The 56,051-nt window shown below is 60.9% G+C and carries 60 protein-coding genes and 2 tRNA genes (1 of these 62 running past the window's edge); 10 read left to right on the plus strand and 52 right to left on the minus strand.

From position 1 onward, the window contains the following. The coding region (locus FJ320_04700; protein ID MBM3925275.1) for a hypothetical protein at positions 1 to 2,099 on the minus strand (2,099 nt) is incomplete at its 3' end. A 375-nt stretch (positions 2,100 to 2,474) separates the two neighbouring features. Here FJ320_04700 and FJ320_04705 point away from each other — a divergent pair. Then, a complete protein-coding gene (locus FJ320_04705; protein MBM3925276.1) occupies positions 2,475 to 4,568 on the plus strand; it encodes a peptide ABC transporter substrate-binding protein in 2,094 nt (697 codons plus the stop codon). A gap of 11 nt (positions 4,569 to 4,579) precedes the next feature. Here FJ320_04705 and FJ320_04710 read toward each other — a convergent pair. Continuing rightward, positions 4,580 to 4,656: transfer RNA gene (locus FJ320_04710), tRNA-Pro, on the minus strand. A gap of 137 nt (positions 4,657 to 4,793) precedes the next feature. Here FJ320_04710 and FJ320_04715 point away from each other — a divergent pair. The 4 genes from FJ320_04715 (at position 4,794) to FJ320_04730 (ending at position 6,610) form a co-directional block, all read left to right on the plus strand. After that, positions 4,794 to 5,129 carry a DUF971 domain-containing protein gene (locus tag FJ320_04715; GenBank protein MBM3925277.1) on the plus strand — a complete coding sequence of 112 codons (336 nt, stop codon included), beginning with the start codon at positions 4,794 to 4,796 and terminating at the stop codon, positions 5,127 to 5,129. Positions 5,130 to 5,135: 6 nt separating this feature from the next. Continuing rightward, positions 5,136 to 5,783 (plus strand): thiaminase II, encoded by a 648-nt coding sequence (gene tenA / locus FJ320_04720; GenBank protein ID MBM3925278.1) that lies wholly within the window; start codon positions 5,136 to 5,138, stop codon positions 5,781 to 5,783. Positions 5,784 to 5,834: 51 nt separating this feature from the next. Further along, positions 5,835 to 5,911: transfer RNA gene (locus FJ320_04725), tRNA-Arg, on the plus strand. Positions 5,912 to 5,986: 75 nt separating this feature from the next. Continuing rightward, positions 5,987 to 6,610 carry an SMI1/KNR4 family protein gene (locus tag FJ320_04730; GenBank protein ID MBM3925279.1) on the plus strand — a complete coding sequence of 208 codons (624 nt, stop codon included), beginning with the start codon at positions 5,987 to 5,989 and terminating at the stop codon, positions 6,608 to 6,610. Positions 6,611 to 6,622: 12 nt separating this feature from the next. On the opposite strand, the gene FJ320_04735 is transcribed toward FJ320_04730, so the two are convergent. After that, positions 6,623 to 7,699, minus strand: coding sequence for a mannose-1-phosphate guanylyltransferase/mannose-6-phosphate isomerase (locus FJ320_04735; protein MBM3925280.1), 1,077 nt, complete (start codon positions 7,697 to 7,699; stop codon positions 6,623 to 6,625). 156 nt (positions 7,700 to 7,855) lie between these two features. On the opposite strand from FJ320_04735, the gene FJ320_04740 reads away from it, so the two are divergent. From FJ320_04740 to FJ320_04755, 4 genes are all read left to right on the plus strand, one after another. Further along, complete coding sequence (locus FJ320_04740) at positions 7,856 to 8,977, plus strand: amidohydrolase (GenBank protein ID MBM3925281.1); 1,122 nt, start codon at positions 7,856 to 7,858, stop codon at positions 8,975 to 8,977. Positions 8,978 to 9,050: 73 nt separating this feature from the next. After that, positions 9,051 to 10,103 carry an aryldialkylphosphatase gene (locus FJ320_04745; GenBank protein MBM3925282.1) on the plus strand — a complete coding sequence of 351 codons (1,053 nt, stop codon included), beginning with the start codon at positions 9,051 to 9,053 and terminating at the stop codon, positions 10,101 to 10,103. Positions 10,104 to 10,110: 7 nt separating this feature from the next. Next, positions 10,111 to 11,160, plus strand: coding sequence for an aryldialkylphosphatase (locus FJ320_04750; GenBank protein MBM3925283.1), 1,050 nt, complete (start codon positions 10,111 to 10,113; stop codon positions 11,158 to 11,160). A 66-nt stretch (positions 11,161 to 11,226) separates the two neighbouring features. Further along, the gene (locus FJ320_04755) at positions 11,227 to 11,826 is read left to right on the plus strand and encodes a nitroreductase (GenBank protein ID MBM3925284.1); all 600 of its coding nucleotides are present in this window, start codon (positions 11,227 to 11,229) and stop codon (positions 11,824 to 11,826) included. Between the two features lie 17 nt (positions 11,827 to 11,843). Here FJ320_04755 and FJ320_04760 read toward each other — a convergent pair whose 3' ends face one another. From FJ320_04760 to FJ320_04800, 9 genes are all read right to left on the minus strand, one after another. Next, positions 11,844 to 12,596 (minus strand): DUF2236 domain-containing protein, encoded by a 753-nt coding sequence (locus FJ320_04760; GenBank protein ID MBM3925285.1) that lies wholly within the window; start codon positions 12,594 to 12,596, stop codon positions 11,844 to 11,846. A 312-nt stretch (positions 12,597 to 12,908) separates the two neighbouring features. Beyond that, positions 12,909 to 19,955, minus strand: coding sequence for a DUF642 domain-containing protein (locus FJ320_04765; GenBank protein MBM3925286.1), 7,047 nt, complete (start codon positions 19,953 to 19,955; stop codon positions 12,909 to 12,911). A 355-nt stretch (positions 19,956 to 20,310) separates the two neighbouring features. After that, on the minus strand, positions 20,311 to 21,291 hold the full coding sequence (locus FJ320_04770) for a nitronate monooxygenase (GenBank protein ID MBM3925287.1): 981 nt from the start codon (positions 21,289 to 21,291) through the stop codon (positions 20,311 to 20,313). A 585-nt stretch (positions 21,292 to 21,876) separates the two neighbouring features. Next, positions 21,877 to 23,076, minus strand: a complete 1,200-nt coding sequence (locus FJ320_04775; protein MBM3925288.1) for a hypothetical protein — start codon at positions 23,074 to 23,076, stop codon at positions 21,877 to 21,879. A 721-nt stretch (positions 23,077 to 23,797) separates the two neighbouring features. Beyond that, on the minus strand, positions 23,798 to 24,895 hold the full coding sequence (locus FJ320_04780; GenBank protein MBM3925289.1) for an SIS domain-containing protein: 1,098 nt from the start codon (positions 24,893 to 24,895) through the stop codon (positions 23,798 to 23,800). Positions 24,896 to 25,127: 232 nt separating this feature from the next. Beyond that, on the minus strand, positions 25,128 to 26,513 hold the full coding sequence (locus FJ320_04785) for an amidohydrolase family protein (protein MBM3925290.1): 1,386 nt from the start codon (positions 26,511 to 26,513) through the stop codon (positions 25,128 to 25,130). Next, positions 26,513 to 27,595, minus strand: a complete 1,083-nt coding sequence (locus FJ320_04790; GenBank protein ID MBM3925291.1) for a trypsin-like serine protease — start codon at positions 27,593 to 27,595, stop codon at positions 26,513 to 26,515. Before FJ320_04790 ends, FJ320_04785 begins: the two co-directional genes overlap by 1 nt. A gap of 9 nt (positions 27,596 to 27,604) precedes the next feature. Then, positions 27,605 to 29,425, minus strand: coding sequence for a PKD domain-containing protein (locus FJ320_04795; GenBank protein MBM3925292.1), 1,821 nt, complete (start codon positions 29,423 to 29,425; stop codon positions 27,605 to 27,607). Positions 29,426 to 29,841: 416 nt separating this feature from the next. After that, the gene (locus FJ320_04800; GenBank protein ID MBM3925293.1) at positions 29,842 to 31,524 is read right to left on the minus strand and encodes a thiamine pyrophosphate-requiring protein; all 1,683 of its coding nucleotides are present in this window, start codon (positions 31,522 to 31,524) and stop codon (positions 29,842 to 29,844) included. Positions 31,525 to 31,636: 112 nt separating this feature from the next. On the opposite strand from FJ320_04800, the gene FJ320_04805 reads away from it, so the two are divergent. Beyond that, complete coding sequence (locus FJ320_04805; protein MBM3925294.1) at positions 31,637 to 33,049, plus strand: phosphoglucomutase/phosphomannomutase family protein; 1,413 nt, start codon at positions 31,637 to 31,639, stop codon at positions 33,047 to 33,049. An 8-nt stretch (positions 33,050 to 33,057) separates the two neighbouring features. Here FJ320_04805 and rpsI read toward each other — a convergent pair whose 3' ends face one another. The 40 genes from rpsI to trpC form a co-directional block, all read right to left on the minus strand. Beyond that, a complete protein-coding gene (gene rpsI, locus FJ320_04810; GenBank protein ID MBM3925295.1) occupies positions 33,058 to 33,468 on the minus strand; it encodes a 30S ribosomal protein S9 in 411 nt (136 codons plus the stop codon). A gap of 10 nt (positions 33,469 to 33,478) precedes the next feature. Continuing rightward, entirely contained in the window at positions 33,479 to 33,916 is a 438-nt protein-coding gene (gene rplM, locus FJ320_04815) for a 50S ribosomal protein L13 (protein MBM3925296.1), read from the minus strand. After that, entirely contained in the window at positions 33,917 to 34,702 is a 786-nt protein-coding gene (truA, locus tag FJ320_04820) for a tRNA pseudouridine(38-40) synthase TruA (GenBank protein MBM3925297.1), read from the minus strand. Between the two features lie 13 nt (positions 34,703 to 34,715). Further along, on the minus strand, positions 34,716 to 35,069 hold the full coding sequence (locus FJ320_04825) for a 50S ribosomal protein L17 (protein MBM3925298.1): 354 nt from the start codon (positions 35,067 to 35,069) through the stop codon (positions 34,716 to 34,718). Positions 35,070 to 35,080: 11 nt separating this feature from the next. Next, on the minus strand, positions 35,081 to 36,124 hold the full coding sequence (locus FJ320_04830) for a DNA-directed RNA polymerase subunit alpha (protein ID MBM3925299.1): 1,044 nt from the start codon (positions 36,122 to 36,124) through the stop codon (positions 35,081 to 35,083). Positions 36,125 to 36,132: 8 nt separating this feature from the next. Beyond that, positions 36,133 to 36,759: a 30S ribosomal protein S4 gene (gene rpsD, locus FJ320_04835; GenBank protein MBM3925300.1), complete on the minus strand. Its 627-nt coding sequence runs from the start codon at positions 36,757 to 36,759 to the stop codon at positions 36,133 to 36,135. A gap of 64 nt (positions 36,760 to 36,823) precedes the next feature. After that, complete coding sequence (gene rpsK, locus FJ320_04840; protein MBM3925301.1) at positions 36,824 to 37,207, minus strand: 30S ribosomal protein S11; 384 nt, start codon at positions 37,205 to 37,207, stop codon at positions 36,824 to 36,826. Between the two features lie 15 nt (positions 37,208 to 37,222). Beyond that, positions 37,223 to 37,618: a 30S ribosomal protein S13 gene (gene rpsM / locus FJ320_04845; protein ID MBM3925302.1), complete on the minus strand. Its 396-nt coding sequence runs from the start codon at positions 37,616 to 37,618 to the stop codon at positions 37,223 to 37,225. A gap of 11 nt (positions 37,619 to 37,629) precedes the next feature. Then, entirely contained in the window at positions 37,630 to 37,743 is a 114-nt protein-coding gene (rpmJ, locus tag FJ320_04850; protein MBM3925303.1) for a 50S ribosomal protein L36, read from the minus strand. A gap of 8 nt (positions 37,744 to 37,751) precedes the next feature. Then, entirely contained in the window at positions 37,752 to 37,970 is a 219-nt protein-coding gene (infA, locus tag FJ320_04855; protein MBM3925304.1) for a translation initiation factor IF-1, read from the minus strand. Positions 37,971 to 37,984: 14 nt separating this feature from the next. Next, positions 37,985 to 38,797, minus strand: a complete 813-nt coding sequence (gene map, locus FJ320_04860) for a type I methionyl aminopeptidase (GenBank protein ID MBM3925305.1) — start codon at positions 38,795 to 38,797, stop codon at positions 37,985 to 37,987. Positions 38,798 to 38,878: 81 nt separating this feature from the next. After that, positions 38,879 to 39,553 carry an adenylate kinase gene (locus tag FJ320_04865; protein MBM3925306.1) on the minus strand — a complete coding sequence of 225 codons (675 nt, stop codon included), beginning with the start codon at positions 39,551 to 39,553 and terminating at the stop codon, positions 38,879 to 38,881. A 17-nt stretch (positions 39,554 to 39,570) separates the two neighbouring features. After that, positions 39,571 to 40,893 carry a preprotein translocase subunit SecY gene (secY, locus tag FJ320_04870; protein ID MBM3925307.1) on the minus strand — a complete coding sequence of 441 codons (1,323 nt, stop codon included), beginning with the start codon at positions 40,891 to 40,893 and terminating at the stop codon, positions 39,571 to 39,573. Then, complete coding sequence (locus FJ320_04875; protein MBM3925308.1) at positions 40,890 to 41,339, minus strand: 50S ribosomal protein L15; 450 nt, start codon at positions 41,337 to 41,339, stop codon at positions 40,890 to 40,892. The genes secY and FJ320_04875 overlap by 4 nt, the downstream gene beginning before the upstream one ends. Further along, positions 41,336 to 41,563: a 50S ribosomal protein L30 gene (gene rpmD, locus FJ320_04880; GenBank protein ID MBM3925309.1), complete on the minus strand. Its 228-nt coding sequence runs from the start codon at positions 41,561 to 41,563 to the stop codon at positions 41,336 to 41,338. Before rpmD ends, FJ320_04875 begins: the two co-directional genes overlap by 4 nt. An 11-nt stretch (positions 41,564 to 41,574) precedes the next feature. Next, the gene (locus FJ320_04885) at positions 41,575 to 42,096 is read right to left on the minus strand and encodes a 30S ribosomal protein S5 (protein MBM3925310.1); all 522 of its coding nucleotides are present in this window, start codon (positions 42,094 to 42,096) and stop codon (positions 41,575 to 41,577) included. A gap of 75 nt (positions 42,097 to 42,171) precedes the next feature. Then, positions 42,172 to 42,540 carry a 50S ribosomal protein L18 gene (locus FJ320_04890; GenBank protein ID MBM3925311.1) on the minus strand — a complete coding sequence of 123 codons (369 nt, stop codon included), beginning with the start codon at positions 42,538 to 42,540 and terminating at the stop codon, positions 42,172 to 42,174. Between the two features lie 30 nt (positions 42,541 to 42,570). Continuing rightward, a complete protein-coding gene (locus tag FJ320_04895) occupies positions 42,571 to 43,152 on the minus strand; it encodes a 50S ribosomal protein L6 (protein MBM3925312.1) in 582 nt (193 codons plus the stop codon). Beyond that, on the minus strand, positions 43,142 to 43,540 hold the full coding sequence (gene rpsH, locus FJ320_04900; GenBank protein MBM3925313.1) for a 30S ribosomal protein S8: 399 nt from the start codon (positions 43,538 to 43,540) through the stop codon (positions 43,142 to 43,144). The genes FJ320_04895 and rpsH overlap by 11 nt, the downstream gene beginning before the upstream one ends. A gap of 10 nt (positions 43,541 to 43,550) precedes the next feature. Beyond that, positions 43,551 to 43,736: a type Z 30S ribosomal protein S14 gene (locus FJ320_04905; protein ID MBM3925314.1), complete on the minus strand. Its 186-nt coding sequence runs from the start codon at positions 43,734 to 43,736 to the stop codon at positions 43,551 to 43,553. A 9-nt stretch (positions 43,737 to 43,745) separates the two neighbouring features. Continuing rightward, a complete protein-coding gene (gene rplE, locus FJ320_04910) occupies positions 43,746 to 44,588 on the minus strand; it encodes a 50S ribosomal protein L5 (GenBank protein ID MBM3925315.1) in 843 nt (280 codons plus the stop codon). Between the two features lies 1 nt (position 44,589). Further along, positions 44,590 to 44,901, minus strand: a complete 312-nt coding sequence (locus FJ320_04915) for a 50S ribosomal protein L24 (GenBank protein ID MBM3925316.1) — start codon at positions 44,899 to 44,901, stop codon at positions 44,590 to 44,592. Continuing rightward, a complete protein-coding gene (gene rplN, locus FJ320_04920; GenBank protein ID MBM3925317.1) occupies positions 44,901 to 45,272 on the minus strand; it encodes a 50S ribosomal protein L14 in 372 nt (123 codons plus the stop codon). The genes FJ320_04915 and rplN overlap by 1 nt, the downstream gene beginning before the upstream one ends. Further along, the gene (gene rpsQ / locus FJ320_04925; protein ID MBM3925318.1) at positions 45,269 to 45,634 is read right to left on the minus strand and encodes a 30S ribosomal protein S17; all 366 of its coding nucleotides are present in this window, start codon (positions 45,632 to 45,634) and stop codon (positions 45,269 to 45,271) included. The genes rplN and rpsQ overlap by 4 nt, the downstream gene beginning before the upstream one ends. Continuing rightward, the gene (locus tag FJ320_04930; GenBank protein ID MBM3925319.1) at positions 45,634 to 45,834 is read right to left on the minus strand and encodes a 50S ribosomal protein L29; all 201 of its coding nucleotides are present in this window, start codon (positions 45,832 to 45,834) and stop codon (positions 45,634 to 45,636) included. The genes rpsQ and FJ320_04930 overlap by 1 nt, the downstream gene beginning before the upstream one ends. A 9-nt stretch (positions 45,835 to 45,843) precedes the next feature. After that, positions 45,844 to 46,278 (minus strand): 50S ribosomal protein L16, encoded by a 435-nt coding sequence (gene rplP, locus FJ320_04935; protein ID MBM3925320.1) that lies wholly within the window; start codon positions 46,276 to 46,278, stop codon positions 45,844 to 45,846. Beyond that, positions 46,265 to 46,999 (minus strand): 30S ribosomal protein S3, encoded by a 735-nt coding sequence (gene rpsC / locus FJ320_04940; GenBank protein MBM3925321.1) that lies wholly within the window; start codon positions 46,997 to 46,999, stop codon positions 46,265 to 46,267. Before rpsC ends, rplP begins: the two co-directional genes overlap by 14 nt. After that, on the minus strand, positions 46,999 to 47,340 hold the full coding sequence (locus FJ320_04945; protein MBM3925322.1) for a 50S ribosomal protein L22: 342 nt from the start codon (positions 47,338 to 47,340) through the stop codon (positions 46,999 to 47,001). Before FJ320_04945 ends, rpsC begins: the two co-directional genes overlap by 1 nt. A 3-nt stretch (positions 47,341 to 47,343) precedes the next feature. After that, entirely contained in the window at positions 47,344 to 47,646 is a 303-nt protein-coding gene (rpsS, locus tag FJ320_04950) for a 30S ribosomal protein S19 (GenBank protein ID MBM3925323.1), read from the minus strand. A 3-nt stretch (positions 47,647 to 47,649) separates the two neighbouring features. Next, positions 47,650 to 48,477 (minus strand): 50S ribosomal protein L2, encoded by an 828-nt coding sequence (gene rplB, locus FJ320_04955; protein MBM3925324.1) that lies wholly within the window; start codon positions 48,475 to 48,477, stop codon positions 47,650 to 47,652. A gap of 2 nt (positions 48,478 to 48,479) precedes the next feature. Further along, positions 48,480 to 48,770, minus strand: a complete 291-nt coding sequence (locus FJ320_04960) for a 50S ribosomal protein L23 (protein MBM3925325.1) — start codon at positions 48,768 to 48,770, stop codon at positions 48,480 to 48,482. 2 nt (positions 48,771 to 48,772) lie between these two features. Continuing rightward, positions 48,773 to 49,417, minus strand: coding sequence for a 50S ribosomal protein L4 (gene rplD / locus FJ320_04965; protein ID MBM3925326.1), 645 nt, complete (start codon positions 49,415 to 49,417; stop codon positions 48,773 to 48,775). Between the two features lie 17 nt (positions 49,418 to 49,434). After that, entirely contained in the window at positions 49,435 to 50,172 is a 738-nt protein-coding gene (locus FJ320_04970) for a 50S ribosomal protein L3 (protein ID MBM3925327.1), read from the minus strand. Between the two features lie 15 nt (positions 50,173 to 50,187). Next, positions 50,188 to 50,505 carry a 30S ribosomal protein S10 gene (rpsJ, locus tag FJ320_04975; GenBank protein MBM3925328.1) on the minus strand — a complete coding sequence of 106 codons (318 nt, stop codon included), beginning with the start codon at positions 50,503 to 50,505 and terminating at the stop codon, positions 50,188 to 50,190. 6 nt (positions 50,506 to 50,511) lie between these two features. Continuing rightward, positions 50,512 to 52,575 (minus strand): elongation factor G, encoded by a 2,064-nt coding sequence (gene fusA, locus FJ320_04980; protein ID MBM3925329.1) that lies wholly within the window; start codon positions 52,573 to 52,575, stop codon positions 50,512 to 50,514. 38 nt (positions 52,576 to 52,613) lie between these two features. Then, positions 52,614 to 53,084, minus strand: a complete 471-nt coding sequence (gene rpsG, locus FJ320_04985) for a 30S ribosomal protein S7 (GenBank protein ID MBM3925330.1) — start codon at positions 53,082 to 53,084, stop codon at positions 52,614 to 52,616. 32 nt (positions 53,085 to 53,116) lie between these two features. Beyond that, positions 53,117 to 53,536 carry a 30S ribosomal protein S12 gene (locus tag FJ320_04990; protein ID MBM3925331.1) on the minus strand — a complete coding sequence of 140 codons (420 nt, stop codon included), beginning with the start codon at positions 53,534 to 53,536 and terminating at the stop codon, positions 53,117 to 53,119. A 121-nt stretch (positions 53,537 to 53,657) separates the two neighbouring features. Next, positions 53,658 to 54,869, minus strand: a complete 1,212-nt coding sequence (trpB, locus tag FJ320_04995; protein ID MBM3925332.1) for a tryptophan synthase subunit beta — start codon at positions 54,867 to 54,869, stop codon at positions 53,658 to 53,660. Beyond that, on the minus strand, positions 54,866 to 55,546 hold the full coding sequence (locus FJ320_05000; protein ID MBM3925333.1) for a phosphoribosylanthranilate isomerase: 681 nt from the start codon (positions 55,544 to 55,546) through the stop codon (positions 54,866 to 54,868). The genes trpB and FJ320_05000 overlap by 4 nt, the downstream gene beginning before the upstream one ends. Further along, on the minus strand, positions 55,539 to 56,051 hold the 3' portion of the coding sequence (gene trpC / locus FJ320_05005; GenBank protein ID MBM3925334.1) for an indole-3-glycerol phosphate synthase TrpC. 297 nt of this gene lie beyond the right edge of the window; 513 of the gene's 810 nt are visible here — the last part of the coding sequence; the start codon falls outside the window, past its right edge — the gene reads right to left on this strand; it ends in the stop codon at positions 55,539 to 55,541. The genes FJ320_05000 and trpC overlap by 8 nt, the downstream gene beginning before the upstream one ends.

Below are 56,051 nucleotides of genomic sequence, written 5' to 3' on the forward strand. Positions count from 1 at the left end.
CCGGCGATGGGGTTGGGATTTTCGCCGTTAGCGCCAACAATCCGGTCCTGAATGGCCTGCACGCTCGCATCCAACTCCTGGAGGTTGCTGAAGCCAAAGTCCATAAAGAAGGACGCGGTGGCGGCATTGCCGGAGCTGTCCAGGATCTGGACGTCGTGGGGGCCTTCACTGGCGATGGGGATGAAGATGCGGCTGGAGAAGACGCCGTCCTTCTGAGTGCGGCCGTTAGATATGACCACACCATCCACCAGCACAAAGTAGTCCCGGTTGGCCTGGAAGTTGAAACCCTGAATAATCACGTCCTTGCCGCCGGCGCCCGAGGGGGGCGATAGGAAGATGGATGGGCTAGGCATGAGACGCTGCCGCGCGAAGGCGATTTTCTGGTTGGAGGGGCCAAATTCGCCCAGGCGGGCGTCCGCCCAGACCATATAGACGTCCTCGTCAGTGGCGCGCATGGCGAAGTAGTCGCCGATGAAAAGGCCGCGTGGGAAGGCGCGGCTGGGATTAGAGGCAAAGTCCGACACCCTAGAATTGACATTCCAAGTCTCGCCGCGATTGGTTGAGGAGGTGTAGTAGATGTGGTAGCTGGCCTCGCGGCGGTCGTCGCGCATATCGCCCCACATGACATGGAGGTCACCGTTGGGGCTGACGGCGATTTCCGGGAAGAATTGCACTCTGCCGCTCTTATCGTCATTGACGACGGCGCGGCGGCTCCAGGTCGCGCCCTTGTCGGTGGACTTGAGGAAGTAGACCTCGCCATCGTCCTCCGGGTTCTCGGACGGGACGCCGGTGAAGACGATATACACCTCGCCGGCGGGGCCAACGTCGATTCTGGGGAAGACGGTGCCCCAGTAACGGAAGAAGGAGTTGCGGGTGAGGAAACCCGGCTCCAGGAAAAAGGAGGCGCGGACGGGGCGGTTGAAGCCCCTGCCGCCGTCGTTGGAGGTGGCGACGTAGATTTCCGCCAGGCCTTCGAAGGGGCCGTCGGCGGTAGTGTCGACCCAGGCGACGTGGACCGTACCATCGGGCGCGACTGCGGGTCGGCTGCCCTGGACGATGCGGCGGGTAGCGTCGGTGACCTCGGCGGCGGGTGTGAGCATCTGGCCGGCGGGGGTGAAGTAGGAGACCACGGGGCTTACTTCCACCGGCTGGGTCCAGGTGATGCCGCCGTCCCGGGAGGAGACCATTTCGATAACCGTCTCCAGGATGGGCGCGCCCAGGAAGGGAAGCTCGTCTATCCAGAAGACCTGCCAGGTGGAGATAAAGTTGGTGTAGGTGATGTAAATTACGTCTCTGTTCGGGTCCTTGCGGTCCGGCCCGACGGCCATCCAGGGCTTGTCCAGGAATCCGAAGGAGATGAAACCGCGGACTCGCGGGTCGTCGGGGGCGGAGGTGAGGCGGGTGCGTATGGACGCGGAGGCCGCGGCGATGGGGTCTTGCCAGTTGAGGCCGCCGTCGTCGGTGCGGGAGATGGAGATGCGGGAGATTTCGGACTGGCCCACCAGGGGGCCGATGACGAACTCCTCTACGTCAACAGAGATGTACCCGTAATAGGCCTTGCCATTGCGGTCGAACTCAATGATGGGGTCGCCGGCGGAGGCCAGGTCGGAGCGGGGATATTTAACCCTGGCGGGGCCTTCCCAGGTGGCGCCGCCGTCTATGGAAACGTAGGAGCTGAGGCTGGGGAAGCCGTAGTCGATCATGCCGGCGATGATGTGGTCCGGGTCTTTGGGGTTGACGGCCAGGTGGGGCTCGGTCTGGAAGGGGAGGTCGCCGAAGTCTTCGGATATGAGGACGTTGCGGCTGAACTTGGCGGAGGGGTCTCGGTAGGGGACCAGGGCCGCGCCTCCGCCGCCCTGAGCGCTGCCGGAGCCGACGCCGCTTAGAGCCTCTTTTCGGTCAAAAGACGAGAGGGCGGGGTCCTGGCCGCTGGCTACCAGCCAGGAGCGGCCTGAGAGCATCTGCGAGAAGGGCTGGATGTGAGACTTGAATTGGGGCATGAACTGTATCTGTTCTTCTTCTGCGCGGGCGCTGGAGGACTGGGTCATGAAGGCGCCCGTCAGGACAATCAGGGCGAGTATCAGGAGAAATGGTCTCATAGCCAACATCCAGACCTCATAGATTTTTACTTAGAGACGGGGAATTACACGTTCGTGATAAGATGTTCAAGCTCCAATGATGGCTGCCTGATTGGAAGATTAGAATAGCCAGTCTTGCGAGTATGGACAATACCTAGTCTAAATAGGGCTGGCGCGCAATCCTAATCTGAGTGCAGGGGAGTATAACATAGACCGTTGCTTACGCAAGTTTCTTCACAATTGGCTGGCGATGTCAGGGCGCGATAAGGATTGAGAAGAACTAACTGGATAAGGAGAACCGGGATGAGGGCAGTTTTATGGCCGCCGCTCGTTTTAGCGATAGGCCTGTTATTTTTCGCGACGGCCTGCACAGGCTCATCATCAAGCCCCACGCCTTTGGCCACTATGACGGCGACACCAACTCCCGTCAGCGCCGCCACGTCCACTCCAGTCCCTTCGCCGACAGCTACGCCTGTAGCATCACCCACCGCCACGCCTACGCCGACGCGTGGGGCGACGCAGCACCCCGCGGGCGCATTTGCCACCTTCAGCAGCGACATGTGGGGTTTTACTATGGACTACCCCTCCGGATGGGAGGTGATAGAGACAGGGGACGCGGCGCCGCTGGCGGTCATTCGAGAGCCTGGCGGATTCTCGGAGATATCGTTGAACGTGTTCTACCAGGCGGAGCGGTTTTCGCCCGCGGACGCCGCCGACGTGCTGATGCCGCAATTGCTGTCCTTGCCGGCGTTCAGGCTGATTTCAGAAGGGGACGTGAACCTAGCCGGCGGGGCTAAAGGGCGGCGGATTGAGTTTCGGATGCAGGTAGGGGAGTCGCTGGCAAAAGGGGTGGTGATGCTAGCGGTGCGGGGATCGCAGAACATGCTGGCGAGGGCGATTCTGAAGCTGGACGACCCAGCGGAGAAGCAGGCGCTGCTGGTGGACAGCATGCTGAGCCTGAAATTCCAGGAAGCCCGGCCTTTCGGGATACCTCGCAACCAGGCCCTGACGCTGTACCAGGACACGGGGCCGGTGACGCTGGACCCGGCCATTGCCCAGGAAAGCACGTCGATTAATTACATAACGCAGATTTTTGGCGGCCTGGTGAGCTTCGACAAGGACCAGAAGCTGACGCCGGACCTGGCGGAAAAATATGAGGTGTCGCCGGACGGCAAGGTGTTCACTTTCACTCTCAGGTCTAACGCCCGGTTCAATAATGGAAAGCAGGTCACGGCCGGCGACGTGAAGTATTCGTGGGAAAGGGCGGCGGATCCGGATACCCGGTCGCCGACGGCGCGCACGTATCTGGGGGATGTTATAGGCGTGAAGGAGATGCTGGCGGGGCAGGCGTCGGAGATATCGGGAGTGAAGGCGGTAAATGATAGAACCCTTGAGGTCACTATAGACAGCCCCAAGGGTTATTTTCTGTCCAAGCTGACCCATACGGCAGCTTACGTGGTAGACAAGGATAACGTGGCCCAGGACTCAGAGCTGTCGCCGTGGTGGGCGGAGCCGGCGGGGACCGGCCCCTTCAGGATACGGGCGTGGAGCCCGCTGGAGGCCATGGCGATGGAGCGGAACCCAATGTACCACCTATCGCCGGCTAAAGTCCCGTATGTGGTCTTTCGCTTCTATGGCGGCATACCGTCGCTGATGTACGAGGATGGGGAGATTGACCTGGCCCTGGTGGGCGGGGACGCGCTGTCGCAGATTCAGACGGGGCCTCAGGCGAAAGAGGTGCAGGAGGTCGAGGAACTTAGCGTGTTCTACATTGGCATCAATGTCAACAAAGCGCCCTTTGACGACATAAATGTGCGCAAGGCCTTCTACATTGTCATCGACAAGCAGAAGCTGATCAATGAAGTGCTGCAGGGAGTGGAACTGGCGGCCCACGGGTACATGCCACCAGGCCTGCCCGGACATAACCAGTCGCTGCCGGCGGCGGCGTTTAATCCGGAAGAGGCCAGAAAGCTTTTGGCGTCGTCCAAGTATGGAGGCGGGGCAGGTTTGCCAGACGTGGTATTTACCGCGCCGGGCGTTACTGGGCCGGACACGCTGACGCTGGCGCTGCTGGATATGTGGCGCGCCAACCTGGGCGTGCGGGTGCAGGTGCGACTGGTGGACCCGAACATCTACTACTATGTGATCCAGCAGAACGTGGACCATCTGTATAACTACGGCTGGATAGCGGACTATCCGGACCCGCAGAACTTCCTGGACGTGCTTTTCCACAGCGGCGAGGAGAATAACGTCGGCGGCTATGCCAATGCCAGCGTGGACACGCTGCTGGATAAGCTGCGCACCGAGACAGACAACGAGTCGAGGCTGCGGCAGTACCAGGAGGTGGAGAAGATGCTGCTGAACGACTTGGCAGGGATGCCGCTTTACTTTGGACGGTCGTTTTACCTGGTGAAGCCTTACGTGCTGGGGTTCACGAAGAATGCCCAGGGGATGCTGGACCTGAAGCTGGTGGAACTGGGGAGGGTCTAGAAATAAAAAAGTGGTCGGGGCGATTGGACTTGAACCAACGACCCCCTGCACCCCATGCAGGTGCGCTACCATACTGCGCCACGCCCCGACGAGACCTGAGTATAGCACAGGCCGTGCCTGGTAACAAACTTGCATTGCGCCTGTCGGACTTGAACCAACGACCCCCTGCACTCCATACAGTCGCCCTCGATGGGAATGGGCCGCGGCATCTGCTAGAGTGGACAGATGAACACAATTCCTGAACCAGCATCAATACAACTGAACTCCAGCAGCATTGTCTTTAAATGGAAAGACGGCCACGAGAGCGTATTCGGGCACCGCTTCCTGCGCCTGCGATGTCCGTGCGCGCAGTGCGTGGAGGAGTGGACGGGCCGTCCTCTGTTGAATCCGGACAAGGTGCCGCAGGACATGCGCGCACTGGACTCGATACCCGTGGGGAGCTACGCAGTGCAGTTCCTGTGGAGCGATACGCATTACACAGGCATCTACACGTTCAAGTCGCTGAGAGCGTGGTGTCCCTGTGAGGTATGCGTCGCGGAAGCGGAAAGCAAGGCGTCCTGAACGGCCGTGGGGTTCTCAGAGCAGCTAAGGGTCGAATCGGCGCCTATCTGGAATAGAATTTTCCGACATCCATTCCTGAGCGAGATTAGAAGCGGAAAGCTGCCGGTAGAGAAATTCCGGTATTTCCTGATTCAGGACTACCTGTACCTGGAGGGCTTTGGGCGGGCGGTGGCGCTGGCGCTGTCTAAGGCGCCGTCGGAGTCGCTGGAGGGGTTGTCCAGAAGGGTGACGACGCCGATGGAGAGGCCGCTGCATCGAAAGCTTATGCCGCTGGCGGGGGTGTCGCTGGAGGAGGCGGCCCGGGCCAAGCCGTCGCCGACATGCCTGGCTTACGTCAATCACCTGCTGCGGTGCGCGACGGAGGGGAGTTTAGGAGTGGCGGCGTCAGCGCTGCTGCCGTGCCCGTGGACATACCATTTGCTGGGTGAGCATGTGGGGAGGGTGGAGTATCCCGTGTACGGACCATGGTCGGAGATATACGCCGGCGGATTTCTGGAGGAGAGCGTGAAGGCATGGCGGGGGTTTGTGGACGGGTCGGCGGAGGAGGCGTCGGAGGAGGAGCTGGAGGCGATGCGGCGGGCGTTTATGGTGAGCAGCCGGTACGAGTACATGTTCTGGGACATGGCGTATGGCATGGAGGAGTGGGCAACATAGGGCAACCTTTGTTGTATCCCATTGACCACTAATCTAAAATAGTAATGCTGCGTCCCAGTAGCTCAGGTGGATAGAGCGGCTGCCTTCTAAGCAGTAGGTCGCGGGTTCGAATCCTGCCTGGGACGCCATTTTTATTGGTATAGGAAGCCTGGTGGGCTACCAGAAAGGGGATTGAAGAGCGCAAAGCGCTCTTTGGAGTCTTTATGAGTAGCCTTAAATTAGATTTCAATCTCAAGCACCCTGAAATAGAAATCCAACCGTCAGCAGAGTCCGGGGACATACTGGGTCTTGAAGCCCAATTGGGTATAGAACTACCTCCCTCCTATAAAGAATTTGTAACTAAATACTCCAATGGCCTCTTTGTGGATATTGGTAATGCATTGACTCTTTTCCCATTATTTCCAAATAAGTTCGAGGAAAATCAAGACTTCACTTTATCAGGTAGCAAGAAACTTTTCGCAGAGATTGAGGAGGTTGGCTCTGAAGGTTTTTTGCCATTTGGAATGAATGGCGTTGACTTCGAAACCTGGGCCTTTTATACGAGTGTCCGATTTAATGATGGAGAGTATCCTATCATCCTTCTTCTCCCGGGAGCGTGCTTACTGCCAAGATTTACATCCTTCCTAGGCTTTCTAAACTTCACAGTTAACTGGTTGATACTAACCGACCTTGATAAAAAAGAAGACTTCTACTCCAAGAAATGGAAAGAATTATATAAGAAATACGATCCTAGAATGAAGCCTATACCAGTGGATGAGGATTATGAGAACTGTGCCAGTGTCTCGATTTTAGCTCGAAAGATGAGGGAGTTAGTGAACATCAAGTAGAACTGACTTTATCTACTTGCGCCCCTTCCGCGCCCGCTCCGCCACCTTCCGCACCTCCTGCGCCCGCTCCATCCCCGCCACCAACGACGACTCCTCGGTTTCAATCACCACCACACCTTCCAGCCCCACCAGCGCCACCCTTCCACCGCCTCGGTTTAACACCAATGAGTCCTTGACCCCTTCTAGCACCACGTCGCCCTCCACGGCATTGCCGTTGGTGTCTTTGTCCCGCGCTTCCCAGACGGCCTGCCAGGAACCCAGGTCGCTCCAGCCGACATCCAAGGGGACGACGGCGCAGGGGGCGCCGTTGCACTTGGGCGCCTTCTCCATGACGGCGTAGTCGATGGAGTCGCTGGGGCAGGCGGAGAAGGCGGGTTCGTGGGGGCGGAAGAGGGCGGCACGGCGGCGGCCGTTGTCGACGGCCTGGCGGCAGGCGGCGAGGATGTCTGGGCGGTGGCGTTGGATTTCGGCCAGCCAGGTGGATGAGGCCATGAAGAAGATGCCACTGTTCCAGAGGTACTTGCCAGAGTTTACATAACTCTCAGCAGTTGGCAGGTCAGGTTTTTCGACAAAGGACGACAGATTGAGGGCGTCATCAGTATCTTTGGAGAGGGGCTTACCTTTAAGGATGTAGCCGTAGCCGGTGTTGGGGCCAGTGGGGACGATGCCGAAGGTGACGAGGTGGCCGGAAGCTGCGAGACTTGCGCCTACCTTAACCGCTCGCTGGAAGGCCTTTGTGTCCTTGATGACATGGTCGGCGGGCATGACGAGGAGCGAGTCGTCGGGGTCGGACAGCAGGGCCGCGAGGGTAAGGGCAGGGGCGGTGTTTCGGCCCATAGGCTCCAGTGCCACCAGGCATGGCCGGACGCCGACATCGCGGGCCTGGTCCAGGGCCAGGGCGCGGTGCCGTCGGTTGCAGACGATGATAGGGGCATTGACGCCTCGCAGGCCGCGAAGCCGGAGCAGGGTCTGTTGATAGAGGGTGCGGCGTCCGACGAGGGGTATGAACTGCTTGGGACGCGCTTGTGTGGAGAGGGGCCACAGGCGGGTGCCGGCGCCGCCGCAGAGGACTACGGGCTGCAGGGCCATGTTAACCTCAAGGGTATGCTTGGCCGATTATAGGCACGCCTGGCTACCTTGTAAAACGAAAAAAGTTTCATTAAAGTTGTGTGTTGAGACGGACGGAAGACACCTTAGACGGCGTCGAGAAGAAAACGGGCGTCTGCAATTACGCAGGAGGTCTAAATGGCCAGCTATCGAGTTATCTCGTCGGACTCACATATAATCGAGCCGCCAAACCTGTGGACGGACCGCATGGACAAGAAGAAGTGGGGCAGCCAGATACCCCACATGATTAAGGGCGGCGACGTCGACTGGTGGGAGATGGGGAAGACGAGGATGGCGACGGTAGGCGCGGTAACCCAGGCCGGGCTGCGCTTCGAGCGGCCCCAGGACATCAAGCAGGAAGGCACCTGGGACGCGGTGCGTCCCGGCGCGTACATCCCCGCCGAGCATATCAAGGACATGGACGTGGACGGGGTGTGGGGCGGGCTGGTGTACCCGTCGACAGGCCTGCCGCTATACGCCCAGGAAGACCCGGTGCTGCTGCGCGATGTGTTTGCCGCCTATAACGACTGGCTGGCGGAGTTCTGCAGCGAGTTCCCGGACCGGCTCAAGGGCATATCTATGATAATGCTGGAGGACGGCGTTCAGGAGGGCATCGAGGAGATGCGCCGCAGCGCCGACATGGGACTGGCGGGCGTCATGATCAGTTCCTTCCCTCGCAAGGGCCAGGCTTACAACGAGCCGATGTACGAGCCTTTCTGGGCGGCGGCGGAAGAGCTGGAGATGCCAGTGGCCCTGCACGTGACCACTAATCGTCCAGGGTGGACGCAGGTTATCAAAGACGGCAAAGCGGTGCAGACGGGCGCCGACCGGGTGCAGCACGACTACTACCCGAGGATGGACCTGTGCCACATGATCTTTTCGGGCGTCTTCGAGCGGTACCCCAACCTCAAAGCCGCCAACGTGGAGCACGAGTTGGGCTGGATACCCTTCTTCATCAAACGCATGGACAGGACATATATCGAGCGGCCCCAGGCGACGCCCCATCGATTCAAGAGTGGGGTGCTGCCCAGCGACTTTATGCGCAACAACGTGTACCACAGTTTCCAGGAGGACGAGATAGGCATCCAGCTCCGCCATTACATCGGTGTCGACAACCTGATGTGGGGCAGCGACTACCCCCACGCCGAGTCTACCTTCCCCAAGTCGCGGGAGATACTGGAGGACATCCTCAAGGGCGTGCCCGAGAAGGAGAAGGCCAAAATCGTCGGGGCTAACGCGGCGAAGCTGTACAAGTACTAGGCTTTAAGACCACGAGACACTACTTGCGGGGCGATGGGGTGAACATCGCCCCGCAGTCTTTTAGGAGGCTGCGATGACCATGACCAATCTATCTGGGAAGATACAGACGGTCCTGGGGCCGATTGACCCCGGCAAGCTGGGCGTCACCATGACCCATGAGCATTTGCTCATCGACTTCCGGTGCGTCTTCGACGAGCCGCAGGAGTCCAGCAAGAAGGCCCTGGCCTACGCGCCGATGCAGATGGAGAACCTGGGCTGGATCCGCTACAACTGGCGCAGCAACCTGGACAACCTTTCGGTTATCGACGAGGCCACGGCCATCGCCGAGGCGCAGCTTTACGCCCGCGCCGGCGGCAATGCCATTGTGGACGCCACCAGCCGCGGCATTGGCCGCGACCCGCTGGCGCTGGCGCGCATCGCACGGGCGACGGGGCTGAACATCGTCATGGGCGCCTGCTACTATGTCGGCGTTACGCATCCTAAAGACATGGCGAAGCGGTCTGTGGAGGAGCTGGCGGAGGAGACGGCGCGGGACGTGGTAGAGGGCGTGGGGGTTACGGGGGTAAGGGCGGGGATCATCGGCGAGATTGGCTGCTCGTGGCCGTGGCAGGAGACGGAACGGAAGGCGGTGCAGGCGGGGGCAATGGCGTCGAAACAGACCGGCGCGCCCATTCTTATCCACCCAGGGCGGCACCCGGACGCGCCCATGGAGATCATGAACGGCTTGCAGCAGTGGGGCGCGAGTCCGCCGCAGGTCATTATTTCGCACATTGAACGGACGATATACGACCTGCCGAGACTGAAGAAGCTGGCCGAGACTGGGTGCTACATCGAGTGGGACCTGTTCGGCCACGAGTGCTCCCACTATCCCTTCGCCGAGACCCACATGCCCAGCGACGCCCAACGCATCGACCAGATTGCGTGGCTGATGGAGCAGGGGTTCGAGAAGCAGATTGTGGTGGCGCAGGATATTTGCACCAAGCACCGGCTGGTGAAGTACGGCGGCCACGGCTACGCCCACATTCTGGAGAACATTGTGCCCCGGTTCCGCCGCACAGGGCTGACGGAGGACCAGATAAACATGGTGCTGGTGGAAAACCCGCGCCGAGTTCTGACTTTCAGGTAGGCTGGACATGGCATCACGCAAAGGCAAAATCCAGACCGTCCTCGGCCCCGTAGAGCCGTTACAGCTAGGCATCACTCTTACCCACGAACATCTGCTGGTGGACTTCCGGTACAGCTTCGTCGAGCCGGAGGACACGGCCCGGAAGGCTATGGCCCACGCGCCGCTGTCCATGGAGAACATTGGCTGGGTGCGGTACAACTGGTCGTCGAACATGTACAACACGCTATTAGATGACGAGCCGCTGGCGGCGAGGGAGTTGGGGTATTTTAAGGCGCGGGGCGGGCGAAGCGTGGTGGATGCGACGAGCGTCGGGATTAAGCGGAACCCTGGCGGGCTGGCGCGGGTCGCTAAAAACACGGGGCTAAATATAATCATGGGCGCGGGTTATTACCTCGCGCCGACGCATCCCAAAGACATGGCGTCGCGGACGGTGGAATCGCTGGCGGCGGAGACAGAGCGGGATGTGCTGGAGGGAGTGGACGGCACCGGGGTTAAGGCGGGGGTTATCGGCGAGGTTGGATGCTCGTGGCCGTGGCATGATAACGAGAGGAAGGCGCTGCGGGCGGCGGCCGCGGCGTCGAAACGGACCGGCGCGCCGCTGATGGTGCACGTGGGGCGGAATGAGGCGGCGCCCTTTGAAATCGCCGCCGAGCTGGAGAAGGCGAGGATGGACCTGTCGCACACGATTTTGTGCCATATCGACCGCACGGTGTTCGACAAGCGAAAGCTGGTGGAACTGGCGAGGACGGGAGCATATCTGGAGTTCGACCTGTTTGGGCATGAGGTATCGGGCTACCCGTTCACGCCGGACAAGTTTATGCCCAGCGACGGCGACAGGGTGGAGCGGGTGAAGCACCTGCTGGATGCGGGGTTTGCGGGACAGGTGCTGCTGGCGCAGGACATCTGCTACAAGCACCGGCTGGTGAAGTACGGGGGACACGGGTACGCGCATATTTTGGAGAACGTGGCGCCGAGAATGAGAAACGCAGGGGTCGGCCAGCCTGAAATCGATACAATGCTGGTAGAGAACCCGGCCAGGGCACTGGCCTTTCGCTAAGCTGCTCTGTTCTCTATACTGGCTAGCCACTAGTCAACGCGAAAACAAAACGCTCCCGGAGGTCCCTTGGAGAAGCCAGCCGTTACCCAGTACCCCGTCAGCAGCTTCATCGCGAGGCGGTGGAGCCCGCGAGCTTTTGACGGCAAGCGCCCGCTGGATAAGAAGACCGTCGGCACGCTCTTCGAGGCGTGCCGGTGGGCGCCGTCCTTTGGAAACCTTCAGCCGTGGCGGTTTGTCGTCGGGCTGAACTTCGACGACACGCACAAGGCTATCTTCGAGACGCTGACCGACGCCAACAAGCGGTGGTGCAAAAACGCGCCGATGCTGTTTATATCTGTGACGCGCCTCACCAAGCCTTCCGACAATACGCCATACAGCCACCCGCAACATGACCTGGGCCTTGGACTGGAAAACCTGTTCTTGCAAGCCGTGGACCTGGGCCTGTGCTGTCACCTCATGGCGGGCTTCTCCGTCGATAAGGCACGGGAGGCCTTTGGCATCCCCGAAGGCTTTCAGCCGATGACGGCAGGTGCGGTGGGTTATCCAGGGCGGCTGGAGGATATGCCGGAAGACTTGCAGAAGCGGGAGATGAACCCTAGAGAGAGAAACCCGCTTAACGCTTTTGTGTTCAGCAGACGGTGGGAGCAGCCTCTGAACCTTGGTTAGTGCATGACTGGTCCGTCCTAATTTTGTGGCGCCGATGCGGGGTTGTTAGCGCGGAGCCTCTTTTCGGCGCGGCGGGCGGCGGGTTCCATACGGAGGGGCCTGGGGAGGGCGCGGCAGGCGACGCGGGCGAGGGATATGTAGGACCGGAAGGCGGCCCTGACAGGCGGGTTCCACTTGAAGCCGTAGGCGTCGCGCAGCTTCGGGGGGAGGAAGCCTGCGGCGAGGACGTATATGGAGGGCGCAGCCAGCCAGGAGTACCAGCGGGCGGATAGCAGCGACCTGGCGAGAAGGCGGGATGTGGGGGATACGGTGATGACATCGCTCAATAACATATCCTGCACCCACGCCTGGAGGTCCGGCAGGGTTGGCGGCAGGTCTTGCTCGTCGATGCTGAAGAGCTGGGCCAGCAGCTTGCTTTCCTGATAGCAGCGCTCCCACTGCTGACGGGTGAGGTCCGGGAGTAAGGCGCGGTAGCCCAGGATGGCGGAGTCCACCAGGGTGGCATAGACCCAAAGCATGAGTTTCGGGTCGGCGGCGGAATAGCTGAGTTGTAGGTCTGAAGCAGCGCCGTTACTGTTGACTCTTGAGTGGACGGCATGAAGCCTCATGGCTGCATTAATGGCGGTCCGGGCATAGCCAAAGACCAGTTCGTTGGCGGTGCGGTGGGTGTTGAGAAAACGCTGCAGGGGCTTACGCCGGAACTGGCTGAAGTCGGCCACGCCCTGGGCGATTTTTGGGTGGGCGATTTGCATTAGCGCGGCCCTGACCATGGACAGGTTAATGACGGCCTCACTGCTGACGCGCCAGAGAACGCTTTGGGGGCCGAAGAAGCCCGCCGACGGGTCAGCGTGCCGGCGGGATAGGTCCTCCAGAAAGCTTTGGAATTCGGCAGTGGTGCTATAACGAGTCAGCGCGGTTCACCCCACATCCCGCAGGACTGAAGGGAAGTCCTGAGGTCTTAAAGATAGCTTAACCCCAGGAGTGAAGGCTATCAAATTGGCGGCCTAAAAATAAGGGAGTCCCCCATTTACCGAGGGACTCCCTTATCTGTGCTATCTAGCTACGTGTGGTCGGAGTCTGGCCTACTTATGGATTTGGACGTTGCCGCCGGTGAGCTTGCCGTCGCCGTTAAGCAGCACGCCTTCTACCCACATCTTGAACACGTCGTTCTTGCCAGGCTCGCCATTGTCTTCGACATAGGCCACGAAGGTCCTTCCATCAGTAAGGACGCCCGCGAACCAACCCTTGGTGTTGTTGTCGTAGACGGCAATGTGAGTCAGGGTGTGGGCGTGGAGGTTATCGGAGCCGTTGTGGTACTGAAGCTCGCCCTTAACCGTCCCATTCTTGTCGGACTGGACGTTGAACCCGCCGCGGCCGTTATTACCGAACCTCAACACGCCGGCGGTGATCTTGCCCGTGCCGCTTAGGAAGTCTACGACAAGGCTGTCGCAGTGACTGCCTGTGTCATCGTCGGTGACGCAGATGGTGACGGTCCTAGGGCCTGTCACAACGTACAGGTGACTGCCGGTGATGGGCACGCCGGCGGTGGAGTTGCCCGTACCTACCGGCGAGCCATCACCCCAGTCGATGCTGTAGGTCCAAGTGTCCTGAGTGCCGATGTCAGTGAAGCTGGCGCTAACGTTGAGAGGCGTTCCGATGAGGACATTCTGGTCCGCGCCAGCGTTGACTACGGGGGAGACGTTCTTAACGGTGACACTGGTGGAGGCTGAACCTGTGCCGGTGTCGTCGTCAGTGACGGTGACGTTCACGGCATACACGTCGGAGGCAGTACCGGTGGGATTGTCGTCCAGGTACTGGTGGCTGGCGCTGTAGGTCAGTACGCCGGCGGGCAGAGTTAGGGTGGTAGAACCCTCGCCCGCGCCCCAGCTTATGACCACGATGTGAGCGTCCAGAGTGCCGGCGTCGGTGACGGCGCCGCTGACGGTGACGCTGCCGTTCTCGTTAATAGTGAAGGGGCCGTTTACCGTGACCTGCGGGGCCACGTTGTTAACGGTGACACTGGTGGAGGCTGAACCTGTACCGGTGTCGTCGTCAGTGACGGTAACGCTGATGGTATGGGTGTCTGAAGGTGTGCCGTTGCCGGGCGACGCCCCGTCGTCCAGGTACTGGTGGGTGACGCCGCTGAAGGAGAGGACGCCCGCGCTAAGGGTGAGGGTGGTGTTGGCGGAGCCGTCACCCCAATTGATAACGACGGTATGGGTGTCTTCCACGCCGGGGTCGGTGAAGGAACCGGACAATGTGACACTGTCGTTCTCGTTTATGGAGGCGGGACTGACGTTCAGGCTCACGTTGGCCGGGGCCACGTTGCTCACAGTGATGGCGACAGCCTCAGTGTCTGAGCCTGTATCGTCGTCAGCCACGGTCACGGTTATGGTGTAGAGGTCGGAGGGGGTGCCCGTCGGGTTGTCGTCGGGGTAGGAGTGGGCGGCGGAGAAGGACCGAGCGCCCAAAGCCAGGGTCATGGTCTGGCTTTTGCCGTCGCCCCAGTCTATGGTCACAGTGTGGATGTCCTGAGTGCCGGGATCGCTGAAGCTGACGTTCAGGGTGGTGGACTGCCCTTCATTGATGTTAGCAGCGGTCAAGCTAGTGATGGATGGAGCCACGTTGTTGACGGTGACGGTGGCGCCGGCGCTGGCCAAACCGGTGTCATCGTCGCTGACCGTGACGCCGACGTTGTAGACGTCCGAAGCTGTGCCAGTGGGATTGTCGTCCAGGTACTGGTGGCTGGCGCTGAAGGTGGTCTGGCCGGCGGCCAGGTTGAGGGTGGTGGAGCCCTGGCCGAGGCCCCAGTTGATGACTACGGTAAAGGTGTCCGGAAGGCCAGGGTCAGTGAAGGAGCCATTCAAGGTGACGGAGCCGTTCTCGTCTATGCTGGCACCGTTCAGGGTAATGTTGGTAATGGTGGGCGCCACGTTATTTATGTGGACGTTGCCGGAGGAGACGGCGCAGCCGCCGAAGCCGTCGCAGACGCGGAGCTTGATGGGCTGGTCGTCGGGGCCGTCGCGGCCGGCGGCGGAGAAGACGGGGTTCTGGCCCGGAGTCTCGAAGACGCCGTCGTTGTCCAGGTCCCAAATGTAGGTCACGGGGTTGCCGTCAGGGTCGCCGTCCTGGCCGTTGAGGGCTACGGAGCCGCCCTCGTCAACGAAGTAGAAGCCTGCGATGGACTTGGGCGGGCGGTTGATGATGAAGTCGACGGCGGAATCCTCATCGCAGGCCACGAAGATGTCGAAGAAGCTGGGGCCGACGATGTTGGTCCCGGGAGGCAACACAACCTCGACGCGGTAGTCGCCGACGAAAACGTCGAAGAAGCTGAAGCTGCCGCCGGCGGAGGTGGTGTTGTCCACAATGGTGTTGTCAATCAAGGAGCGCAGGTTGATCTGTACGGGGAATGGGAAGGGCGCGCCGCCGGAGGTGGAGACCGTGCCACTGATGGAGCCGTAGCCTGCAGTGGCGGGGGTCAGGTAGATGGCTGCGTCGGACAGGCCGACGGTCTGCAGCCGGTAGTGGACACCGCCGCCGGAAGGCGTGAAGGTATTGGAGTTAATACGCAGGTTCCACTGGCCTGTGGAGGAAGCGGCGGGGCTGATGGTCTGGTCGATGCCTGGGGGCACCGGCGCGGTCAGGATGTGGGATGTAGAGGCCGCGCCTACAGGAGTGAAGAACTGGGTATCAACCGTGGCGGTGCCGGGGGAGGGCGGCGTGGGCACGTCGGTGCTGAACCAGCGCACACCCAGGGTCTCGGAACCGTTGACGTTGAAGAACCAGCGCACCGGAGCGTCGGCCTCAATGCTGGCCCAGGTGGGACTGTTTATGGCCGCCTGGCTGGCGCCATCTATGACAGCGCGCCAGTGGGGCTGAGTGCTGGGAGTGCTGGGAGTAGTGACCTTGATGCGGTATATACGTTCGGCCACAGTAGCGATGGAATCAGTGGCGCTAACCTCGGTGCCCGCTGCTGTCCCGGCGGGGTAGGAGGCGTTGAGGGTGGCCACCAAGCCGTTGGTGGTGGTGTCGTACACCTGGGCCACCAGGTTTTCCGGGTTCATGTTGTTGACGGAGTGCGCGTAGACCGTGAGGTCTACACTGGCGCCGGAGGCCTTGAAGAAGAGGTGCTCAGCGCCGTTGGACTGGGTGTTCATGAAAAGGGGCGTGCAGATGCAGCCTTCGGGGCCGTCATAGTCGATGGAGAAGTCGGGAGTAGGCGGCAGGTTGACCTGGACGATGGTGCTGTGGAGGGTGGAGCCGCCGTCCTTGTCGATGATTCTGCCCTTGACGGTGTGGCTGCCGGCGTCGTTGAACCAGCAGTCGGTGCTCATGTTGGTGCCGCTGCCAGCGTAGGTGGCGCCCAAGAGGTCGCCGCCGTTACAGTCGAAGGCGAAGTGTAGCCCCGCGGCAATGTCTCGCGATGAGGGGTCAAACTGAGGACCGAAGTTGATGGTGGTGGAGGAGCCCTCGGTTATGGGCCCGCTGTTGGAGAGGCTGGAGGTGGGGGCCACGTTGTTGACGGTGACCTCGACGGTGTCGCATCCCTGCGCGCCGTCCTTGTCAGTGACGCAGACATTGACATTGTAGATGCCGTTGTCGTTGTACTGGTGGCTCAGAGTGAAGGACTTGTTGGCCTGGTTGATGGGCAGAGGCTGTGTGCCGGTGCCGTCGCCGTAGTTGACGGTGCCGGTCCAGGGTGAATCGGCGCCGGGGTCGGTGAAGGAGCCACCGAAGGGGCCATCGAATTCGACGACGTATCCAGTGAAGAAATACCCGCTGCCTGGCACGTCGTTCCATTTGCCGGTAGGCGAACCTACTCCGAAGAAGTGGATGGCGCCGCCGGCGCTCATTCCGTCGCCGTTGGGTTCGCCAGCGTTCCAGTTGGTGTAGACAAAAGGCTCGCCGGTGACCCAGCCAAACCCGGAGCCAACCCAGGTGCCGCCGATCCAGTAGCCGTGGGCGAAGGGCACGCCGAAGGTGGCTGGAGGCAGGTTAGCGTTCAGGAAGCTCTGCTCAGCGCCGGAGGTGATGGTTACCAGGTGACCGGCGGAGCCGCCGCAGATGAGAGCCTGGGCCGCGGCATGGGCGCTGGGCCATGTGAGGCCGCCAGGGACGGATACCGATAGGTAGCGATGGCTGGTACTGGGGTCGGTGACTGCGCCGGCGCATGAGGGGGCATTGGTGTAGGTCTGCCCTTCATTGATAGTGGCGTCAGGCCCGGCGTTAACCACAGGCGCCACGTTGTTGACGTGGACTGGGACGCTGTTCTGAGACCCGTACACACCCAGGATGCCAATTCCGTTGTGGAAGGCGATGACCTGGGAGGATGGGCCAGCGTTGCCGGTCAAGAAAACTGAGCTGCCGTTGTTAAAGTAGAGCTGCGTTAGGCCGCTGGCCAATACGTGGGTGGAATTGACCGGCGTGACGCAGCAGATTCCGTTGTAGCCGCTGGTCTGGAATTGCAGGCCAAAGGCGCCAAGGAAGGTATTCCAAATGGCAGCCTCGCCGCCAGCACCGCCGCAGCAGCCCGTGCCTCCCCCCAGGTAAACGTTGCCGCCAGCGTTGACGTAGTCAATTAACACCTGCTGGTTGGGCGAGCCGGGGTGGGGCCAGGCGGCTAGGAAGACGCCGTCGTATTGCTGAAGCGTGGCGAGGGTGAAGGGCAGTCCGGTGTTTACGGTCCAGGTATGGCCCGCACCAGTCATGGTATTCGCCAGCTGAGGCCCTACCAAGCCGAAGTTGTTGGAATAGACCAGGAAGTTGCCCGTCCCGCCGCCGGTAAACCAGCTGGCTATGTTCTTGGCGAAGACGCCGGCTGCTCCGGGTATGGCGTTGAAGCCCTGCTCGGCAATAGTCCACTCGTCATGGTTGACCACGATGTGACCGCCGCCGCCCGCCGAGGAGCCGCCATCCTTGTCGGTCACTGTGACGCTCACCGTGTAGGGAGCGTTGCCGGGCTTGTTATCGACGTAGGTGTGATTTGCGCTGAAAGTGAGGACGCCGGGAGCTAGGTTCAGGACGGTGTTGGGAGAGCCATCGTCCCAATTAATGATGACGGTGTGTTTGTCTGGGGCTCCCGGGTCTGAGAAGGAGCCGTTCAGTGTGGTGGATTGACCCTCATTGATAGTGTTAGGCGTCGCCGTCAGACTGGTTATGATGGGCGCCACGTTGTTGACGTTGAGCTGGAAGGTGGTGCTTCTGGTGATAACGCCGTCAAAAACGTTGATAGTCACCACCTGGGTCTGAATGGGGCCGTCAGTGGTGTTGAAAGACCAGCTCCAGGCGCCCGGGCCGGTCTTGGTAACCGTGCCGATGGACGCGCTCAGGGTTAGCTGGGCGTCGGTGTTGTCTACGTCAGCGTAGGTGCCGCTGTTGTTGGCGGTCTGGCCCTCGTTAACAGTCACCGAGGCGCTGTTGCGGTTAATGGTGGGCGGGTCGTTCACGGCGTCGACCGTAATAGTCGCCGTAGCCACGTTGGATGTGGCGCCCTTGTTGTCAGTGGCCTTGTATGTATAGGACGCCGGCCCGTTGTAGTTGAGACCAGGCGTCACGTTCCAGCTATTTCCGCCGGGAATGACCACTGGGCTGACGCTCACCAGGTTGAGAGATACGATCTCTATCTGTATTGGATCGCCATTCGGGTCAGTGCATGGAGGAGTGCGGGATACGGTGGCGTCCTCGCTCATGCTGAAGGCGTCGTTGTTGCAGGTGGGTGGTGTGTTGGTTAGCACATGGACGTGGAACTGGGTGAAGGCGGCGGTGCCGTTGGACGCGTTCGTGGCCGTGATAGTCACGTCGTAGTCAAAGGGCGGGCTGGTGGTCGGCTTGCTCCACGACCACGTGCCGTTGTTGGTGCCGGTCTTGGTGACAGATCCCACCGAGGCAGTGATGCCCACGTTCGCCCCCGCCCCGCCATCGCTATAGGTACCGGTGTTGGTCGCCGCTGCCGGCTGATTCACGGTTACCGAAGCGTTGTCTGCCGCGACGGTCGGGAAGAGGATCGCCTCGGAGTTCGTCTCCAGACGGAACATCCCTCCGGACTGCCCACCGCCGTCGAAGACGATGAAATCGAGCTTGTGGTTTCCGGACAGGGTCACCGGATAGGTGATGGGGACCGTCCAGGGGGCGGCCAACTGCACGCCCACCAACTGGGGATCGCTCCCGTCCGCATTCGATATATAGATCCAGGAGCAGTTGTCGGCGGCGAGGTAGAGGATGAAGTCACCGTTCCCGCTCACCGGGGTTGAGTATCGCGTCCAGCTCTGCTGCTTGTCCCCCGGGGGACCTCCATACTGGGAAGTTAGACCGAACCACTCAAAGCCCGGCCAGGCGTTGATCCAGTCGGCGGTGAAGATGTGACTGACGGAGCTTTGGAACGAAGCCCCGTTCGCCACAAACGCCTTATGCGGGTTCGTCCAGGGCGCGTCGAGGCCCACCGCGGGGTTCGGCACACAGATCGTGCTGGGCCAGTTCGGGTCCTGGGGGTTGGGGGGTACGATCGCGTTCCAGGTATCCACGTGCGACCCGCTGGTGTAGACCACCGGCAAGGCAAAGACGCGGATGTTATCGAGGGCTGGACCGCACGCGGCGAAGGTTCCGCTGAGGCAGAGGGGTCCCGTGGTGAGGCTGGTGAAGGTAAGAGTTGTGGTATTGGAGTTCGCCGTAAAGTTGAAGGTCTCCGGCCACCAGCCCATGTTTGTTGCGGAGCGTCCCGCTGTGGCGAAGGTAGGTGTGGCCGATTGTCCCGCCGCCGACACCTGGAGCACCACGCCACCTCCGTTTCCAGGGTTGCCCGCCAGGTCGAAGACCAACTCGTAGTTATGCCCTACGAAGGTTGGGAAGCTCTGGCTTATGCTGCCGGGAAAGAACCCGTTCAAATCAAGGCTGTATGAGCCCTCACTGGGTTGCCACTCTGACGAGTGAACAACGTCCACATCCCCTGAATTTATAGTCCAGGAGGCGGTGGTGCCGGTCTCGAAGCCTCCATTGGAGATAAGGTTGGTGGCAGCCTCAGCCGGACCAGGCACCAGGGCCATGGTAACCGCCAGGACCATCGCTGCTAACAGACCCAGGACCGCTACATTAACTCTACGGGCCGCAAGTGTATACATACCATTAGTCCTCATAATTCCTAAATTTGCGGTTCCATCCTTGTTGCTCGCATCTACGACAAAAATCTAGTCTCCTGATAACCAGGGGCAAATCTTAATCACACAAAACCCACACTTCATAAATCCCGATAATTCTGGGGTGCGGTCTTGTAGGCAGATAGGGTGCCAGCACCCAATTTTCAGGTGGTGCCACCCCCCAAAGGGGTATTTTCGGGGGTGGTATAGGGCTAGCCCCTAGCTGGCTTTAAGGGGCAGTCCCAGTACGCCAACAAAGAACAGAGATCGCCCAGGGCAACTTGCCTAAGGAAGAGACGACTCCAGTCCGCCTTGTCGACTGGCAGCGACAATGGGAGTTGTGCGGAAGCCGCTTTTACTTTTGGGGGAGCACTTGTGACAGGTGTGGCCCGCCCGCGAGCAGCCGTGCGGCCTCAGTGCCTACCTGCCGCACAATCTCGCCGGCTGGCTCAATGCTCTTGATAAGGTCGACGCCCTCGCCGGCAAAGACGACTCGAATGTCGGGGTCGCCGTCCTGGGTGGCGCGGTTGTAGGCCTGGCGCTCGGCGTCCAGGTTGTCGGCCAGCTCGCCCTCGCGGCCCTGCCATTTTTCAAAAAATCGGTTCTTGATGGCGCGTCCGGTGAAAGGCTTGGGCCAATCATAGCCGCGAATAGTATCGAATATGCGGGTACGAACCGTGTCCTGGGCGGTGGCCTGAACGATTCGCTCCTTGATGCGGCGGTGGCCCAGGGCTTCGTCGGAGGCGTAGAGACGGGTGCCCATGAGCGCGCCGCAGGCGCCCATCATCAGGACAGCGGCCAAGCCCCGGCCGTCGGCGATGCCGCCGGCGGCGAGGACGGGCGTGGGGTGGAACGCGTCTATGACGGCGGGCAGCAGGGGAAACAGGGCCTGGTGGGCGCCGTGGCCGCCGGCCTCCGTGCCCTGGGCGACGATGAAGTCCGCCCCGGCCTCCTGGGCCAGGCTAGCCATTTCGAGCGACTGCACCTGGCATATGAGCTTGACGCCTCGCTTTTTGATGGCGCCGGCGTAGGGCCGCGGGTCGCCGAAGGAGAGCATCACCACCGACGGCTTGTAGTCGAGGATGAAGTCGAGGGTTTGGCGATTGGTGTTCCAGGTGATGAGGCCCGCGCCCCAGGGACGCTGAGTCCGTTCAGTGACCTCGGCCAGCTCCTTAGCCAGCCATTCCCTGTCGCCGTGGCCGCCGCCTACAAGCCCCAGACCGCCGGCGTTGGACACCGCCGCCGCCAGCGCGCCGCCCGCGACGCCGCCCATGGGCGCGAGGCCGATGGGGTAGGACAGATGGAAGGCTTTGGTGAAGGCGGTGGTGATGGCCATTTTTGTCTCCAGCGCGGGTGTTGGCGCCAACAGCATAGGAGGGATAGGAAGAATAGGCAATGATGGCGCGTTTGCCTGACGCTGGCGGGAAATGCATGTACACATCCGCCGAGTTATTGCATGATGCCAGGATGGAGACACGAACCCTTACCGAGGGTACTAGGGCTATTGCCGGAGCGTGTCAGTACCTCATGCGCCTCCGCCACCCAATGATAGATTCCAAAGTGGCTAAAAAGAGAAGGGTTACGACCTAGGCAGTTACCCGAGACTTAGTAGTGGAAAACATTGAGGAACTGTGCCACATGGTGAACTCATAACGGCCTCGGGGCACCTATGCCATGGGGGAGGCGGAATTGGCGAAGCTAGTGACCCGCGACAGCATGATAGGGGTGTCTGAGGCGCTGGCGCCGGAGGGCGTGAGGGCGGGGTAGCAGATTTGGAATCGACTGGGCTGAACCTTGCCCACTGGATAGGGTACATAGTCGCAGCCAACTTGCTGCTCAAAGTTGTCTGCGAGGAAACCTAGGCTGCTGTTGGAGCCTATCCTCAGTTATAATCACGGCCCACTTATTTTTCCCAAGCCTGTCACTGAGCGCCGATGAGCGGCTGGTCAGGGTTGAACCCACCCAATGATCTCGTTCCTTTGAACTCAAGAGACAGCAGGTCGAGAACCTTAACCATCGTGTCGCCTTTCCACCCAGTCCCGATGGAGCGGGCGCTCACGTAGACATAGCGGCCGTCGGCGGAGAGGCCGAGCACGCGGACGTGGAGCCCGGGCTCAAGGTGGGCAACCTCGGTCATGGACTGGGCATCGAACACAGAAAGGCCGCTGGGGGGGACGTTGGGGTTTCCCTGAATTGAGCTTCCGAGCAACAGCCACTTGCCGTTGGGTGAGAGGTCAATATCGCTCACCGGCAGATCAAGCCGGCGAAGTTGGCGGAAATCGTCAGTGGCAATGATCTGAAGCCCCAGCGGCTGTTCGACCACAGCCTTAGTGTCTTTGTCCCACACGCCCTCAGTCCCGGTGACATATAGACGATCCCCGTCTGGGATAAGGACAACGCGCCGTGTGATTCCAGGGGCCTCTTTCGCATATGCCGGTCTGCTCACCCAGTCAAGCATACGGCTAAGTGGTGATTGGGGATGGATGATGTTGGCCTGTTTCAAAAGCTTGCCTTGCGCGAGGTCCACCACGGTCACTCTGTCTGTGTCTGCGTGAACGACGTAAAGCCGCTCGCGGTCCAAGTCCCACGCGAGGCCGGCGCTGTAATCTCTCAGTGGAGTGCCGCCTTCCGCCGGCTCCCCACTTACAACGAAGCCGTGTCTAACCCCCTCAAGCGTCACATCGGCCAGGACCCGGCCTTGCCCCACGTCCACGATCACCACGTGAGCCGTTGCTCCTATTCCCCCCAGAGCGCCATACATCGCCAGACGGTCGCCCGAGGGGAGCAATCGCATTTCCAATGGGTTGAAGCCGATGGGAAGCTCCGCCACGAGTGACAGCCTCTCGGTGTTAGGGTCGTAGCGGTGCAGCCTGTGGGTTAGAGGCTTGTTGGATGAGGGATCCATGAATATGACATACAGGCCGGTGTTATCCTCACTGAAGGTTGGGAGGTAAAACTCCGTCATGCCCGCCGGAACAACCTTCTCCGTCCAAGAGACAAGGTCTACCACGTGAAGACGCCTTTCCTCTGGCGTGTACGGCGTGCAGTTCCGCCTGCCCCCCTCCTCTGTACAGATTTCTCGGTCGGCGGTAGCAAGGTGCCAACCGACGACGGCCACCATCCGTCCGTCCCGACTCAGGGCGTACGACCCGGAGCGGCCCTCCCAACCGAGATCCAACGGGGTGTAACCTTCTACATCGCGCAGCGTTACGGGGTCCACAGGGCGGACTGCCATGGTATGGCGGGTCCGCTCCCCTCCCGCTATCTTTTCGTGAACGACATGCGGAACCAACAAGAGCACCCTGGCAGCGGGCTCATTGCGGATCGGGGATAAGGTCGGCGTCGGCTGCTTAGTGGCTGTGGGAGATGAGGTCGGGGTCGGCTGCTCGGCGATTGTGGGAGACGGGGTAGTACCACGGCCCTGAGGGCTGCCACACGCGAAGGCAAGGATGGCTACCAAGGCCAGCCCCAAGGCTAATGGTGTTACCCAACGTCTCATCACACCACCTAGTTACACTTCAATCCACCCCATATACAACTGAGATAGCGAAGAGGTTCCATTTTTACACTGCCTGCGGATAGAGGTTTCAAAGTTGGGAACGCCCAGAAAGTGCCCCACGCCCGCAAGTAAAGGGGAAGCTACCCCCACACTTTTCGTAAAAACAATGGCTTGGGAGGCCGTCCTGTATAGAATCAAGAACTTTTGAAATGGGTCTTCGCGCACTAAGTATAACACGGGACACGCCGCCGTAGCCCCGCCACGACTCCTGTGCCAACCAGAGGTCAAGGGCGGCGTGTCCCGCCGTTTTGCTGTCCCGGTTTTCCAGGGTAGGCTGAGGGGTCTACAAACTAATGCGCCGCCTTGCCTCGGCATAGAGCGGGTCGTCGCGGCGGAAGACATCGGGGTTCTTGCCTTTCGCCAGCGCCACGTAATAAGTGAACATCTGCAAGGGCACTATGTAGGTCAACGGACTCCATAAGTCCGGCGTTGGCGGCATAGATAGCCTGTCCGAGGCCAGCTTTGAAAGAGTCTCATCGCCCTCTGCCGACAAGGCTAAGACCGGCGCGCCGATAGTGGAGAAGGCCTGGGCGATTTCGGCGGCGCGCTGGCGGCCTGGGCCTGGCGGGGCGATGAGGGTGAGGAGCGTCTTGGGGTCGCTGGAGAGGAAGGGGCCGTGGAGGAGCTGCTCAAGCTGGAAGCCTTCGGTTATGGTGTAGCTGGCCTCCTTCATCTTCAGGGCCACCTCGTAGGCCGTGGCGGCGTTGCCGCCCCATCCGGCAAAGTAGAATCTGCTGCTGCCGGCATAACGGTGGGCCAAGCGCTTTATTTCAGGCTCGAGGCCCAGGGCGGCTTGCATCGCCTCCGGTATCGCATCCAGCTCCGCTTTCAGACTCGACGCCTCTTTCTTGTCGCTGGCGCGGCCCAATTCCACCGACAGCAGCGCCAAGACGGCCAGGGCGGAGGTGTAGCTGATGGTGAAGGCGGAGGACTTTTCTCGTTCACAGGTCCTGAGGACCAGGTCAGCGGCCTCGACGGTTGGCTCGGCCTGGGTGCTGCTCATGCATACGGTGAAAGCGCCGCGTTTTTTTGCTATATCCAGCGCTTGAAGGGAGCTGCCTTTGGCGCCGGAGTGGGTGATGATGATAACCGCATCCGACGGCCCTAGAGGTGGCGTGTAGTGGGCGAACTCGAAGGAGTTCCACGCCTGCACTCGGTTGTGCCAGCCGCCGGCGTTTCGCATCCAGAACTCGCCGATGAGGGCGGCGTGCCAGGAGGTGCCGATGCCTACCAGATGAATCCTCTCGCGGCTAAGCGTCTGCTCCGCGGCTTCCTTGACCTGACCGTTCGGGTCCGAGAGAAGCACTCCGACTTTTGCCGGCTGGCGCACGATGGCGTCGTGCATGTGGTACGGGTGGCCGTTGCGGGGCTGGGTGGTCATAAGCGGGAATTTCCTAAAGACGGTGTTTAATTACGGTGGGGCGTTGGTGGTATTTGTGGACGAGAGGATGTGCGGGGCGTGTCAGTAATATGGCAAGGGAGGATGCTGTCACAACAGATTCCTCGACTGCGTCCTTCCGAGTACAGAAGGACTACGCTCGGAATGACAGTTTCGCTTGTTGGTTGGCGTAAACATAGGACAAATCATCACAATGTGTTGGATTGGCACCGCACTAATCCTCTGGCGCGGGACGGATGGGCAGGCGGAGGCTAGGGTGGCGTTGGAGGAGGCGCTGCCATACGCGGCGGCCAATCTTGTCCGCCTCGGCGATGATGGAAGCCTCGTCCACGTGCAGCATTTTGCCGTCGCGCAGCACCCACTGGCCGTCCACCATGACCGACTCGATATCGCTGGGCTGGCCGTTGTTGATAAAACTGGAGACGATGCGTATAGCCGGAACCAGGTTGGAGCGCTGCACGTTGACGATGAATAAATCCGCCTTCTTGCCCGGTTCCAGGCTGCCGATTTCTTTTTCCATGCTGATGGCGCGAGCGCTGCCCATAGTAGTGTCGTACAAGACATCTTCTGGCTGAGGGTTGGCGGCGTCCTGGCGGAGGATACGCTCGGTGAACATGCCGGTGCGCATAACCTCCACCATGTCCTGGGTATTGTTGTCGGTGCCCATGCCAATGACCGCGCCGGCGGCGCGAAGGGCAGGGATGGGCGGTATAACGGCGCGTCGGGCGGCCATGGCAGGCTGGTGGGAGACGTTGGAGCGGGTGGCGCCCATCAGGGCGACCTCAGAGGGGTCTAGGTAGCGGACGTGGGCTGCGACGAGGCCCGGACCTAGATAATCGTTGTGGTGGAGGGTGTGGGCGGGGCGGACGCCGCGCATCTGCAGCAGCGATTCGACCTCTATCTGCGACTGGGAGAGGTGGATGGTGTACTTGGCGTTGTACTTCTCGGCCAGGGCGCGGGCATCACGCAGCAGCTTTGGCGATGTTGTTTCCACCAGGCCGGTGGAGACCATGCAGGCCAGGCGGCCGCTGGCCTGGCCGTGCCACTTCTCGAAGAGCCTGCCCGCGCGTTCTATGTCTCCAACGCGCTGTTTATCCGAGTAATCTAAGACCGGCTCGCCGGGGCGATAGCCCTGAGGGACGACGCCATCGGCGGTGTTCTCGGCCAATGCCCATCGCAGGCCCGTCTTGGCTAAATCGGAGGCATAGCGGTGGATGCCTTTGGCGATTTCGACGGTGGTGGTGCAGCCGGTGCGGGCGCATTCGATGGCGCTGAGGAGGGCCATGACGGTAGTCTCGTCGTCGGTGATCATATCGCGGGGGTCTTCGGGCAGGCGGAAGCTGGAGGGGAAGCCGAAGTCCTCGGTAACGCCGCGGAAGAGGTTGGCGGTAAGGTGGGCGTGGCAGTTAATGAGGCCGGGAAACACAGCCTTGCCCCGCCCGTCGACAACCTGCGCCTGGGGATAGCGGGCCGCGAGGTCTTTGGACGGGCCAAGGGCGGCTATACGGCCGCCGTCGATGGCGATGGCCGCGCCGTAAAGAACGTCACGGGCAGGATTGCCCGTGACAATGGTGGCGTTTTTGATAAGTGTGGCAGGCATCAACTACTTATAGTCTCCCCCGCCCTGAGGCGGTCCAGGTAGAGTTTAATGGTATTGGAGGAAATAGCAAAGCCCACGCCTTCCACGTTGATGTCGACCAGCTTGGAGCTGACTACTCCGACTACCTGGCCCTGGAGGTTCATCAAGGGGCCGCCGCTGTTGCCCGGGTTGATGGCGGAGTCTGTCTGTATCCAGATTACGTTCCTGCCCTTGTCCCACTTGATAGCGGAGACCAGCCCCCTGGTGACCGCTATATCCTGGGCCCTGAGGGGGAACCCCAGGACCAGGACGTCGGAGGCCAGGGGCGTGGTGCTCAGCTCACCCATCTCCAGCCACGGGAGGTCCGGCGCGTCGATTTTCACGACGGCGAGGTCGTGGACCAGGTCGCGCCCAATCAACCGGGCGGCGTGGGTAGTCCCGTTGTCGAGATGGACTGTAATAGTCGCCGCGCCGGTGATGACGTGGTTGTTGGTCAGGATATGGCCGCCGGCGTCGAAGATGAAGCCGGAGCCAGCGGCGTCCTCGGTCTCGATTCGCACCACCGCGCTGCGGGCCTTGGCGGTGATGTCACGCAAAGGCTTGGAGCCGGGAATGATGCTGCTTTCAATGATTATGGAGGACTCGCTTACTGAAATGCCCTGCTTGCGCGGCGCCCATCGAGGCATGACATCCCTGGTGGAGGTGCTGACCACCTGCCTCACGTTGGAGCCGTCCGCGTTCATCACAAAGATTTGTGTCCTGGCGCCGTCCCGCCGGTCGCTGGAAAAGACGATTTGCTTGCCGTCAGGGGACCAGTCCCCGCTGCTATCCGCGAATTCGTTATTGGTGAGGGGAACGGCGCCGCTGCCGTGGATGTCCATCACAAAGAGGTCCCAATCGCCGTCGCGGTCGGAAGAAAAGAGAATTCGTTGGCCGTCAGGGGACCAGCTTGGGGTGTAGTCCGCGCCGGGGCTGGATGTCAGCCTTTGAAGGCCGGCGCCGTCGGCGTTGATAACGTAAATGTCCCAGTTGCCGTCCGGCGTCATGGCGGCGAAAGTAAGCCTGTCGCTGTCAGGGGACCATGAGGGCATGGCCTCGGACACGCCGAGGGTTTAGGTGAGCCGCCGCGAGTTATTGCCGTCCATGTCCGCGATGTACAGCTCCAAGTCGCCGTCGCCGACACCCATGTAGGCCACCTTCTTGCCGTCCGGCGACCAGGCGGCGAAGGCGTTCTGGGCGGAGGGGAGGAGGACGAAGGGCCAGGTGCCGTCGTCGTTAATGATGACGGTGTTGCAGGAAGGGGCGCATCCGGAATAGATGAGCCTGCGGCCATCGGGCGACCAGGTTAACATAAGGTATGAGTCCGAAATGGTGGCGATGTTCCGCTTGTTGGCGCCGTCCACGCTGACAACAGTAAGCTCATCCCGCGTGCCGTTGATCGCGGTGAAGGCGACCCTGTCAGGCTCCACGGTGACGGAAGCTGCGGCGGAGCTGGTGACCTGGCCCTGGGTGGCGACGGCCTTTACGGTCTTTTTGAATACGCCGGGCGAGTAGCCGGAGGTAAACATGCCGTCGTCTGTGATCGACCCGCCGCCAGATTCTACGCTCCATTGAACATTTAGGCCGGAGATACGGTTGCTATACTGGTCTATGCCCACGGCTACGAACCGCTGGCTCATGCCGACGCCAAGGTCTATGTCGGCAGGGCCGACGAAGACCCGCTCCAGGGCTGCCGGCTGGACGATGACATCGATCAGAACGGTCTCGGCGCGGTCTCCCTGTGTTGCTGTCACCTCTATGGCCTTGGAGAACCGCATAGCGACTTTGGAGGCTATGAACCGGCCGTCGCTGCCCATGACTCCGGCGTCCGGGTCCTTGAGGACCCAGGAGAAGGGAACGTCGCCAATCCTGTTATCGTGGCGGTCCACGGCGTAGACCTGGATGGGCATGGACGCGCCGGCAACAATGGTAAGGGGTGAGGCGACGGCGATACGTTTCATGGGGCCAGGCAGGATGGAGACGTCGAAGGTTTTTTCGATGGACTGCTGGCCCAGGTCGGCCCTGACCTTGATGGCGGAGGGGAAGTCGCCGGCTTTGGCGCCGGTGGTCAACCTGCCCTGGGGGGTAACGGATCCAATCTCTGAGGTGGAGGTCCAGGAGAAGCTGCCGCCGGGCGTGGGGTTGCCGAAGGCGTCCTCTAAACGCGCGGTGAAATTATATCCGGCCTCGACGTTCAGCTTCGTCGGAGGCGGGCTGACGGCTATCCTGGCGGGGGCGCCGTGTTCCAGCACAACGTCGAAGGTCGCTTTCGCGGTCTTGTCGCCCTGAAAGGCCTCCACGCTGACGGCGGCGGGGTATCGGCCCGCTTTGGTGGTGGCGTCGAGGCGACCGCTTTGCGAGATGGCGCCTACGTCAGGGGAGGCCGAGAACTTGTAAATAAGCCCCGGGATGGGGTTGTCGAACTGGTCCAGCCCGCGGGCCTCCACCTTGAGGGCGCCGCCGACCTGGGCGGCCAGCTCTCGCCGGTACCCGTCGACAGCCACCCTGGCCAGCGGCCCCGGCTCGACGACGATGGCTATGGATGCCTCCACCTCTGACGAATCGCTCTTCTTAGCAGAGGCGACACTTACTTGGTAGGTCCCCGTACGGGTGTACTGGTGGGTGACGCTTTTAATGGAGGGGTTGGTAGCGGCGAACTGACCATCGCCAAAGTCCCAATTCGCCTCGCCCACGCCGTTGAAGGAGTGGGTAAAGGTGACGGTAAAGGGGGCCTTGCCCCTGGAGGCGCTGGCTTTCAGGCTTGAGCTGCTCTGATTTGAACATCCTGAGAGAACCAGGATGACGACGAGGGTAAGTGAGAAAAGGACGGATGATGTGAAAGTGTTTTGCCTGGACGGGATGGAAGGCCCTATATCCGCTAATAAGTTGATCACTCTTCTACAGCACCTCTTCCCTAGGCTTGGGGACCCTGGTCAGCGCCGTGGGGGTTTATAGCAATCTGAATCCAGGCCGCCGCACAAACCGCGACAGCCATAAATTGGATTATGGGCAAATACAGACTTGGGATTACCTCTTTTTGCACGAAAAGGCCGGATTACTCTGGTAATCATCGGGAATTAAAAAAAGCCCTGGCAGACTGGTTCTGCCAGGGCAAAAACAACAAAAGCTCGCGCTTTTCGTGCTAGAGGACTTGGTCTATTTGCATAGGCAATCCCGGCGCGACGGCCATACGTAGACGAGGGGCAAGAGAGTCCACGCTTCGCCGCGGGGGTCTAACGATGGCGATACATAGGACTGAAGCGCGGACTAGCCTATTTGATGCGGCTGGTCCAGGGAATGACTAGGGCTTCTATCGGTCCTTAAAGGAGAAGCTGTGTTCCTCCCGCGTGATGATCTCCAGCAGGGCGGGCTGGCCGGCCTCGGTGACTTTTTGGGCGCGGCGCAGGGCAGGGGCGATGTCCTCCGGCCTCTCGACGCGCTCGTTCCAGGCGCCCATAGCCTGGGCCACCATGTCGTAGCGGCCGGTGAGGCGCTTGATGTTGTACAGCTTGTGGGACACCGCGAAGCGCTCTGGCTGGTAGATGCCCATGCCGGAGTTGTTGAGAACGATGGTGAGGACGGGTATGCGCTCCCGCACCGCCGTCTCCATGTCCAGCCCCACCATGCCGAAGGCGAAGTCGCCGAGGACGTTGATGCACAGCTTATCGGGGGCCGCCAGCTTGGCTCCCAGGGCGAGGCCGAGGCTGTAGCCAAGTTGGGTAGACTTGCCCCAGCCGAGGAAGCCTCGAGGGGTCAAGGTCTCGAAGAAGGGGGACATGTGGTCCCGGGGGCTGCCGGAGTCGTGGGTGACGATGGCCTTGCGGCGGTCCAGTGCGCGCATCATCTCCCAGATAACGCGATACGGATTGATAGGCGTCTCGTCGGAGGTGAGCTTGGGCATCCATTCGCCCAGCCAGGCGTCCTTTACCGCCTTGACCTCGCGGGCCACCTCCGGGGCCTCCCTGGGGACGTTGGAGCCGGCCTGGGCTTTGACCTCGTCGATGACCTGGCGCAGCACCAGCCTGGCGTCGCCGATGACGGCGTAGTCGGGGTTGTAGTCCTTGTTTATGTCCGACTCGTCGTTGGTGCAGTGGACAATGGTCTTGCCGGGCGGAACGTCCACGCCGAAGTGAGTGCGGGTGAAGCTGCATCCGATGCCGAAGACCAGGTCGGCGTTTTGGAGGAATCTCATGACGGGGGCGGTGGTGGAAGCGCCGCCCGCGCCCAGGGCCAGGGGGTGGTCTTCGGGGAAAACACCCTTGGCGCCGAGGGTGGACATAACGGGGGCTTGAAGAAGCTCGGCCAGCTCTCGCAGCTCCTTCCAGGCCTCGGAATAAAGGACTCCCTGTCCGGCATGGATGACGGGGCGTTTAGCCTTGAGAAGCGCCGAGGCCGCAGCCTTTACGTCCCCGGGGTCGCCGGCGGCGCGATGGGGCGACACGGGCTTGTAGGCGCTAACCGTGGTATCGTCGACGTCGGCGCGCATGACATCGGTGGGCATCTCGACCAGCACGGGGCTGGGGCGGCCGCTGCGGAGCTGGCTGAAGGCGCGTCGCATCATCTCGGGAATACGCTGGGGCATATTAATGGTGTCGGCCCACTTGGTCACGTCTCGATAGCTTCGAGTGGGGCTGAAGGTGGGCCGGACGCCGCTGCGGTCTCGATTAGCGCCGGCGGGGAGAATGAGGATGGGAGTGGAGTCCGAATAGGCCTGGGCCACGCCGGGGAAACCGTTCTCGGCCCCTGGGCCGGCCTGCATGGTGAAAACGCCGATGCGCCGCCCGTTGGTGACGCGGCTGAAGCCGTCGGCTGTGTTGATGCCCACACGCTCCTGTCGAAAGAGCATCGGGCGGACGCCAGCCTTGGCCGCGGCCTCCTCCAGGGTGTTGTAGGGTATGCAGCCGATGAAGTCCACGCCCTCCTTCTTAAGAATCTGGGCGATGGCGTCCACACCTTTCATGATGCTCCTCCGCGCGGCGTTATCTCTACCCATCCTAGTATTAGAACATTTAGGTGTCCACTTTCGTCTTGGCGGCAGATTGGAGGCTGAATATTGATGGTACAATGCCAGAAATGAGCGAAGCTCCGGTTGAGGGAGGGTGAGGATGCCCATAAAGTTTGGCACCGACGGATGGCGCGCCATCATCGCCGAGGATTTTACCTTCGACAACGTGGCGCGCTGCGCCCAGGGTGTCGCGGGTTATCTCAAGGCCAGCGGCGCTTCGTCCAAGGGGCTGGTGGTGGGCCACGACACGCGGTTCGCCTCGCGGGAGTTCGCGCAGCGGGTCGCGGAGGTGCTGGCGGGGAACGGCGTGAAGGCGATGCTGTGCAATGGCGCGGCCCCCACGCCGGCGGTCAGTTACAACGTCCTGGCCCAGAAGGCGGCGGGCGCGGCCATTATCACCGCCAGCCACAACCCGGCCATCTGGAACGGGTTCAAGTACAAGCCAGAATACGCCGGCAGCGCCTCCTCCGAGGTAGTGGCGGAGTTGGAGCGGCACATAGAAAAATCTGGCAGGCCTGCGGTTATGCCATTGTCGGAAGCCCGTCAGCGGGGTCTGGTTAGGGAGATTGACCCACGGCCCGCGTATTTTCAGCAGATGAAGCGGCTGGTGGACCTGAACGCGATAAAAGGCTCTGGGCTTAACATAATGGTCGATGCTATGCACGGCGCGGGCGGCGGCTATGTTTCCGACCTGCTTAGTACTGGCAGGGTGTCACTGGAGGAGATGCGGGGCCAGCCCAATCCGGCTTTCCCGGGGATGCATAACCCGGAACCTATCGCCCACAACCTGACGGGACTTTCAAGCGCGGTTGTGGAGAGCAAAGCTGACGCTGGCATCGCCTTTGACGGTGACGCCGACCGCCTGGGGATCGTAGACGAGAAGGGGCAGTACATTAACACCCTCCAGGCCTTTGCTTTGCTAGCGCTTTACCTGCTGGATGTGAAGGGGGAGCGAGGAGCCATCGTAAAATCAGTGACGTCATCGGACATGCTGGTGAAGCTAGGGGATATATACAATGTGCCTGTGCTGGAGACCGGCGTGGGCTTCAAATACATCGGCCCGCAGATGATGAAACACAACGCGCTCATCGCCGGCGAGGAGAGCGGCGGCTACGCCTTTCGAGGACACATCCCGGAGCGGGACGGAATCCTTAGTGGCTTGCTGATGCTGGAGTTTATGGTGCGCAAGGACCTGCGGCCCTCGGAGCTTTTGTCATACCTTTACAGCAAGGTGGGCGAGCATTTCTACCACCGCCGCGACGTGTCGTACAGGGCCGACGATAGACCCAAGCTCCAGGCGAAGATGGAGAAAGTCGTCGGAGCCAAGGATATAGCGGGCTTGAAGGTGAAGTCGGTGGACGCAACGGACGGCTATAAATTCCGTTTAGACCACGGCTGGCTCATGATACGCTTCTCCGGCACCGAGCCCCTTATACGGCTTTACGCAGAAGCGGACAGCCCCCAACGAGTCGAGTCGCTGCTGGACAGCGCCGCGGAGATGCTGGGGGTCTAGTTAGCCTACTAACGCTTGGTGTACTGAGGGGCGCGGCGGGCGCGCTTGAGGCCGTACTTCTTGCTCTCTTTAATCCTGGCATCGCGGGTGAGGAGGCCGTGCTGCCGCAGGGCGGGCTTGAGGGTGGCGTCGTAGACCGCCAGGGCGCGGGCGATGCCGTGGCGGATGGCCTGGGACTGGGAGGACACGCCGCCGCCGATGACCTTGGCCACGACGTGGAACTTCCCCTGATTGTTGGTGACTTCCAGGGGCAGCCGGACGATTCTCTGCCATGTCACGAAGCCAAAAAACTCCTCCATAGGCTTGTCATTGATGCGAATGGAGTCACCCTGTCCCGGATACAGCCGCACCTTGGCTATGGACGTCTTGCGCTTGCCGGTGCCGTAAAAATACTCTTGCTTCTTATTATCCTGGACCAAGGTTATACCTCTACTTATTAGTTGTGGCTGCTAGCTGGGCCTGATGCTCGTGCTCCGCGCCGGCGTACACTTTGAGGCGCTTGAGCATCTCGCGGCCGGCTTTGGTGGAGGGGAGCATTCCCTTCACGGCCAGCTTGATGACTCGATCGGGGTGGGTCTTCAACAGGTCGCCCATGTTGTACTCTTTAAGATTGCCCACGTACAGCGTGTGATGGTAGTAGGTCTTCTGCTCGGGCTTACGGCCTGTGACCTTGATCTTGGCGGCGTTGACCACTACCACGAAATCGCCGGTCAGGGCGTTGGGGGTGTAGGTGGGCTTTTCCTTGCCGGACAGCTTCAGCACAATGCGGCTGGCCAGGCGGCCCAGGGTCTCGCCCGTGGCGTCGATGAGCTGCCAGGAGGGCGTCACCTCCCCGTTCTTGGCAAAGTATGTCGATACGCGCTTCATTTATTGACTCGCTTCCGGCGGAAAGTTTGAGTATTCCACTTTTATTAGCGTCAGCCCCTTAGAGGGCAGCGGGCTGAACTTAATTCGATTCATTATACTACCAGCTAGCATATTCGTAATAACGTCTTCGGATAATCTGCCTTTTCCGACCTCGGCCAGGATACCGTTGGTCCTGAGAATCTGGTGGGGCAGGAAGGCATTGCCTTTGGCCTCTATGAGCAGGAGCCTTCCCTCTTTCCAGACGTCCCACTTCATGACGCGACGTATGGGGGTCCTTCTGGGAGGAAGGGGGCCTGAAAAGGCTGAGAAATCGCGGGTGCCTATCAGGGGCTTGGCGGCGCGGTCCATGGCCTGCCAGTCCAGCGGTCCTTTTATCCAGGCCGTGTGTTTATCCAGAAGGGGCGAGGGCGTCGGGTCGTTAAGGATGGCGTACCGGTAGGTGCGGGACAGGGCGCTTCTTCTAGCGTTAAACGCCGCCGGCACAGGGTATGCGGCTTTGACCTTGATGTCCCAGGGGAGGTAGAAGTTCAGGGCCTTTACCCATCTTTCGATGGGATGAGCGGCGTTGGTTAGAAAGTCCACCACCTGGCCCTGGGCATGCACCCCCGCATCCGTTCGACTGGCTCCTCTTATCCTTACCTCCTCACCTGTGAATTTATGGATGGCTTTCTCAATCTCACTCTGTATGGAAGGCGCGTTGGCCTGATATTGAAAGCCGTTACAGCTGCCGCCGTCATATTCCACAATAAGGGCCAGCCTGGAAGCTGGCCTTTGCTCCTGGGCCATGGGGCCCCCAAAGCTAGACGAACTCGATCTGAGCTAGAGGGGCAGCGTCTCCTTTTCGAGGGTTGAGTTTGATGATGCGGGTATAGCCGCCGCTGCGGCTGGAGTAGCGGGGCGCCAGGTCGCTAAAGACCTTCTCCACCACATCAGGGTTGGGAATCTCCGAGAGGGCCAGGCGTCGCTGGTGCAGGCCTCCCTTCTTGCCGAAGGTGACCATCTTCTCAGCCAGGGAGCGGGTCTCCTTGGCCTTGGCTTCCGTAGTGACAATCCTCTCGTTGAGGATGAGGGAGGAGGCCAGGGACCGGAGCAGGGCAATGCGCTGGTCCTTGGGCCGTCCTAGTTTTCTGCCTGCGACGTTATGCTTAACCATGGCGGTTGGTGTTATTCCTCGGAGTTAGATTCTTCTTCGTCGTTGTCATTATCGCCCAGGGCCAGCGCGGATGCCGCGTCGATGTCGCTGTCGCGGCTGAAGCCTAGGGTCTTCAACTTCTCGTTGAGCTCGCTGAGGGACTTGACGCCGAAGTTGCGGATGCGGAAGAGGTCGTCGTCGCTCATCTCCAGCACCTCGCCAACCTTTCGCAGGTGGGCACGCTTGAGCGAGTTCAGGGTCCTGGGGGGAAGGTCCAGCTTTTCCAGGGGTGTCTGATAGATTTCGGGCGGGATATTGCGTGTGGACTTGATTATCTCGGCGCCAGCCTCGCCGGGCCTGCCCAGGGAATTGAAGAGGAAGAAGTGGTTCACCAGGCCCTCGGCGGCCTTCTTCATGGTGTCGGAGGGGGTGACGGTCCCGTCGGTCCATATCTCCATGATAAGGCGCTCGTAGTCCACCACCTGGCCGACGCGAGTCTTTTCGACGGTGAAGTTGACCTTGCGCACCGGGTTGAAGATGGCGTCCAGGGGCAGCACACCACGGGGGAGGCCGTCGCCGCCGCTGGCGGGGCGATAGCCCTTGCCGGGCTCTACGTTCATCTCTATGCCCAGCCGGGCGCTTCCGGAGTCGAGAGTGGCGATGTGCTGCTCGGGGTTGACGATTTCAAAATCGGAAGACGTGGCGATGTCGCCGGCGGAGACGGTGCCCTCGCCGGTGACCTCCAGCCGCATCTTGCCGGGCCGCCCGGAGACTGGGCGAATCCTCACCTTGGCGATGTTGTGGAGGATCTCCATGACCTCTTCTTTGACGTGGGGGACAGTGGAATACTCATGGAGAACATCCTCAATCTTGACCCAAGTGACGGCAGCGCCGCCGATGGAGCTTAGAAGAACGCGGCGGAGGGGACTGCCAATGGTGACCCCGTAGCCCCGCTCCAAAGGCTCCATATGGAACTTACCATAAGTCTCGTTAGCGTCTATGACGGTTATGGACGGTGTGACAGGCCGGGCTTCCGCGCCCGGCGCCTCTAGCGCAAAACTATCTATATCAAGCATTTACCACGCTACCTCGAGTAGTACTCAACTATCTGTCGGGTGTTGATGCCGATGTCCAATTCTTCAGGGTTCGGCATACGCTTCACGGTTGCCTTGAGGTTGGCGGTGTCCAGCTCAAGCCATTCCGGAACGGGCCGCTTGGGCAGGTCCTGGACCAGGTTCTGGACGTACTGCTTCTTCTTGCGAGTCTCCTGCCAGGCAATGACGTCGCCCTCCTTGACATGGTAGGACGGGATGTCCGTCTTGCGGCCCTTGAGCGCGAAATGGCCGTGGAGCACCAACTGGCGGGCCTGGCGTCGAGAGTCGGCAAAGCCCAGCCGGTAAACGACGTTGTCCAGCCTGGTCTCAAGCTGAAGCAACAGGTACTGGCCGGTGGAGGTAGGCCGTGTGAAGGCCTTCTCCATATAGTTCTCCATCTGCGCCTCCATGATGCCGTACATAAAGCGGAGCTTCTGCTTCTCGCGAAGCTGGAGGCTGTGGTCGGAGGCGCGGCGGCGTCGGGAGACGTTGGCGCCCGGGGGTGTGCGGCGCCGGTCGACGGCGCACTTAGGCGTGTAGCATCGCTCGCCCTTAAGGAAGAGCTTCTCGCCTACTCGCCGGCACTGTCTGCAGACTGGACCAGTATAACGTCCCAAATTATGACTCCTTTTCGCTCGCGACTATATTCGGGATTCTTCTAGATTAACGCTGTGAAATCGATTAGACCCTTCGGCGTTTGGGGGGGCGGCATCCGTTGTGGGGAATGGGGGTCATGTCGCGGATGCTGGTGATGTTCAGCCCGGAGGCCTGGAGGGAACGTATGGCGGCCTCCCGGCCCGCCCCGGGCCCTCGAATGACAACGTCCACCTGCCGCAGGCCCATGTCCATAGCCTTGCGAGCGGCGTTCTCGGCGGCCTTCTGGGCGGCGAAGGCGGTGCCTTTGCGGGAGCCTTTGAAGCCGCTGGTGCCGGCGCTGGCCCAGGCTATCATGTTGCCGCCCACATCAGTCAAGGATATCTGGGTGTTGTTGAAGGTGGAATAGATATACGCCTTGCCGTTAGGGTATATCTTCCTCTCGCGTTTTCGAGTCCGCTGTCTGGGCATTTGAAATTACCTCTGTTACTTCTTGGCGGTGCCGGTCTTGCGTCCGCGTCCGGCCACGGTCTTTCGCGGGCCTTTGCGGGTGCGGGCGTTGGTCTTGGTGCGCTGCCCGCGGACGGGCAGGCCGCGGCGGTGCCGCAGGCCGCGGTAGGAGCCGATATCGATAAGCCGGCGGATGGAGCCGTTATGCTCGCGGCGCAGGTCGCCTTCTACCCGGTATTCTTTGTCGATGATCTCGCGAATGCGGTCCACCTGCTGCTCGCTAAGCTCCCGCATTTTGGGCTTGATGTCGCCATCGATGCCGGCCTTAGCCAGCACCTGGTCGGCCAGGAAGGGGCCAATGCCGTAGAGGCGGGAGATGGCGATGTTGGCCCGCTTGTTGTCCGGAACGTCTACTCCAGCAATACGCACCATGATTATTCTCCTTACCCTTGCCGCTGAGAATGCCTGGGGTTGGCGCAGATGACCCGCACCGCGCCCTTGCGCTTAATAACGCGGCACTTGTCGCATCTAACTTTTACTGAGGCTTTTACCTTCATAACTCTTCCTACTTAAAACGATAGGTTATTCTGCCCTGGCTAAGGTCGTAGGGGGAAAGATCCACCAGCACCCGGTCTCCCGTGAGGACGCGGATGAAGTTCAAGCGTATCTTTCCCGACACGTGGGCCAGGACCATATGCTTATTGGGAAGCTCGACGCGGAACATGCCGTTGGGCAAGGCTTCCGTTACGAGCCCCTCCACCTCTATTACTTCCTTCTTCGCCACGTTCTAAACGCCGCCTATTTCCGGACTCGCGTAACCACTTCCGGCCCCTGCTCGGTGACCAGAAGAGTATGCTCAAAATGACATGATAGGCTGCCGTCAGCCGTGACCACGGTCCACTGGTCTTCCAGGACCTTGGCCCGCCAGTCGCCGACGTTAAGCATCGGCTCGATGGCCAGGGCCATGCCTGCTTTGAGCAGGGCGCCGCGGCCGGCGGGGCCGTAATTGGGTATCTGAGGCTCTTCGTGCAGATTGCGGCCCACGCCGTGGCCGACGTACTGCCGCACCACCTGATAACCCTTGGATGAGGCATAGGACTCGACGGCCTGGCCGATATCGCCAGCCCGCGCGCCGACCACCGACGCCTTGATGCCTTCCTCCAGGGCCTGCTCAGTGGCTTTGATGAGGTCCAGCGCCGCTTTGGACACTTTGCCCACCGGCACTGACACGGCGGCGTCGCCAATAAAGCCGTCCAGGGTGGCCCCCACATCCAACTTCAGAATATCGCCTTCGTTAAGCACCACCTTGTCGCTGGGGATGCCGTGGACAATCTCATGGTTGAGGGACGTGCAGATAGTAGCGGGGAAGCCGTAGTAGCCCTTGAAGGTGGGCTTGGCGCCGTGCCTGGTGATCTCTCGATACGCAATACGGTCCAGCTCCGCCGTAGTGATGCCCGGCCGCACCGCCTGCTTGAGGGCAGCAATGGCGGCGGCCACCACCGCGCCGGCGCGGCGAATAGCCTCCATCTCCTTGGGCGACTTGATAGTGATGCCACCCGGGTTGGAGGGAGGGGTGTTGGACGCGGTCTTTAGTTTGGTCTCTTGATTCATAAATAGTTATTGCAAATTGTCATTGTACGTCAATTAGCCTGATTTTGAAAGGCGTCTCTGCCTTTGCCATAAGGAAGTGAGCTACCTTGAGGGGGCGCGGCTCTGGGTTTTTCTGAAGGAGTCCAGAGTCCGAAGCAATCGCCGCTGCACGTCCTCCACGCTGCCAGCGGCGTCCACCTCGGTGAGCTTGCCCTGCCGTCGATAGTAGTCCACCAGGGGCCTGGTCTCAGACTCGTAGACTTTGAGGCGCGTGCGCACTGACTCGGGCTTGTCGTCGTCGCGCTGGTATAGCTGGCCGCCGCAGGCGTCACAGAGGCCGGGCTTCTTGCTGGGGGCGGTGACCGAGTTATACGTGGCTTTGCACTGGCGGCAAACCAGGCGTCCCGAAAGCCGCTTTACCAGCTCATCGACAGGCAATGTCATGAGCAGCGCAGAATCGACGGCCTGGCCCTGCTGGTCCAGCGCGGCGTCCAGGCGCTGGGCCTGGGTGAGGTTTCTGGGGAAGCCGTCCAGCATGAGGCCGGAAGCCGCCCCCGCCTTGCGCATCTCCTCCAACACCATATTGATGGTCACATCGTCAGGGACCAGAAAGCCTTTGGACATGAACTCGTTGGCCTTCTTGCCCAGGGGCGTCCCCTGGGAGAGGTGGTGTCGAAAGAGGTCGCCAGACGATATATGGCGGAGGTTGGTGGCCTCCGCTACCAGCTTGGCTTGAGTGCCCTTGCCAGCGCCGGGAGGTCCCAGCAGGATAACGATTCGGCTGGCCTTGCCGCTCAACGTAAGAACCCTTCGTAGTTGCGCATCTGGAGCTGGGCCTCAAGCTGCCGCAGGGTATCCAGGGCCACGGACACAAGAATGAGAAGGCTAGTGCTGCTTAAGGTCAGCGCCTGGACGTCGGTGATGTTGGACGCCAGGAAGGGAATGATGGATACAAAGCCCAAAAAGAGGGCGCCGCCGACGGTCAGCCGCAGGATAACACGGTTGAGGTATTCCTGAGTGGGCCTCCCCGGCCTGATGCCTGTGACAAAGCCGCCGCCCTTTTGCAGGTTTTCCGCCAGGTTCTGCTGCTGGAAGGTCACAAAGGTGTAGAAGAAGGTGAAGGCTACCACCAGGATAAAGGTCAAGATCCAATAAACAGCATGAGTAGGTCCAAGGACGTTGGCCATCCAGCTAGCCGCGTCGCCCACGAACCACGACTCGTCCGCCAGGAAGGTGGCGATGGTGCCGGGCAGTATGACCACGGAAAAGGCAAAAATCAAAGGAATCACGCCGGACATATTCACGCGCAACGGGAGGTAGGAACTGCCCGCCTGTCTATACATACGTCCCGCGCGGAAGATGCTGCGTCCGTACTGAACAGGAATGCGCCGGTGCGCCTCGTTAAACACGACGATGAGGGCGATGATCAGGATGCCGATGACCGCGAAGGCGAAGAGGCCGCCGAAGTTGTCGTTGGTCAGGAAGCCCTGCTGGATGAGACCGGGGAATCCGGCCACTATGCCCGCGAAGATGATGAGGGATATGCCGTTGCCTATGCCGCGCTCGGTGATAAGCTCGCCGAGCCAGACCAGGAACACCACGCCGGCAGTCATGGAAAAGACGGCGGCGGTAGTCGGCATTAGGGCGTCGCCGGTAAATCCTATGTCCGCTATGACGCCCGCATTTTTGAGCAAAAGGAGCTGCCCATAGGCCTGGGCCATAGCTATGGGTACGGTAAGCCAGTGTATCAGCCGGTTAATCTGCTGCCGCCCCTGCTCGCCCTCTTTGGAAAGGGCCTGGAGACTCGGAATCAAAGGCACCAGCAATTGGATAACGATGGACGCGGTGATGTAGGGGAAGACGCCCAGAGCAAGGATACTCAGGTTGCGAAGGGCGCCGCCGCTGAACAGATCGAGGAAGCCCAGCAGTTCCACTCGATCGAAGAGGCTGTCCAGGGCCGCCTTGTCGACGTCTGGCACAGGGACCTGCGCCACCAGTCGATAGAACGCCAGCAGTGCAAAGGTAAAGAGAATCTTGTTGCGAAGGTCCGGGACCTTTAGGGAATCCAGAGCGGCCTGGAGAAGCCTGGGCCGGCCTTGCGTCTCCTGGGCCATCATGTCTGGAGGAGTTCCGCCTTTCCCCCAGCGCCCTCGATTTTCTGTTTAGCGGAGGCGCTGAACTTGTGGGCGGTGACGGTCAGGGCCTTGGTCAAAGAGCCGTTGCCAAGGACCTTCAGGGGGTGCTTTGTGTTTCGGACAAGGCCAATCTGGACCAGGCTTTCCAGGGTCACAGGGCCCTGGCCGCTGTAACTCTCCAGGTCGCCGACGTTCACCACCGAGTATTCAATTCTGAAGATATTGGTAAACCCGCGCCGCTCGGGCAGGCGTTTGATAAGGGGCAGCTGGCCGCCTTCAAATCCCGGTCTCATGGGCTTGCCTGAGCGGGACTTCTGGCCCTTCATACCCCGGCCTGAGTAGGACCCGCGGCCGCTGCCGTCGCCGCGGCCTACGCGTTTGCTTTTTCGCCTCGCGCCCTTTTTGGGGCGCACCAGATGCTCCATCATGACTTTGCTCCAGATTTACGAGAGGCAGCCTTGCGAGGGCTGTCCTTCACTTCTTCGATTTCCAGCATGTGGCTGACTTTGCTGATCATGCCTCGAATGGTGGGGCTGTCGTGATGCACCACGGAGTGCTGCAGCCTCTTGAGGCCCAGGGCTTCAATCACCCTTCGCTGCCGCTGGCTGTAGCCGATCAGACTTCGCTTCCAGGTTATTTTCAGGTTAGACATATTGAATTACTCTACGCAGTCTTGGCCGGGGCGGCCCTGACAGGCTCAGCGGGGACAGCGCCTGGTGTCTTACGGCGGGCCATTTCCTCGGCGGGGTTCTTTAGTTCCCGCAAGGCGGTAAGCGTGGCGTAGATGACGTTTATGGGGTTGCGGGAGCCCAGGGACTTAGCCACGGCATCCTTGACGCCGGCGGCGTCTAGGACGGAGCGCATGGCGCCAGAGGCTATGAGGCCCGTGCCGGCGGGGGCTGGCTTGATTAGCACGTGGGAGGAGCCGTGTTTGGCGGTGGTCTCCTGGGGGATGGTGCTGCCCTTGAGAGGTATCCTGACCATATTCTTGCGGGCGTTGGCGGCTCCCTTGCGGACCGCGTCCGGGACAGCCTTGGCCTTGCCCAGGCCCGCACCCACCTGCCCCTGGCCGTCGCCGATAACCACCAGGGCGTTAAATCGAAGGTGCCGTCCGCCCTTGACCACCTTGGCGATGCGCCGGGTGTGGACAACCTTCTCGGACATTCCACCGCTGTCGCCGCCCATGCCTCCGCGGTCGCGGTCTCTGGGCGGGCGTTCTCTGTTCATGGGCGAGCGTTCTCTATTCATCCTAGTTGTCATTTAGAACTGCAGGCCTCCCTCTTTGGCGGCGTCGGCAAGGCTCTTCACCCGGCCGTGAAACCTATAGCCACCCCGGTCAAAGACCACCTTGGTAATTCCTTTTTCCTTCGCCTTTTTCGCGATGGACGACCCCACCAGCTTGGACGCAGAGACCTTAGAAGCCTTCTCCGCCTGCTCGCGAAGCTCTTTGTCCAGGCTGGAGGCAGAGGCCAGAGTAGTATGCTGGGAGTCGTCGATGATCTGGGCGTAGATGTTGCTCAGGCTGCGGAACACGCAAAGGCGGGGCCGCTCCCCGGTCCCAATGACCTTATTTCGGACTCGCCTGTGGCGAGCCAGCCGCAGGACCCGGCTATTTTTCTCTTTAGGCATAAGGAAAGACTTCTCCGAAATCTAATTAAGCTAGGCCTTTTTGGCGGCCTTGCCAGGCTTGAGGTGCAGTACCTCGCCGGCGTACTTGATGCCCTTCTCTTTATAGGGGTTGGGCGGGCGGACGCGGCGTATCAGGGCGGCCATCTGGCCCACCTTCTGCTTGTCGCAGCCGGTAACGGTTATCTTGTTCTGCCCATCGACTTTAAGGGTCACGCCTTCCAGCGGCTGAATCTCCACAGGATGGCTGAATCCCACGTTCAGAGTTATGCCCTTGCCCGTAGGCTGGGCGCGGAAGCCCACGCCCATGATTTCCAGCCCCTTTTCGTAGCCCGTAGTGACGCCGGCCACGCCGTTGTTGATAAGGCTCCGGGTGAGGCCGTGGAGGGCGCGGTGGAACTTACTGGGAGAAGTGCGCTCCACCACAATCTGCCCGTTTTCGACCTTGACCTTGACCTCGGGGTGGAAGGGCTGGGTCAAGGAACCCTTAGGGCCTTTTAGCGCTACCGCGTGGTCCTTGATTTCGACCTGAACACCCTTGGGGATGGGGATGGGCTTTCGGCCCACCCTCGAAAGGGTTTTTTCCTGTTCGTTGGCGCCGTTATTACCAGACATAGCAGAGCAACTCCCCTCCGATGCCTTTTCGCCAGGCCTCGTTGCCGGTCATCATACCTTCCGGGGTGGAGATTATAGCGGTGCCAAGGCCGCCGAAGATGCGGGGTATCTCCCCCTTGCTGGCATATACCCGCAGTCCGGGCCTGCTGGCGCGTTTGATGCCGCGAATGGCGGAGTCCTTGCCGCGATAGAGGAGCTGTATCTTCAAGGTCGACAGCGGCTTGCCGGCCACCACCTCAAAGTCCCGAATGAAGCCCTCCCGCTTGAGGATAGAGGCAATGGCGACTTTAGACTTGGATGAAGGCAAGGCGACATTTGGATGCCGCACCGCGGCGGCGTTCCGTATTCGGCTCAGCATATCGGCTATAGGGTCGCTGGGTACAGACATATTATTCCTCCTACCAACTGGCCTTTCGGACGCCCGGGAGCTCGCCCCGGAGGGCCATCTGCCGGAAGCAGATACGGCATAGACCGAAGTGCCGGATGAAGGCCCGGGGGCGGCCGCAGCGGTTGCAGCGGTTGTGGGCCTGGACTTTGAACTTTGGCGTCCTCTTCCACTTTTCTATTTTGGATGTTTTAGCCACGTTGTTCCTCTACTGTGCTTTCGCGAAGGGCATGCCGAGAAGTTCCAGCAGGCGGGCGGCCTCGCCGTCGTTCTTGGCTGTTGTCGTTATCGTAATCTGGAAGCCGCGTATGCGGTCCACCTGGTTGAACTCAACCTCCGGGAAGATGATCTGCTCGCGCAGCCCCATGGAGTAGTTGCCCCGGCCATCGAAGCTGGAGCGGGGCACGCCGCGGAAGTCGCGGATGCGTGGGAGGGCCACGTTGATGAGGCGGTCGAGGAAATAGCCCATGCGCTCGCCTCTAAGGGTTACGGCTACGCCGATGGGCATGTTCTGTCGAATCTTGAAGGCGGATATGGCCTTCTTGGCCTTGGTCACCACGGGCTTCTGGCCGGCGATGGTGGTCAGATTGTTGGTGGCGAACTCCAGGGCCTTGGCGTTCTCCTTGGCCTCGCCCAGACCGATGTTCAGGACAACTTTCTTCAGACGCGGGACCTCCATGACGCTCTTGTAGCTAAACTCCTTCATCATGGCGGGCACCACGTGGCCCTTGTAGCGTTGAAATACGCCGGGGACGGCCTTCTGCACCGGGGCCTTGGGCTTCTCAGCAGGAGCGGCGGCCTTAGCGGCGGGCCTGGCCTTGGCTTCGGCGGGAGCGCCGCCTTTGGCGCCAGGCTTGGCCTTTGCCTCTGCCGGCGCGGCGCCTTTGGCCGCGGGCTTTGCCTTGGCTTCGGACTTGGGTTTAGCCTCGCTGGCGGGCTTGGCGGCGCGGGGCTTGGGCTCCTTGGCCTCGGCGGGCGCGGCGCCCTCGGGAGCTTCACCCTTGGGAGCCGCCCTTCGCTGCCGGGGCTTCTTGTCTCCGTCAGTAGTCATCCTAGGTAATGGTCTCCTTGCATTTTCGGCAGATGCGCACCTTGTTGCCGTCCTCCAGCTTCTTGAAGCCGACTCGCACGGGGTTGCTGCAACTGGTGCATATTAACATAACGTTGGAGATGGATATAGGCGCGGGCTGCTGCACTCGTCCGCCCTGCCGCACCGGCGGGACGGGCTTGACGTGTCGGGTCACTACGTTGACCCCTTCCACAATCAGACGGCCGGTCTGAGGATAGACCCGCTCCACCTTCCCTCGCTTGGCGCGGTCTTTGCCGGAAGTGACCAGTACGGTATCGCCCTTGCGGATATTCATTAGACCACCTCCGGGGCTAAGGAAACTATCTTCATATAGCCCTTTTCTCGGAGCTCACGGGCGACGGGGCCGAAGATGCGGGTGCCTCTGGGATTATCAAGTTTCTCGGTCATAATAACGGCAGCGTTGTCGTCAAACTTAATGAAGGTGCCGTCGGGTCGGGCGTAGTTCCGGGCGGTGCGGACAATGACGGCCTTCACCACCTCGCCCTCCTTAACGGTGCCGGCGGGAAGGGCTTCTTTAACCGCGCAAACGATGATATCGCCCACGGCGGCGTAGCGGCGGCGGCTGCTGCCGGGTATGTTGATGCACATGAGCTCTTTGGCGCCGGTGTTATCGGCGGCGGCCAGCCTGGTGTAGATCTGGATCACGGCTGGGCCTCCTGCTTCTCTTCCTCGGCCTCGGCCTTGGCGGCGTCCTGGTTGCGGGCCCCGGTGGACAGTATCTCCGAGTCCAGCTCCGCGGGCTTAACCTCGGCGACCTCGCGGCGCTCGATGATGTTCGTGACGCGCCATCGCTTGAGGCGGGAGATGGGCCGGGTCTCCTCGATACGCACCAGGTCGCCGACGGCGCATTCGGACTCGCCGTCATGGGCGTAGAACTTGGTAGACCGCTTCTGGGCCTTGTTATATATAGGGTGCCTCTGCTGCCACTCGACAGCCACCACCACCGTCTTGGCCATCTTGGTGCCGATGACCCGTCCGACTCGTTCTTTTCGTCGTTCTTTACTCATTATTGGACCTTCTGAAGTTGCCTCTCCCTGGCCACGGTCTTGAGCCTGGCCAGCTTCTTCCGCGTCACGCCCAGCTGGGACGTGTTGGTAAGCTGCTTGGTGGCATGCCGGAAGCGCAGGTTCAGCAGCTCCTTCTGAGTATTATCGATCTCTTTCTCTATGCTCTCGTCCGACAGGTCTCGGACTTCCTGGATGCGCATATAAGTCCTCTATTCCGTTCCCATGAGATTGGCGAGATTATCACGGGAGACCATTTTCACGGGAATAGGCAGCTTGTTGGACGCCAGCCGGAAGGCCTCGGACACAGTGGCCTTGTCGGCGCCGGCGACTTCGTACATGATGCGGCCCGGCTTCACCACGGCGACCCAGTGGTCCACCGGAGCCTTGCCGCCGCCCATGCGGGTTTCGGCCGGCTTCTTGGTGACCGACTTGTCGGGGAAGATAGTGACCCACACCTTGCCGCCTCGTTTGAGGTGGCGGGTGATGGCGACGCGGGCGGCTTCTATCTGGCGGGCGGTTATCCATCCTGGTGACAGGGCCTTGAGGCCAAAGTCGCCCTGGTTAACCGTGCTGCCGGCCACGGCCTTGCCCTTCATGTTGCCGCGCATGGCCTTGCGGTATTTTACTCGCTTAGGTTGTAGCATCCTCAGTCTCCTCGTCCTCTGCTCCGGCGCTGACCGTGACCTGAATCGTCTCCATCTCTTCCGTCCGCTCGGCCACAGGCGTGGGCGCCGTAGTGCCTTTGTAAATCCAGACCTTGACGCCGATTCGTCCCATGACGGTGGAGGCTTCGGCGTAATCGTAGTCGATATCCGCGTTGAGGGTATGCAGAGGGACGCGGCCCTCCATAATCTTCTCGGTGCGGGCGATTTCAGCGCCCATGATGCGGCCCTTGACGATAATCTTGATGCCCTGGGCGCCGGCCTGCATGGCGCGCTGCACAGACTGCCGCATAGCGCGGCGGAAGGAGACGCGGCGTTCCATCTGGTCGGCGATGTTGCGGGCCACCAGGTAGGAGTTCAGCTCAGGCTGCTGTATCTCCAGGATGTTGAGCTGGATGCGCTTGCCGGATATGGACTCGAGCCGGCTCCTGAGCTTCTTTACCCGCTCGCCGTCGCGGCCAATGAGGATGCCGGGGCGGGCTGAATGAATATTGATGACGATATCCTGGTTGCCGCGATCGATCTCGACCCTGGCGATGCCGGCGTCGGAGAAGGAGCGGTACTCGTCCCGGATGGCGTTTCGTATAGACAGGTCGCTGAGGACCAGCTCGCTATACTGGCGGCCCCGGGGGACGAACCAGTGGGTCTGCCAGTCCTTGATGACGCCGAGCCTAAAGCCGACCGGATGTGTTTTATGTCCCACTAGCTTGCCTCCTGGTCCACTACCACCGTCAGATGAGAAAACCGCCTGTTCATTCGACCAACCCTGCCACGAGCGTGGGGCTTGAAGCGGCGCATAGACTCGGCCTGGTCGGCGGTTATGCGCACCACCCGCAGGCTTTCCCGGTCCATCAGCAGGTTATTTTCAGCGTTGGCCGCCGCCGACTGAATAGTCTTGGCTACGATTCTAGCCCAGGGCGACGGCATAAACTCCAGCACGGCAACGGCCTCCGCCACCTTTTTGCCCCGGACCAGGTCCAGGAGCGGCATGAGGCGCTTGTGGGAGGCCCCCACTTTTTTAGATACGGCTTTAACGGCAGGCATAGTTTACCCTTCCTTTGTCTCTGCGCCGCTGGCGGCGGCCTCGGCGGCCCGGAGGCCAAAGCCGCGGAAGGTGCGGGTGGGAGCAAACTCTCCCAGCCGGTGGCCGACCATGTTTTCAGTGATGAAGACCGGCACGTGGCGGTGCCCGTCGTGGATGGCTATGTTAAGGCCTATCATCTCGGGCATTACAATGCTGCTGCGGGACCAGGTGCGGATGACCGACTTCTGGCCGGAGCGCTGTTGGGCCATGACCTTCTTTTGCAGCTTGGGATGCACATAAGGGCCCTTTCGTATAGAACGGGACATGCCCTATCTCCTTCTTTCTCTGACGATAAGAGTTTTGGACTTGCGCTTGTTTCTGGTCTTAAACCCGAGGGCCGACTTGCCCCAGGGCGTCTTGGGCCCGGGCAGGCCGATGCCGGTGCGGCCTTCGCCGCCGCCATGGGGATGGTCCCGGGGCGTCATGGCGCTGCCTCGCACCGTGGGCCTGCGGCCTCGATGCCTGGTCTTGCCGGCTTTGCCGAGGATGACGTTCTTGTGGTCCACGTTGCTGAGCTGGCCTATGGTGGCGCGGCATGTGCCCGGCACGCGGCGCACCTCCCCGGAGGGCAAGCGAATAAGCACATAGATGTCCTCTCGCGAGAGCACCTGGGCCGCCGAGCCGGCGCTGCGCACCAGCTTGCCGCCCTGGCCGGCTATCAGCTCCAGGTTGTGCACCAGGGTGCCCGTGGGGATATTCCGAAGGGGCAGGCTGTTGCCGGGCTTGATGTCTGCGGTGGGGCCGGAGGCCACGTTGGAACCGACGGCCAGGCCCAGGGGGGCCAGGATATAACGCTTCTCGCCGTCAGCATAGTTCACCAGGGCGATGCGGGTGGTGCGGTTGGGGTCGTACTCGATGGTGACCACCTTGCCGGGCACGCCGTCCTTGTCGCGCCGGAAGTCGATGACGCGGTAGTGGCGACGGCTGCCGCCGCCGCGATGCCGCACGGTTATCTTGCCGCGGAAGTTTCGCCCGCCGCTTTTAGACTTGGCCCTCAGAAGGGCCTTTGCAGGCTTGTTGGTGGTAACGTCCTTATAGGAGGGGTGCGCGGCGTTGCGCGTCCCCGGAGTCATTGGTCTAAGAACTTTGAGTGGCATGCCTACAACCCCTCGATAAGCTGAATCTTGTCGCCGGGCCGCAGGGTCACAATAGCTTTCTTCATGTCCGGCGTGCGCATCATCCTGGGGCCGTACCGTTTGGCCTTGCCCCGGTTGAGACAGATATTGACGTCCACCACCTTCACGTTAAAGGTCTTCTCCACGGCCTCTTTAATCCTGATCTTATTGGCCTGGGGAGACACCTGGAAGGTGTATTTACCCGACTCCTGCTGCGCGGTGCCCTTCTCAGTTATGAGAGGCTTGACAAGGACTTCCTGCATGGTTAACGCCATATCTAGGCCTCCGCTTCCGCGGCCTGGGGGGCCCAGAGGTCCTCGGCGCGGCGTATGGCGTCGAGGGCGATGATGACTTTGTCCCGCTTCAAGACCTCGCCGGCGTTGAGCTGGTCCACGGGCAGCGTCCAGACCTTAGGCAGATTCCTGGCGGCGTTAACAACATTAGGCTCCGCCGACGCGGTCACCAGCAGAATCGACTCGTTGATACCCAGGGCCTTCAAGGCCTGGGCCATGCTCTTGGCGTGACCGTCCAGGTCGGCGAAATTTTCTACCAGCACTAGCTTGTCCTGCTTCACCTTCTGGGAGAGGGTGCATCGCAGGGCCAGGTGACGAATCTTCTTGGGCAGATCGCGGCGGTAGCTGCGGGGCTTGGGACCGAAGGCGATGCCGCCGTGCCGCCACTGGACCGCGCGGGTGCTGCCCTGCCGCGCGCGGCCGGTGTGCTTCTGCCGCCACGGCTTCTTGCCGCCGCCGGAGACCTCAGCGCGGGTCTTGGTGCTGTGGGTGCCTTGCCGCTGGTTGGCCTGGTAGATCACCATAGCCTGATGGACGACAGTTGGATTGAAGGGGGCGGCCACCAGGGTGTCGTTGACCTGCACGCTGCGCAGGGCTTCACCCTTGAGATTTTTTACTTGAAGTTCCATGAAATATCAGCCTTAGATTAGGACTTTGCGGCGGGCTTAGGTTGAGGTTTAGGGGCCTCCGCCTTGGGGGAAGCGGCGGTCTTGGCCAGGCCCTTGGCGGCGGGCTGGGCCCTGGGTGCGGTAGGCCTGGCGGCTTTCTTGCCGGTCCTGTATACCATTAGCACGTCTTTGGGTGACCCTGGAACGCCGCCCTTGAGCACCAGGATGTTCTTGTCCTGGTCCACACGGACCACTTCCAGATTCTTAATCGTAACCCTGTCGGACCCCATATGCCCGGCCATCTTTTTGCCCTTCCAGACACGTCCGGGCCGCGTGCCCGAGCCCACCGAGCCGGGTCCCCGGAGCCGGTCCGACTGGCCGTGGGTTCTGGGACCGCCCTTGAAGCCGTGGAGCTTGACGCCCCCCTGGTAGCCCCGACCCTTGGTGATGCCGACCACGTTCACCAGGTCGCCGGCGGCGAAGATGCTGGGGCCGAGGGTCTGGCCCACTGTCAGGCCCTCCAGTTTTTCGGCGGGGACTTCCCGGAGGTGGCTGAAGAGTCCGCCCGAGGCCTTGAGGTGGCCCTGCTTGGCCTGGGGCACTCGTTTGACCGAGCCGAACCCCAACTGGACGGATTGATAGCCGTCCTTTTCTTTGGACTTGATCTGGGTGACAGTGCAAGGCCCGGCCTCCAGGACCGTGACTGGAACTACAGACCCGTCGGCCTGCATTACCTGGCTCATGCCTATTTTCCGGCTAACTATCGCTTGAATCACAGAAGATTCCTTGTCTTACAGCTTGATGGAAATATCGACGCCGGCGGGAAGGTTGAGGCGGGTCAGGGCGTCGATGGTCTTGGCGGTGGGTTCCAGGATGTCGATGAGCCGCTTGTGGGTGCGGATCTCAAAGTGCTCGCGGGAGTCCTTGTCGATGTGGGGCGAGCGGATAACGCAGAAGCGCCGTATGTGGGTGGGCATGGGCACCGGGCCGGCCACGTTGGCGCCGGTCTGCTCCGCCGTCTCCACAATCTGCGTCGCCGACAGGTCTAGAGTCTTGTGGTCGAAGGCCTTGAGGACGATTCTTATTTTTTGAGATGTTTTGCTTACCATAAATGTCTATTCGCCTTTAATAATGGCAGCCGCGATGTGCTGGGGCACCGGCTCGTAGTATTTGAACTCCATGGTCTGGCTGGCACGGCCCTGACTCATGGACCTGAGGGCTGTAGTATATCCAAAGGACTCGGCCAGGGGAACCAGGGCTCTTATCTGCTGGAGGTTGTCGTCGCCCTCAATGCTCTTGATCTGGCCGCGCCGGGCGTTAAGGTCGCCCAGGACGCTCCCCAGATACTCGCCGGGCGTTACTACTTCCATCTCCATAATCGGTTCCAGGAGAATGGGGCCGCCCTTGCGAATAGCCTCCCGGAAAGCTATGCCGCCCGCGGCGCGGAAGGCCATTTCCGAGGAGTCGACGTCGTGGTAGCTGCCGTCCACCAGGGCCACTTTGACATCCACCACGTGGAAGCCGGCCACGGGGCCGTTTTCAGCAGCCTCGCGGACGCCCTTCTCGACGGCGGGTATGAACTCGCGGGGTATAGAGCCGCCGGCAATCTTGTTTTCGAAGACCAGGCCGGCACCGCGTTCCAGAGGCTCCATTTCAATCCAGACATCGCCGTACTGGCCGTGGCCGCCGCTCTGCCGGACAAACTTGCCCTGGACCTTGGTGGTCCTGGTGACAGTCTCGCGATAAGAGACCTTGGGCTTGCCCACGTTGGCGACGACGCTAAACTCGCGCTTCATGCGGTCGACAAGCACGTCCAGGTGCAGCTCGCCCATGCCGGAGATAATGGTCTGACCCGTCTCCTTGTTCTGGTTGACAACAAAGGTGGGGTCTTCTTCGGACAGCTTGCGGATGGCGTCGATGAGCTTGTCGCGGTCCGCTTGGGAGATAGGCTCGATGGCTACTGAAATAACGGGCGAGGGGAACTTGGGTGGTTCCAGGACTATGGGGTTAGCTTCTTCGCAGATGGTGTCGCCGGTGAAGGTCTCCTTCAGTCCGATACACGCCGCGATATTGCCGGCGGTAATCTCCGCCACCTCCTCGCGGTGGTTGGAATGCATGCGAAGGACGCGGCCCAGCCTTTCGCGACGCTTCTTGGTGGAGTTGTAAACCACGGCGCCGGCCTTGACCGATCCGGAGTATATGCGCAGATAGACCAGCCGGCCCACGAAAGGATCGGTCATCACCTTCATGGCGAGGGCAGACAGCGGCTCGTTGTCATCGGCTTTGCGAATAACCTTGGCGTCGTTGTTGGGGTTGAAGCCTTCCACCGGCGGGACGTCGGAGGGGGAGGGCAAATAATCGACAACGGCGTCCAGCAGCGGGGCCACGCCCATGGTGCGGAGGGCGCTGCCGCAGAGAACAGGGAATAGCCGGCGGTTGATGGTGGCTTGCCTGAGGGCGGCCTTAAGCTCGGCCTTGCTGATATCCTCGCCCTCCAGGTACTTGATCATGAGGGCGTCATCCGTCTCGGCGATGCGCTCGATCATGGCATCGCGGTACCGCTGGAAGTCGCCCTTCAGGTCCTCAGGAATCGGCCCGACCTGGAAAGCCCCGGCGTCGCCGAAGATATAGGAGTGGCCCTCCATAAGGTCCATAACGCCCTTAAAGCTGGACTCCTGGCCTATAGGCGCCTGCACAGGCACGGCCTGGGCCTTTAGCCGGTGCTTAATGGAAGTTATGGTGCGCTCGAAGTCGGCGCCGGTGCGGTCCATCTTGTTGACAAAGCAAATGCGGGGCACCTGGTACCGGTCAGCCTGCCGCCACACCGTCTCCGACTGGGGCTGCACGCCCGCCACCGAGTCCAAAACCACAATGCCGCCGTCCAGGACTCGAAGGCTGCGCTCCACCTCGGCCGTGAAGTCCACATGGCCCGGGGTATCGATGATATTGACCTGGTAGTCCTTCCAGGGGATGGTGGTAGCGGCGGCGGTGATGGTGATGCCGCGCTCCCTCTCCTGGGGCATCCAGTCCATGACGGCTGTGCCGGCGTCTACGTCACCTATCTTATAGGTGCGTCCGGAGACAAAAAGGACCCTCTCGGTAACGGTGGTCTTTCCGGCGTCGATGTGAGCGATGAATCCGATATTGCGGATTCGATTTATAGGCGTGCGTGTAGGCATGATGACAGGGCCCAATCAAGGTAGGCAGCCGCTCCTCCTCACCACCTGTAGTGAACAAAGGCGCGGTTGGCCTCTGCCATCTTGTGGATATCTTCGCGCTTCTTCACGGCGGTGCCCTCGCCGCGGGCGGCCTCGATCAGCTCTACCGCCAGCCTCTTATTCATGGGCTGGCCTTTTCTGCCCTGGGCGGAGGTCAAAAGCCATCGCATAGCCAGGGCTTCGCTTCGCTCGGGGCGGACTTCCACGGGGACCTGGTAGGTAGCGCCGCCCACGCGCCGGGGTTTGACTTCCAGGAGGGGTCGGGCGTTCTCCATAGCCTGCTTTAGGACTTCCAGGGCGTCCCGCTTGGTCTCCTGCTGCATTATATCCATAGCCTGATAGACAATACGCTGGGCAACGCTCTTCTTGCCGCGCCGCATAAGGCGGTTGACGAGGCGGGACACCTCGACGCTGTTATATCGAGGGTCCGGGGGCGTAGGGCGCCTTTCGGCGCGTCGTCGTCTGGACACGGGTCGTTAGCCTTCTTTCCTAATTGCTGTCGTTAAGCGGCCTTGGGGGCTTCCGCGCCGTACTTGCTGCGGCCCTGGCGGCGGTTTTCCACGCCCTGGCAGTCCAGGGTGCCGCGAATGATGTGATATCGAACGCCGGGGAGGTCCTTGACCCTGCCGCCTCGAATCATAACCACCGAGTGTTCCTGCAGGTTGTGGCCCTCGCCGGGAATATAGGCGGTGACTTCGAAGCCGTTGGTAAGGCGCACCCTGGCAATCTTACGCAGGGCGGAGTTGGGCTTCTTGGGGGTCATGGTGCGCACCTGGACGCAGACGCCGCGGCGCTGGGGCGCGCCCTGGCTCCACTTTGTCTTGTTGGACAGCGAGTTGTGAATCCAGTGCATGGCCGGAGACTTGGACTTAGTCCTGACCTTCCTCCGACCTTTTCTGACTAGCTGGTTAATGGTGGGCATAGCTCTTCCCTGTTCTAATAAAGGACAAATACGAACTCTACCAACAACGGCTTAAAATGTCAACCGCCACGGGACGAGTTTTTCGAAAAGCGAAACATGGCTGGCAAGCCGCGCTGACGTGCTAACCGCTTTTCGACATGGCTTCCATGACAATGTGCATATCTTTGTCGCCACGACCGCTGAGGCACACTAGAATCGTCCGCTCCGGGTCTAGTTTCGGCGCCAGGGTTGTGACGTGATAGACGGCGTGGGAAGGCTCCAGGGCGGGTATGATGCCTTCCGCGCGGCAGAGCAGGTTGAAGCCTTCCAACGCTTGCTCGTCAGTAACTGCCACATAGTCGGCGCGGCCCGAGTCCTTGAGATAGCTGTGTTCCGGCCCGACCCCGGGGTAGTCCAGCCCCGGCGATATGCTGTGGGTGTCCGACACCTGTCCATTCTGGTCTTGCAGCAGGTACGACAGCGCCCCGTGAAGCACCCCCGGCTGCCCCGCCACCAGCGTCGCGGCGTGGGCCTTGGTGCCGACCCCATGCCCGCCCGCCTCCACACCCACCAGCTTCACGCCCTTGTCCTCGACGAAGGCATGGAAAGCGCCGATGGCGTTGCTGCCGCCACCAACGCAGGCGACGACATAGTCGGGCAGCTTGCCCTCGGCCTTCAATATCTGCTCTCGCGCCTCGGTGCCAATCACGGATTGGAAGTCACGGACTATCATCGGGTATGGGTGAGGCCCTACTGCGCTGCCCAGAAGATAGTGGGTAGTCTTGACGTTGGTCACCCAGTCGCGGATGGCCTCATTGATGGCGTCCTTTAGGGTGCGGCTGCCGGCATCGACGGTGCGCACTTCCGCGCCCAGCAGCTTCATTCGGAAGACGTTCAGCGACTGGCGTCGAATATCCTCGGCGCCCATGTACACGATGCACTCCAACCCCAGCATGGCGCAGGCGGTGGCGGTGGCGACGCCGTGCTGCCCCGCGCCAGTCTCGGCGATGATGCGCTTTTTGCCCAATCGTTTGGCCAGCAGGCCTTGACCCAGGGCGTTGTTAATCTTGTGAGCGCCGGTGTGGGCCAGGTCTTCCCGCTTCAGGTATATCTTGGCGCCGCCGAGTTTGCGGGTGAGGTTGGCGGCGAAGTAAAGGGGCGTGGGCCGCCCGACGAAGTTGTTTAGCAGATAACCGAGTTCTTTTTGGAACTCTTTGTCTTCTTTCAGCTTGGCGTAGGCCTGCTCCAGCTCATCCAGGGCGGCCATAAGCGTTTCGGGGACAAACTTGCCGCCGTAAGGGCCGAAGCGCCCGCGGCGGTCGGGAAGTTGGGAGGACCTGGTCTTGGATGTCATGACTTCTTTCCAGCGGCCACCGACGCGCGGCGGGCCTCTGCGATAAACGATTTGATTTTTGTAGTGTCCTTGACGCCATTAGTCTCAATGCCGCTGGACACGTCCACGCCCCACGGGTGTACGGCAGCGATAGCTTGGGAAACGTTGCTGGGCGTAAGGCCTCCAGCGAGAATAAATCGATGCCCGAGGTCGGCAACTCTGGCGGCGATGACCCAGTCGAAGGCCTCACCGGTGCCGCCCTGAAGACCCTCTACTAATCGGTCTAAGGTTACAGTGTGGCCGGCCTTGATGTATGGGCTTATTTTTTCGGAAAGGGCATGAGCGGCGGGTCCTATATCTATCCCAGCAGGGACATGGAAAACTTTAATAATGCCTGCTTCTACTTTCCCACAGTAGTCCAAACTTTCTTTGCCGCAAAGCTGCGCCATATCCAACCCGGCCTCGTTAATGGTGCGGTTTATTTCCTCCAACGGCTGATCGGCGAAAAGGCCGACGATTTTGTGGGTGGGATTTGGGCCGGTGGTCCGAACGGCATCTACGATAGCCCTGGCCTGCTGCGTGGTGACTCGCCGCCTGCGCCCGGGCACAAAAACGATGCCTAGAAAATCGGCGCCGGCCTGCGCGGCCACGACGGCATCCTCGGGCCGCATAAGGCCGCAGACCTTGACCTTAACCACGGCGCGGCGCCTCGACGGCCTGGCCTGCCAGCTCCCGCACCTTGGCCGCTGTGTCCTTGGCTGTCACCAAGGCTTCGCCCACCAGCACAGCGTTGACTCGCAGGGCGCGCAGCTTAATCACGTCCTGGGCCGTGAAGATGCCGCTCTCGCTGACGATGATTTTGCCTCGCGGGACTTTGGGCGCCAGGCGTTCAGTAACCGATAGGTTGGTCTTAAAGGTGTGCAGGTCTCGGTTGTTGATACCGATGATCTCTGCGCCGGCCTCGATAGCTTGCTCTAACTCGGCCTCGTTGTGGACTTCGACAAGGGTTTGAAGCCAGAACTGCTGGCAGAGCTTGAGCAGGTCTTTAAGCTGCTGCGGAGAGAGAATAGCGACGATGAGCAAAAGGGCGTCCGCGCCCCAGGCCCGCGCTTCCAGGACCTGATAGGGGTCGAAGATGAAGTCTTTACGGAGGACGGGTGTGCGTCGGGCTTTGGTAGCCTCTTTGACGGCCATTAGATGCTC

Source organism: SAR202 cluster bacterium (assembly GCA_016872285.1).
Lineage (GTDB): Bacteria > Chloroflexota > Dehalococcoidia > Lucifugimonadales.

Excerpts from the sequence above, each read along its gene's own strand:
- FJ320_04890 (MBM3925311.1), bottom strand. The coding sequence starts at position 42,540 with ATGCCTAAAGAGAAAAATAGCCGGGTCCTGCGGCTGGCTCGCCACAGG.
- truA (MBM3925297.1), bottom strand. The coding sequence starts at position 34,702 with ATGGCCCAGGAGCAAAGGCCAGCTTCCAGGCTGGCCCTTATTGTGGAA.
- FJ320_04735 (MBM3925280.1), bottom strand. The coding sequence starts at position 7,699 with ATGGCCCTGCAGCCCGTAGTCCTCTGCGGCGGCGCCGGCACCCGCCTG.
- FJ320_04775 (MBM3925288.1), bottom strand. The coding sequence starts at position 23,076 with ATGGTGGCCGTCGTCGGTTGGCACCTTGCTACCGCCGACCGAGAAATC.
- rpmJ (MBM3925303.1), bottom strand. The coding sequence starts at position 37,743 with ATGAAGGTAAAAGCCTCAGTAAAAGTTAGATGCGACAAGTGCCGCGTT.
- rpsQ (MBM3925318.1), bottom strand. The coding sequence starts at position 45,634 with ATGAGTAAAGAACGACGAAAAGAACGAGTCGGACGGGTCATCGGCACC.
- FJ320_04750 (MBM3925283.1), top strand. The coding sequence starts at position 10,111 with ATGGCATCACGCAAAGGCAAAATCCAGACCGTCCTCGGCCCCGTAGAG.
- rpsH (MBM3925313.1), bottom strand. The coding sequence starts at position 43,540 with ATGTCTGTACCCAGCGACCCTATAGCCGATATGCTGAGCCGAATACGG.
- FJ320_04805 (MBM3925294.1), top strand. The coding sequence starts at position 31,637 with ATGCCCATAAAGTTTGGCACCGACGGATGGCGCGCCATCATCGCCGAG.
- rpsS (MBM3925323.1), bottom strand. The coding sequence starts at position 47,646 with ATGTCCCGTTCTATACGAAAGGGCCCTTATGTGCATCCCAAGCTGCAA.
- fusA (MBM3925329.1), bottom strand. The coding sequence starts at position 52,575 with ATGCCTACACGCACGCCTATAAATCGAATCCGCAATATCGGATTCATC.
- rplP (MBM3925320.1), bottom strand. The coding sequence starts at position 46,278 with ATGCTACAACCTAAGCGAGTAAAATACCGCAAGGCCATGCGCGGCAAC.
- FJ320_04800 (MBM3925293.1), bottom strand. The coding sequence starts at position 31,524 with ATGGGTAGAGATAACGCCGCGCGGAGGAGCATCATGAAAGGTGTGGAC.
- FJ320_04915 (MBM3925316.1), bottom strand. The coding sequence starts at position 44,901 with ATGAATATCCGCAAGGGCGATACCGTACTGGTCACTTCCGGCAAAGAC.
- FJ320_04960 (MBM3925325.1), bottom strand. The coding sequence starts at position 48,770 with ATGGCGTTAACCATGCAGGAAGTCCTTGTCAAGCCTCTCATAACTGAG.
- FJ320_04730 (MBM3925279.1), top strand. The coding sequence starts at position 5,987 with ATGAGTAGCCTTAAATTAGATTTCAATCTCAAGCACCCTGAAATAGAA.
- rpsM (MBM3925302.1), bottom strand. The coding sequence starts at position 37,618 with ATGGTGCGTATTGCTGGAGTAGACGTTCCGGACAACAAGCGGGCCAAC.
- FJ320_04825 (MBM3925298.1), bottom strand. The coding sequence starts at position 35,069 with ATGGTTAAGCATAACGTCGCAGGCAGAAAACTAGGACGGCCCAAGGAC.
- rplB (MBM3925324.1), bottom strand. The coding sequence starts at position 48,477 with ATGCCACTCAAAGTTCTTAGACCAATGACTCCGGGGACGCGCAACGCC.
- rplM (MBM3925296.1), bottom strand. The coding sequence starts at position 33,916 with ATGAAGCGCGTATCGACATACTTTGCCAAGAACGGGGAGGTGACGCCC.
- rpmD (MBM3925309.1), bottom strand. The coding sequence starts at position 41,563 with ATGTCTAACCTGAAAATAACCTGGAAGCGAAGTCTGATCGGCTACAGC.
- FJ320_04785 (MBM3925290.1), bottom strand. The coding sequence starts at position 26,513 with ATGCCTGCCACACTTATCAAAAACGCCACCATTGTCACGGGCAATCCT.
- rplE (MBM3925315.1), bottom strand. The coding sequence starts at position 44,588 with ATGACTACTGACGGAGACAAGAAGCCCCGGCAGCGAAGGGCGGCTCCC.
- FJ320_04780 (MBM3925289.1), bottom strand. The coding sequence starts at position 24,895 with ATGACCACCCAGCCCCGCAACGGCCACCCGTACCACATGCACGACGCC.
- FJ320_04990 (MBM3925331.1), bottom strand. The coding sequence starts at position 53,536 with ATGCCCACCATTAACCAGCTAGTCAGAAAAGGTCGGAGGAAGGTCAGG.
- trpB (MBM3925332.1), bottom strand. The coding sequence starts at position 54,869 with ATGACATCCAAGACCAGGTCCTCCCAACTTCCCGACCGCCGCGGGCGC.
- secY (MBM3925307.1), bottom strand. The coding sequence starts at position 40,893 with ATGATGGCCCAGGAGACGCAAGGCCGGCCCAGGCTTCTCCAGGCCGCT.
- map (MBM3925305.1), bottom strand. The coding sequence starts at position 38,797 with ATGAATCAAGAGACCAAACTAAAGACCGCGTCCAACACCCCTCCCTCC.
- rplD (MBM3925326.1), bottom strand. The coding sequence starts at position 49,417 with ATGGAACTTCAAGTAAAAAATCTCAAGGGTGAAGCCCTGCGCAGCGTG.
- FJ320_04885 (MBM3925310.1), bottom strand. The coding sequence starts at position 42,096 with ATGGGCGGCGACAGCGGTGGAATGTCCGAGAAGGTTGTCCACACCCGG.
- FJ320_04770 (MBM3925287.1), bottom strand. The coding sequence starts at position 21,291 with ATGGCCATCACCACCGCCTTCACCAAAGCCTTCCATCTGTCCTACCCC.
- FJ320_04945 (MBM3925322.1), bottom strand. The coding sequence starts at position 47,340 with ATGCCTGCCGTTAAAGCCGTATCTAAAAAAGTGGGGGCCTCCCACAAG.
- FJ320_04745 (MBM3925282.1), top strand. The coding sequence starts at position 9,051 with ATGACCATGACCAATCTATCTGGGAAGATACAGACGGTCCTGGGGCCG.
- FJ320_04765 (MBM3925286.1), bottom strand. The coding sequence starts at position 19,955 with ATGAGGACTAATGGTATGTATACACTTGCGGCCCGTAGAGTTAATGTA.
- FJ320_04740 (MBM3925281.1), top strand. The coding sequence starts at position 7,856 with ATGGCCAGCTATCGAGTTATCTCGTCGGACTCACATATAATCGAGCCG.
- rpsJ (MBM3925328.1), bottom strand. The coding sequence starts at position 50,505 with ATGGTAAGCAAAACATCTCAAAAAATAAGAATCGTCCTCAAGGCCTTC.
- FJ320_04715 (MBM3925277.1), top strand. The coding sequence starts at position 4,794 with ATGAACACAATTCCTGAACCAGCATCAATACAACTGAACTCCAGCAGC.
- FJ320_04760 (MBM3925285.1), bottom strand. The coding sequence starts at position 12,596 with ATGGTCAGGGCCGCGCTAATGCAAATCGCCCACCCAAAAATCGCCCAG.
- rpsK (MBM3925301.1), bottom strand. The coding sequence starts at position 37,207 with ATGCCCAGACAGCGGACTCGAAAACGCGAGAGGAAGATATACCCTAAC.
- FJ320_04930 (MBM3925319.1), bottom strand. The coding sequence starts at position 45,834 with ATGCGCATCCAGGAAGTCCGAGACCTGTCGGACGAGAGCATAGAGAAA.
- FJ320_04830 (MBM3925299.1), bottom strand. The coding sequence starts at position 36,124 with ATGCTTGATATAGATAGTTTTGCGCTAGAGGCGCCGGGCGCGGAAGCC.
- FJ320_04895 (MBM3925312.1), bottom strand. The coding sequence starts at position 43,152 with ATGTCTGGTAATAACGGCGCCAACGAACAGGAAAAAACCCTTTCGAGG.
- FJ320_04875 (MBM3925308.1), bottom strand. The coding sequence starts at position 41,339 with ATGATGGAGCATCTGGTGCGCCCCAAAAAGGGCGCGAGGCGAAAAAGC.